Consider the following 57,671-nt stretch of genomic DNA (forward strand, 5'->3'; position numbering starts at 1 on the left):
AGGACGGTCCGGTGCTGTGCTTCGCCGGGCATACCGACGTGGTGCCCACCGGCCCCACCCAGGCCTGGCAGATCGCTCCGTTCGAGGCTGTGATCGACGCGCAGGGCATGCTCCACGGGCGCGGCGCGGCCGACATGAAGGGCAGTCTGGCCGCCATGCTGGTAGCCGCCGAGCGCTTCGTCGGCGACCATCCAAACCATCGCGGGTCGGTGGCCTTCTTGATCACCAGCGATGAAGAAGGCCCGGCCCATCACGGTACCAAGGCGGTGGTCGAGCGCCTGGCCGCGCGCAACGAGCGACTGGACTGGTGCATCGTCGGCGAGCCGTCGAGCACCGCCCTGGTTGGCGATGTGGTCAAGAACGGCCGTCGCGGCTCTCTCGGCGCGACTTTGACCGTGCGCGGCGTGCAGGGCCATGTGGCGTATCCTCATCTGGCCCGCAATCCGATCCATCTGGCCGCCCCGGCGCTGGCCGAGCTTGCCGCCGAGCATTGGGACGACGGCAACGCGTTCTTCCCACCGACCAGCTTCCAGGTGTCCAACCTAAACAGCGGCACGGGCGCCACCAACGTCATTCCCGGTGAACTGACGGCGGTGTTCAACTTCCGTTTCTCCACCGAGTCCACGGTCGAAGGCCTGCAGCAGCGCGTGGCCGCGATTCTCGACAAGCATGGCCTGGACTGGCATGTGGAATGGGCGCTGTCTGGCCTGCCATTCCTGACCGAGCCAGGTGCGCTGCTGGACGCGGTGGCCGCGAGCATCAAGAACGTCACTGGCCGTGAAACCCAGGCCTCCACCAGCGGCGGTACCTCCGATGGGCGCTTCATCGCCACCCTCGGCACCCAGGTAGTCGAGCTGGGCCCGGTCAACGCCACGATCCACCAGGTCAACGAACGCATCCTGGCCAGCGACCTCGATGTGCTGACCGAGATCTACTACCAGACCCTCGTCGAGTTACTCGCCTGATGCTTACCTGCCCCCTCTGTACCGCCATGCTGGCCAATGCCGACAACGGCATGGTCTGCCCCAGCGGCCACCGTTTCGACCGCGCGCGCCAGGGCTACCTGAATCTACTGCCGGTGCAGCACAAGAACAGCCGCGACCCCGGCGATAACCAGGCCATGGTCGAAGCCCGCCGCGACTTCCTCAACGAAGGCCACTACGCGCCCGTGGCCCAGCGCCTGGCCGAGCTTGCAGCCGAACGCTGGCCACGGCGCTGGTTGGACATCGGCTGCGGCGAAGGGTACTACACCGAACAGATCGCCCAGGCCCTGCCGCGCGCCGACGGGTATGCCCTGGACATCTCCCGCGAGGCGGTCAAGCGCGCCTGCAAGCGTGCGCCGTCCGTGCATTGGCTGGTCGCGAGCATGGCGCGCGTACCGCTGGCCGATGCCAGCTGTCAGTTTCTGACCAGCGTGTTCAGCCCGCTGGACTGGGACGAAGCCAAGCGCCTGCTGGCGCCGGGGGGCGGTCTGATGCGTGTGGGGCCCACCAGCGGCCACCTGATGGAGCTGCGCGAGCAGCTGTATGACGAAGTACGCGACTACGTCGACGACAAACACCTGTCGCAGGTGCCCGAGGGCATGCAGCATGCCCACCATGAAACCTTGACCTTCAAGCTCAAGCTGATCGACGCGCAATCGCGCGCCAACTTGCTGGCGATGACCCCCCATGGCTGGCGCGCCAGCGCCGAGCGACGCGCCGCGGTGATCGAACAGCCGCGGCCGCTCGTGGTCACGGTATCCATGCGCTACGATTATTTTGTGCGTCAAGACTGAGCGAGCCTACCCATGCGCCAACCTGATATCGAGATTTACCTCAAGGACGCCGACGTCGATCACAAGGCCATCGCCGCCTGGCTCGGCCAGGCCCTGGGCCCCTGCAGCGACTGGCAGCAGAAAGGCCAGACCTGGAAGTGCCAGGCGGGCGACGTGCCGGTCACCTGGCTGCCCAAGGCCGTGGGCAAGTGGAACAGTCTGTACCTGGAGAGCGACGCCACGCCTTGGGATGACGACGTGGCCTGCGCGCGTGCCGCTTTCAAGGCGCTCAATGTCGAGGTGCGCTGCGCGCCGGGCAGCTGGGTGGAAGAAGAAGGCGAAGAACATGCCGACCGCTGGATCCGTATCAGCGACGACGGTGAAGAAGAGATTACCTGGCGTACCAGTTGATACACCGCGGTGCGGCTGTTCGCGGCCACTGGCCGCTCCTACAGAACCATTCGGGACCGCTGCGGGCAGGCCATGCAAAACCCCTGCAGGAGCGGCCAGTGGCCGCGAAAGAGCCCGTAGCCGCGCGAAGATATTCGCCGACACCCTGCATCACTTACCTCGGCAAAAGCCGGTAAAATAGCGTTTTCCCCCAAGCCCTGGCCTATGACCCGCTCACCTCTGCACCGCCTCGTGTTCGGCGCCTTGCGCCGCTTGCTGTACCTGTGGGTTCGGTCTGAAACCATCAACCAGTCCTCGTTCACCTTGAACCTGGATCGCAGCAGGCCCGTGCTGTACGCCTTGCAATCGCCCTCCCTGGCCGACCTTGCCGTGGTCGACCGCGAATGCAGCAAGGCCGGCCTGCCCCGCCCGGTGCTGCCCGTGGCCATCGGCGACCTCATGGAGCCCACGGCGGTGTTCTACCTGACCCCGGACCCGGATTGGCTCGGCCGTCAGAACAAGCGCGGCGCCCCGCCCACCCTGGCGCGGCTGGTCACGGCACTGGCACAGAACGCCGGCGAAGATGCGCAGATCATCCCGGTGAGCGTGTTCTGGGGTCAGTCACCCGCGAGCGAGTCAAGCCCCTGGAAGCTGCTGTTCGCCGACAGTTGGGCCGTTACCGGCCGCTTGCGCAAGCTGGTCAGCATTCTGATTCTGGGGCGCAAGACCCGCGTGCAGTTTTCCGAGCCGATCCACCTGGCCGAACTGGTGCAGCAGAACAAGGGTCACGAGCGAACGGTGCGCATGGCCCAGCGCATCCTGCGCGTGCATTTCCGCAACCTGAAGACTGCGGTCATCGGCCCCGACATTTCCCATCGCCGCCATCTGGTCAAGGGTTTGGTGCGCGACCCGCTGGTGCGCCAGGCCATTGCCGAAGAAGCCGAACGCGAGCACATCACCGTGGAAAAAGCCGAGGCCCGGGCGTTGCACTACGGCAACGAAATCGCCTCGGACTACACCTACACCGCCATCCGCTTTCTGGAAGTGGTGCTCAGCTGGTTCTGGAACAAGATCTACGACGGCATCAAGGTCAACAATATCGACGGGGTGAAGGACGTTGCCCGCGGCAACGAGATCATCTATGTGCCGTGCCATCGCAGCCACATCGACTATCTGCTGCTGTCTTACCTGCTGTTCAAGAACGGCCTGACGCCACCCCATGTTGCCGCCGGCATCAACCTCAACATGCCTGTGATCGGCAGTCTGCTGCGACGAGGCGGAGCGTTTTTCATGCGTCGCACCTTCAAGGGCAATCCGCTGTACAGCGCCGTGTTCAACGAATACCTGCACACCCTGTTCACCAAGGGCTTTCCGGTGGAGTACTTCGTCGAGGGCGGCCGCTCGCGCACCGGACGCATGCTGCAGCCCAAGACGGGCATGCTGGCAATCACCCTGCGCAGCTACCTGCGTTCCTCGCGCACCCCGATCGTCTTCGTACCGGTGTACATCGGCTACGAACGCGTGCTGGAAGGCCGTACCTACCTGGGCGAGCTGCGCGGCGCGGCGAAGAAGAAAGAATCGATTCTCGACGTCTTCAAGGTCATCGGCGCACTCAAGCAGCGCTTTGGCCAGGTGGCGGTCAACTTCGGCGAGCCGATCAAGCTACAGGCCTTTCTCGATGAGCAGCAGCCTGGCTGGCGCGAGCAAGACCTGGCGCCGCAGTTCAAGCCCGACTGGCTGAACGAAACCACGCATCGCCTGGGTATCCGCGTCGCTCGCCACATGAACGAGGCTGCGGCCATCAACCCGGTGAACCTGGTGGCACTGGCACTGCTCTCGACCAGCAAGCTGGCCCTGGACGAAGGGGCGATGGAACGGGTACTCGACCTGTACCTGACCCTTCTGCGCCAGGTGCCCTACTCGCCTCATACCACCGTGCCCACGGGGGACGCCCGCAGCCTGATCGCTCATGTCCAGGGCATGCAGCTGCTGTCCGAGCAGAGCGATGCGCTGGGCAAAATCCTGTATCTGGACGAACAGCACGCGGTGCTGATGACCTATTACCGCAACAACGTGCTGCATATTTTCGCCCTGCCCGCATTGCTGGCCAGCTTCTTCCAGAGCACTTCGCGCATGACTCGCGAGCAGATCCTGCGCTACGCCCACGCGCTTTATCCCTATCTGCAGGCCGAACTGTTCATCCGCTGGAACCCTGAGCAGCTCGATGGCGTGATCGACCAGTGGTTGCAGGCGCTGGTCGAACACGGCTTGCTGCGCCTGGAAAACGGGGTCTATCTGCGCCCCGCACCGAGTTCGCGGCAATTCGTGCTGCTGACCTTGCTGTCGCGTGCCATTGCGCAGACCCTGCAGCGTTTCTACATGGCCATCGCCCTGTTGCTCAATGCCGGGCAGAACACCCTCAGCGCCGAAGAACTGGAAGACCTGTGCACCACCATGGCCCAGCGCCTGTCGATCCTGCACGGCCTGAACGCCCCGGAATTCTTCGACAAGAGCCTGTTCCGTCACTTCATTCAGACCCTGCTCGATCAAGGGGTACTGCGCCGCGATGCTCAAGGCAAGTTAAGCCACCACCCCATGCTCGAAGAACTGGCCGAAGGCGCTGCCAAACGCGTATTGCCCGCCGAAATACGCCTGTCGATCCGCCAGGTTGCGCTGCACCGTAGCGATGAGGCCGCCGATGGGCTGTGATCGCCGACGGTCTTTGCCTATGCTTTTGCCTGACGGCCGAATCTGCAAACGGAGATAACCATGAAACGCCTTTCACTGATCGTACTCAGCGCCCTGATCGGCGCCTGCAGCAGCCTGCAGCCCGCACCCAAGGCCACGCTCGAGGGGGAGGCGTTCTATCTGCAGCGCATTGCCTTGCCGCCCTCGGCAGTGTTGACCGTGAGCCTGCAGGACGTGTCACTGGCTGACGCACCTGCGATGGCCCTCGCCCGGCAGAGCGGCCCGATTACAGGCCAGGTACCGCTGCCGTTCAAACTTGAATACGACCCGGCTCAGGTCAAGCCGGGGCATCGCTATTCGGTGAGTGCCCGCGTTGAAGCCGACGGGCACTTGTTGTTCGTCAGCACCCAGCATCACGGCGTGACGCTGGATGGCAAGGATGAACAGCCGCTGCGTATCCGCATGGATGCCGCTTCGCGGTAACCCGGATTTGCGGCGGTGTTCAGAACCGATAGACGCTGCTCAGCACCGCCGCACGCCCGTCACCGAACTCCACGGCCGAGGAACGGGTATCGCTGCCGATGACCGTGCGCACCCGCTCGACGTACTTCTGGTCGGTCAGGTTGCTCAGGTTCAGCTGCAGTTCGAGGTTGTCGGATGCCCGGTAGCCCAGCATGGCATCGTGTACCCAGTAGGCATCGAGTTTGACTTGATCCTGGGAAGTCAGGTTGCGTTTGCCGACGTGGCGGATGCCGTAGGCCAGGATAATGTCGCTGGGAAGCTGATAGGCGGTCCACAGATTGAAAGATCGCGGCGCCGTGTTTTTCAGTGCCTGCCCCACGCGTTCGGGGTTGGCCAGCGATTTCAGTGTCTCGCTGCTCTGCAGGGTGTAATTGGCGAACACATGCCACTTCTCGCTCAACGCGCCCGTGGCTGCCAACTCCAACCCCTGCACGCGCTGCTTGCCGGCAAGCAGGTTGCTGCCGTCGCTCAGGCGCTCGCGCACGTTGTCCTTGACCACCCGGAACAGCGCGGCTTCCAGCTGCAGACGCTCATCGAGCAATTGCCACTTGGTACCCAGTTCCCAGGTCTTGCCCTTCTCGGGTTCCAGGCTCTGGGTGCTGTCGGACAGACCGGCGCCGTAGGTCAGCAGGTTCTCGGCCGATGGGTTGAACGAGGTGCCGTAGGCCACATAGAAGCGACCGTGCTCGGTGGGCTTGTAGACCAGACCGGCCCGTTGGCTGAACACGCCGTCCGTGGAGCCTGCCCGTGTCCGGACCCCGCTGGCGGAGCGATTGCTGGCCTGGGCCCGCATGTGGTCGTAGCGCAGGCCGAGGCTGACGTCCCACTGCTCGTCCAGGGCCAGAGTATCGAACACGTACAGCGCCCGATCGTCCATGCTGTTGTGCGCCACGCTGGTGGGCGACTTGACCTTCGGCCCGCTCCAGTAACCCGGTGGGTTGGCCAGATCGTAGCCGTCGGCCGGGTAGAAGGACTCCACGGCGTAGCCCGAGGCCTTGCGGTCGTAGATTTCGCGTGAAAGCTCCGCGCCGACCACCAGGGTATGGCCCAGGCCGAAGGTATCGAAGTGGCCGGTGAGGCTGGTCTGGTTCATGGCCAGGCGGGTGTGCACGTCGCGTCGATAGGCTTGCGGCCCTGCCGGCAGGTAACGCAGCGCCGGAAGCTTGGCCAGCCTGACATGGGAAGCGGACACGGTGGCATCGCGATCTACCTGGCTGAGGCGCGCAAGGTTCTGCACGCTCCAGTCCGGGTTCAGGTCGTGCTCGTACCTGACAGTCAGGCTGTCGGTGTCGGTGCGGTCCTGGTCCAGGTTGCGCCAGCCGTAGTAGTGACTGGTCTTGACCCCCGGCAGGCGCTTGCCATCGCGGGCAGGCACGCCGTAGTCGGGCACGCTGTCATCGCTCTGATGGAAATAGCTGAGCGTGAGGCGCGTGTCGCTGCCGTGCCCGAACATCAGCGATGGCGCCAGGCCCCAGCGCTGCTGCTCGATGCGATCGCGCCCCGGGACGTGGTTCTCGTGGGCCATCAGATTGAGACGAAACAGGGTGCCGTCGCCCAGGTCGTGCAACGGCTGGTTGGTGTCGAGGGTCAGGCGGCGATAGCGGTCGGTGCCGACACCTGCGCCCAGCTCGGTGAAGCTGTCGGCAACCGGCAGCTTGGTGATCAGGTTGATGGACCCGCCGGTGGTGCCCGCGCCGCCGAACACCGAGCTGGGGCCCTTGATGACCTCGACCTGTTCCAGGTTGAACAGGTCGCTGCGGCGGGTCTGCGCAGAGTCGCGCAGGCCGTCGATCTGCAGGTTGGCATTGGCGCTGAAACCGCGGATGTTGATGCTGTCTCCCGATCCGCCGCCGCCCTCGCCCGCATTGAACGAGATGCCGGAGACATTGGACAGTGCCCGGCGCAAGCTGAGGGCATTCTGCTCGCGCAGGATCTGGCGCGGGACGACGGTCACCGTTTGCGGCACGTCGAGCAGTGGCACGGCGTATTTGGCGGAAGCCGAACGCTGGACCTGGTAGGGTGGCGCGGCCTGCTTGCCGGTCACGCTCAGCTCGTCGAGCACCATCGATTCAGGCCCTTCGTGGGCATTGGCACCTGCGGCGCAGCCGATCAACGCCAGGCCCAGCGCCGAACGGCGGGGCAACGTGCAAACTCCTGTAGAACGGTACATGTATACAGCCTCACTACAAATGAGACTTGATTCTATTTGAGCGTACCGGGCGAAAACCGCCTCGGGAAAAATCAGGACCGATCCTACGCTTCGGCGGGCACTGAGGGTTGTCTTGGCCTACAAGCGGCGTCCATTGGTCACGTCGGCTTCAGCGCTTTCTTCGGGTAGATATCGTAGCGACTGGACTTGCCTTCCAGCGCATGGCTCGGTTTGCAACCCTCGATGCACGGCGCCTTGCGCGGTCGCTTGACCACTACCCGGTGGCTGGCCAGGGCCAGGGCGGCGGCCAGCAGGGCCGGTGCGTCCATGTCATCGCCTACCAGCGGCCGGAACAGGCGCATTTCCTTCTTCACCAGCGCGCTTTTTTCGCGGTGGGGGAACATCGGGTCCAGGTAGATCACCTGAGGCGCTTCGCCCTGCCACTGCTGCATGACCTCGATCGAGTTGCCCTTGAGCAGATGCATGCGTGCAACGACGGCGCCTACTTCCAGGTCACCCTGGGCACGGGCCAGTCCGTCCTCGAGCAACGCGGCGATGATCGGCTGGCGCTCTACCAGGCTCATCTCACAGCCCAGGCTGGCCAGCACGAATGCGTCCTTGCCAAGGCCGGCAGTGGCATCCAGTACCCGCGGGCGCACGCCAGGCTGCACGCCAACGGCCTTGGCGATCATCTGGCCGCTGCCACCGCCGTAGAGTCGACGATGGGCCACGGCACCCTCGACGAAATCCACTCGCACGGGCCCCGGAGCGTCCGCGCCCAGTTGTTGCAGTTGCAGGCCGGTATCGCCGACCTGCAAAGCGAAATCGGCGTCGGGCAAGTGGCGAGGCAGATGCAGGCGTTGCGCCCATTCTTCGGCTTGCGGTTCGCAGGCATCGTTCTGTGCCTGAACCTGGATGCGACCACCGGCTTGCTGCTCCACTGAAGATTCCTGTATCGAAAGGCTAAAAGATCGGCGCGTGCCGCCGATAAGAACTTTGCCAGGCATTTTGCCAGAGCCCAAGCGTGCCGAGTGCCATGTCCGTCATCAATTCCACAGCGCCAGGTTACATTTCGCCCATCGGCGACTTCAGCCAGCACAACATCCAGACCCTGGGTGCTGCAAGTGCGCTGTGGCAGGACTTCTTCGCCCAGGCACTGACCGAGCACCGCGACGGGCAAGTGCAAGGGCAGGCGCACGCAGCGGCAGACACTGCATCGGCGGCCGAGCCCAGTGCCGGCAGCGAGATCCTGGCGCATATTCTTCTGCAGCGCCTGTGCGATGTTCGCGACACTGAAGTGAAACCTCCCGAGCCGTTGTTTCTGCCGAAGGCCGAACTGGAGCTGACGTTGCTGGACAAACCCTCGGCGCCGCTGTCCGAGGAAGATGTGCTGGCCCAACAGGCGCACCTGGCGTTCGACAGCCGCTGGGTTCGTCCGCTGGTGTTGAACCAGGGTGACCAGAGCACGCAGCCGGGCCCGGGGCCGCTGCCTCGTGCGCTGCGCCTGCCGATCGCCGAATTCGACTGGCAGTTGGCGCAGACGCCGGTACCGCTGGCGCAGGAAACCATCAGTGAACAATGCCATGCGTTGGAGCTGGACCTGAGCTGGATGCGCCCCGCCGTGCTGAACAACATTCGCCAGGCTGCCTGAGCGCCGACCGAGTCCTTCCAGGTACCCCGCGTGCACCGCCGACGCGGCTCGCGCCGCTGCTACAGAGTCCCAAACCGGCAACCCGCGCCCGCCGTCCATCCAGCCCTTACACCTGTAGCAGCGGCGCAAGCCGCGTCAGCCGTACATCCACTCCCTGGCCCTGTAGCAGCGGCGCGAGCCGCGTCCGGGTACACCGCGGTGGCTGGGAAATGGATCAGCGGCACACGCTCCAGCGGCCCATGTCGAGGTGGAAATGGTTGCGGTGGGCGGCGTTGTACTCGGGGCCGAGCACAGTATTGAAATGCTGGCAGGCGCCGTCGCGTACCTGACGCAGGAAGCGCGCGTTGGCGCTGTCGCCAGGCCAATCCTTGAGCACGTTGATACGACGTCCGTCGGCCAGACGAAACCCGGCAATGTCCAGCGCGTTGGCACTGGCATGCTGGCTCAGACGTCCTTCACTGCGACCATAGACATTGCGGCAGGCAAAGCTGCCCAAGTGATCAACCTGGGTTACCGCCTGGCCGAACGTCGCCTGCGCTGCCGGCTGCAGGGCCTGGCGCTCGAACATGGCGAACGCCACCACCACCGGGCAGGTTGCGAGGAAACTGCTGCTCAATCTGACCTCGCTGCCCTGCACACGCAATACGTTTACCAACGGGCACTTGGCATCCGCCGGGCTGTCGGCCTGAACGCTATAGCGCACGGTGGAAGTCGCCAGCGCCTGCACACACAGCTGTGGATCGTTCTGTAATTTGCCGAGCTTGTAGCGGGTAAGGAAATTCACCGGTTCGGCGATATCCAGCGCAGCCCAGGGATTCCAACGAGCGGGCACTTCGATCCAGCCTCGCCACACGGCAACGGGCGCGGCCGCGAACAGCAGCAGAATGATCAGCAATCTCGGCACACGGGCTCCTGTTCGGCGTAACTGGCCGAAGCGTCCGGGAAAACGCGATCAGAGCAGGCCGAGTTGCGCCGTCTGTGGCTCCCCGGGCAGTTCTTTTAAGGCTGGCAGGCCTGGCAAACGTTCCATCAGACGCTCGTGGAAGCGCCGGGCCAGGGCGGGCGCGAGCAGGTTGTCGGCGGTGTGCAGAAAAATGTAAGGGGTACGCCCTTCTTCGATCCAACCGGCGATCTTCTCCACCCAGGGGGTCAGAAAAGGCTCGTTCGCCTGCAGCTCTGGGTGGCCAATGAAGCGCACCTGCGGGCTATGGCTGAACGCCGCTGGGCGCGGTGGCACTCGCGGCTTCTTGGACTGGGCGTGAAGCACGGCGGGGGCGTTCGAAACACAGCTGAACAGGGCGCGCGGATCCAGGCAGATACGCTCGACATTGCGTTCGCGCAGCAGATTGTTGAGCAACCGCTCCTCGTCACCGCGGGCGAAGAACGCGCCATGACGTACCTCCACGGCGATGGGCCGCTGCAGGACGTCGATGAAGTCGATCAACTCCGGCAGACGCCAAGGCGTGAAAGACGCTGGCAACTGCAACCACAAGGGCGCCACCCGATCGCCCAGCGGCGCGAGCAGGCGGCAAAAATCCTCAGCCGCGCCCAGGTGCTCGCGCAGATCGCCGCCATGGCTGATGTCACGTGGCAATTTGGCCGTGAAGCGAAAATCGGACGGCATGCTCGCAGCCCAGCGTTCCACGGTATTGGGCGCCGGCCGTGCGTAGAACGTGGTATTGCCTTCCACGGCGTTGAACTGCTGAGCATAGAGGGCAAGAAAATCGGGCGGACGCGCGTCGTGCGGATAGAGATCACCGCGCCAGGCGTTTTCGCTCCACGACGGGCAGCCGATGAAATAAGGCAGGCTGGGCACAGTCAGATATGCACATCCAGACCCAGCACCTCATTGTCCCATTCGACGAAACCCTGGGTGCTCAGGTACATGCCCAGCGCGTCAGCCGCACGGCGGCTCATCGAACGGGGAAAGATCATGTCCTGCTGACGGGCCGGCACGCTGGTGCCGCGCGCACGGGAGCGCTGGGGCGTAGGCTGCGCAGGAACCTCGAACTCACCCTCGATATCGTCGACGGTTTCCTGCACCCGCGCCTTGTCCGCAAGCGGCTTGCGCTTGATTGGATAAGGCTGGGAGGAAACACCATCGATACGCATCAGGTTCACTCGATCGTCGTAAGAAGCCGCCGCAGCGTTAGCGTTGTGCAGCGACCCAGGTGATCACTAGACCACACATTGCGGCAAAGTTTTATCTCAAGAGCAGATTATGCCGATGAAATGCGCACTACAGGCTTGAACGCCGACGAAGCGTACTACAACGGCGACTTTTTCGGTGTAGCAACGTTGTCGCGCAGATACACCGGTTGGGCGCCATCGGCGGGCAAGCCTTCGCCACGCGCCCAGGCAAACCGGGCAAGTTCGAGCAGGTCCTGTGCGTGGGGCAGCAGATCGGCGTCACGCCCCACAGTGGCCACAGCGATCCGCTCGGCATAGGTCCAGCCGGTGCCCGCGCCAAACCACTCGCCAGAAGCCTGGGCCGGGAGCTGAGCCCGTTCGGGCGCGAATACGCCTTCCTCGCCCTGCAGGCGCATTTCCCCGGCGCGCTCTTGATAGCAACCCCAGTACACCTCGTCCATGCGCGCGTCGATGGCAGCCGCTACCTGGCCGGCGCCGTGCTCGCGCCACGCGCGCTGGGCCAGCAGGGCCAGGTTGGACACTGGCAACACAGGACGATCCAGGCCGAACGCCAGGCCCTGGACCACCCCTACCGCGATGCGTACCCCGGTGAACGCGCCCGGGCCGCGTCCGAAGGCAATTGCATCGACGGCCGTCAGCGCTACGCCCGCTTCCGCCAGCAAGGTTTTGATCATGGGCAGCAGCTTCTGCGCGTGAAGGCGCGGGATCACTTCATAGTGGCTCGACACCTTGCCATCGTGCAGCAACGCAACGGAGCAGGCTTCAGTGGCAGTGTCCAGGGCCAGCAGGGTGGTCATCGAAAGGGTCCAGGCAAGGTGGGAAAAGGCGATTATAGACAACTACGGCCCGCAAGCGGGCCGTTCATGACAAGGCAATGGTCGACCACCGGTGTGTGGATACCCGGTGTGTCGATACCAACACTCAGCTCAGTGCGGCAAGCACCTTGGCGGTGATGTCGGCAACCGAACCGACGCCTTCGACATGGCTGCACTTGGGCTTGCCATGGGTAGCCGCCAGTTCGTTGTAGAACGCCACCAGCGGCTTGGTCTGCGAGTGGTAGACCGAGAGGCGATGACGCACGGTTTCCTCGGTGTCGTCCTTGCGCTGCACCAGCGCCTCACCGGTCTCGTCATCCTTGCCCGCTTCGCGCGGTGGATTGTAGACGGTGTGATAGACGCGACCCGATGCCTCATGAACACGACGACCGGCAATACGCTGAACGATCTCTTCGTCGTCGACGGCGATTTCCAGAACGTGGTCGAGCTCAACGCCATTGGTGACCAGGGCTTCGGCCTGGGGAATGGTGCGCGGGAAGCCATCGAAGAGGAAGCCGTTGGCACAATCGGGCTGAGCGATGCGCTCCTTGACCAGGGCGATGATCAGGTCGTCGGACACCAGGCCGCCGCTGTCCATGACGCTCTTGGCCAGCACACCCAGTTCGCTACCGGCCTTGACGGCAGCACGGAGCATGTCGCCCGTGGAAATTTGCGGGATACCGAATTTTTCGGTGATGAATTTTGCCTGAGTACCTTTACCGGCCCCGGGAGCTCCCAGCAGAATCACGCGCATCGATGTGCTCCTCTCGATTTTTATAGATAGTCGTCGAATCTGCTCCGGCCGCGCTGACGGCAGAAGCCCTTCCCAAAAAAAATGATGGCCGCAAGACGGCCAAAGGCTGATCAAGATACACAGCGGGCACGGGGCACACAAGCCACCGAAAGTCGCAGGCACCCGCCCCCGGGGACGGTGTCCTGCAGGGGTTGTACCGGGTATTACCGTCAATCGGTTGCACCCGGGCTGGTGGCTGCCCGGCTGCACCGATCGACCGCCTGTCTCAACCGGTATTGCGCAACCCGGCAGCGATGCCTGCCACGGTGACCAGCAGGGCCTGTTCCAGCGGGCTGTCCAGCGCCGCTTCGCGGGCGCGCGAGCGTTTCAGCAGCTCGGCCTGCAGCTGATGCAGCGGATCCAGATAGGTGTTGCGCAGGCTGAAGAACTCCAGCGTTGTCGGGCTGTGGGCGAGCAGGTGGGTCTGCCCGGTGAGGCCCAGCACGGCCGCGCAACACTGCGACAATAGGTCGCGCAGTTCCGCGCCCAATGGCTGCAGGTCGGGTTCGACCAGACGCACGTCATACAGCGCGGCAATCTCGGCATCGGCCTTGGCCAACACCATCTCGAGCATGTCGATACGCGTGCGGAAGAACGGCCAGTGGGCGCGCATCGAAGTCAGTTGCTCGGCCTGGCCACTCGCCAGCGCTGCGCCGAGGGCGGTCTCCCAGCCCAGCCAGGCGGGCAGCATCAGCCGCGTCTGGGTCCAGCCGAAGATCCATGGAATGGCGCGCAGGCTTTCGATCCCGCCCTGCCGGCGCTTGGCCGGACGGCTGCCCAGAGGCAAACGACCGAGCTCCTGTTCGGGCGTGGCCTGGCGGAAGTACTCGACGAAGTGCGGGTTCTCACGCACCACCTGCCGATAAGCCTTGACGCCCTGTTCCGCGAGCTCGTCCATCACGCTGCGCCAGGCAGGCTCGGGCAGTGGCGGCGGCAGCACGGTGGCTTCCAGCACGGCGGCGACATACAGGTTGAGGTTTTGCTCGGCGATGTCCGGCAGGCCGAACTTGAAGCGGATCATTTCGCCCTGTTCGGTGGTGCGGAAGCGCCCTGCCACCGAACCCGGTGGCTGCGACAGAATGGCCGCGTGGGCCGGACCGCCACCGCGGCCTACGGTGCCGCCGCGACCATGGAACAGCAACAGCTCGACGCCGTGTGCCTGGCAGATGTTCACCAGCGTTTCCTGGGCCCGGTACTGCGCCCACGCTGCCGCGGTGGTCCCGGCATCCTTGGCCGAATCGGAGTAGCCGATCATCACCTCCTGCGGCCCCTGCAGCGAGCTGCGGTAGTCGGGCAGCTGCAGCAGGCGCTCAAGCACCGGGCCAGCGTTGTCGAGGTCGGCCAGGGTTTCGAACAGCGGCACCACGCGCATCGATCGGCGCAGCCCGGACTCCTTGAGCAGAAGCTGCACCGCCAGCACGTCGGAGGCGGCGCCCGCCATGGAGATCACGTAGGAGCCCAGTGACGCAGCCGGCGCCGCCGCCACCTCGCGGCAGGTGGCCAGTACTTCGGCGGTGTCTTCGCTGGGTGCGAAGCAGGTGGGCAGCAGCGGCCGGCGATTGGCGAGCTCGCGCACGAGGAATTCGATCCGCGCGTCCTCGTCCCAGTCGTCATAGCGACCCAGCCCCAGGTACTCGGTGATTTCACTCAACGCCCCGCGATGGCGGGTCGAATCCTGACGCACATCGAGGCGCACCAGAAACAGGCCGAAGGTCACGGCGCGGCGCAGGCAGTCCAGCAGCGGTCCATCGGCGATCACGCCCGTGCCGCAAGCGTGCAGCGAGTCGAAGCACAGCTGCAACGGCTCGATCAGCTCGCGATTGTGCTGCAGCACCTGGTCATCGCCGGGCTGATCGCCCGGCAGCGACGCATGGGCCCAGTTGCGCGTGGCCCGCAGGCGTTCGCGCAGCTGCTTGAGCACGGCGCGATAGGGTTCGCGGCTGTCGGACGCTTGGGCCATAAGCGGCGCACTGGCCTGCTGCATCGACAGATCGGCGGCCAGTTGATCGACATCGCGCAGGAACAGGTCGGCCGCCATCCAGCGCGCCAGCAGCAGCACTTCGCGGGTCACCTTGGCTGTCACGTTCGGGTTGCCGTCGCGATCGCCGCCCATCCACGAAGCGAAGCGTATGGGCGCAGCGCTCAAGGGCAGGCGTTGGCCGGTGGCGGCCTGCAACGCCGCGTCGACCTTGCGCAGGTGGTTGGGCACCGCGTGCCACAGCGAATTCTCGATGACCGCGAAACCCCACTTGGCTTCATCCACAGGCGTGGGTCGGGTGCGACGGATCTCCTCGGTGTGCCAAGCCTCGGCGATCAACCGCTGCAGGCGCTCCCGCACCGCGTTGCGCTCGGCGGCGGTGAGGTCGCGGTGGTCATGCAAGGCCAACTGGGCGGCGATGGCGTCGTATTTCTGGATCAAGGTACGGCGAGCGACTTCGGTGGGGTGGGCGGTCAACACCAGTTCGATATCCAGTGCCAGCAACTGCTGCGCCAACGCTTCGGGGCTGTGCCCGGCGCTTTTCAACCGACCCAGCAGCTCGTCCAGGGCAAGGTTTTCGAAGGGCTCGGGCTGGCCTTCATCGCGGCGGCGGATCAGCTGGTACTGTTCGCAGATGTTGGCCAGGTTGAGGAACTGGTTGAAGGCACGGGCCACGGGCAGCAGCTCTTCCTCGCCGAGGTCGTCCAGGCTGGAGCGCAGTTCGGCACTGACCGCGTCACCGGCCGGATCAGCCCGACGGTCCGCCTTGGCGCCACGCCGTATGCGCTCGATCTTTTCCAGAAAAGCCTCGCCGTACTGCTCGCGGATGGTATTGCCCAGCAATTCGCCAAGCAGGTGCACGTCTTCGCGCAGGCGCAGATCGATATCGGACATCGGCATTTTCTCCATTGCTTGGAAACGGTGTGCCCTTCCAGCCCGCGCGGCGCGGCGTGTGATCCGATTGCCATGGCCACTGAACAAGCACGGGAAAAACGGCTCTACAAATTATTGGCAAGCAGCAACGGCTGCCAGGCGACAACGGCTTTACAGCAAAGAGTGCCCCAGCCGAGCCGAGGCTGACAAGCAGGTTGGACAGGGGCGTGAATAACCTGCGCATGAGGTATCTATGAAGATTCATGAACTGGCCGAGCATTGGGAACAGAACGCCAAGGGTCGACTGACCGACACGGGCATCAACATACATCTGGACATGGAGTCGGCCGCTCGCCTGGCGGCCCTGACCCAGATGTACCCCAAGCATCACGCTCAGGAACTGTTGGGCGAACTGATCGGTGCGGCACTCGAAGAGCTCGAAGGCAGCTTTCCCTACGTCAAGGGGACCAAGGTCATCGCCACCGATGAAGAAGGCGACCCCATGTACGAAGACATCGGCGCAACACCGCGTTTCCTGGCGCTGTCGCGCGAACACCTTGGGCGCTTGAAAAACGATGCGGACGACACCGCGAACTGAACATGGACTGGCAACTTCAGGAAGTTTCCTACACCTGTAAAACGCTTGGTCAAATAGCCAGAAAAAAAAAGCCAGCTCTAACGAATAAAACCATACAAATCAATAGGATAGTGTTCAATAGCGATTGTAGACTCGGAAAAAAGAGCCAGGAAATGGCCATCGATCCGTCCGCTGCGCATCGCGGCGGCAAGCCCGATTCGGCGTGCCGCGGATAGCGGACGAAGCAATCAATCGCTGTCCAATGGAGCACTATCGCGTGAATACATCCAGCGTACGGTCGTGTTTCGGCCCTCTGAAAACAGCCCTTGTGTGCCTTGCTGCCGGTGTTGTGCTGACAGGCTGTGCCGGCACCGCGCCGGTCGAGCAATATGCGTTGAGCCGGTCGGCCGTCAATGCAGCGGTGAGCGCCGGTGGCACCGAGTTCGCCGCCATCGAAATGAAGTCCGCCCAGGACAAGCTCAAGAACGCTGAAATCGCCTTGCACCGCAAGCACCACGATGAAGCCCGGCGCCTCGCCGAGCAGGCTGAGTGGGATGCCCGGGTGGCCGAGCGCAAGGCTCAGGCGGCCAAGGCTCGCCGCGCCGTCGACGATGCCCGCCAGGGTGTCCAGGACTTGCGCGAGGAAGGCCTGCGCGCTGCTTCTTGAGCCTGGCTTTCGGGTTCTTCTTTCAAGATTCAGGAACATACCGTGAACAACACATTCAAGTTTCCCGCCCTGTCGGCGCTGGTCGTGCTGCTGGCTGCCTGCTCCAAGACCCCCAATCCGCAACTGGTGCAGGCCCAGGCCAACTTCGCCGGCCTGCAGGGCAACCCCAAGTCGGTACAGTTGGCCGCCCTGGAAACCAAGGATGCCGCCGACTGGCTGGAGCGCGCCGAAACGGCCGCTCGCGCCAACGAGGCAGACGAGCACGTGGGTCATCTGGCCTACCTGAGCAATCAGCGTGTCGAAGTCGCCAGGCACACCATCGAGCTGCGCACGGCCGAGCAGGCGATCCTGGGCGTCGCCGCGCTGCGTGCCCAGGCCCGTCTGGAAGCTCGCGATGCGCAGATCAAGAAACTGCAGGAAAGCCTCAACGCCAGGCAGCCCGCAGCCGAAGCGATGGCCGTGGCACAGACCGAGCGCGGCAGCCTGGTAACCTTCGGCGACGTACTGTTCGAAGTGGGGCAAGCCGAGCTGCGCGCCAGTGCCTACGACAACATAGGCCGCCTGGCGCAGTTCCTGCGCGACAACCCGGACCGCAAGGTCATCGTCGAAGGGCATACCGACAGCACTGGTTCGGCATCCTTCAACCAGACCCTGTCGCAGCGACGCGCCAATGCCGTCATGGTGCAGCTGGTGCGTACCGGCGTGGGTGCCGAACGCATCGTGGCTCAAGGGCTGGGTATGGCCTACCCGGTTGCCGGCAACGGCGACGCTTCGGGCCGTGCCCAGAACCGCCGCGTGGAAGTGACCATTTCCAACGACAACCAACCGGTCAGAAGCCGCGCTTCGCTGCATTGATTCACCACGCTTGGGAAAACCCGGCCTGCGCGCCGGGTTTTTCATGCCCGGGCGTTTCATAGCGAAGAACGCGCAGTCGGTTCGCGAGCACCTTGACCTTAAGTATGGTTCTGCACGGTCGATAATCTAGGTGCCCTTCCCCTACCCGAGGCCTGCCACATGTTCTGGTTCAAACGCATGAAAAACGAAATGGCCGCCTTGCGTGAGGAAGTGGCAATGGTCCGGCAGATCCGCCAGGGTCTGGACGAAGAAACCATTCACCTGAGACTCGACCCGCGAGGGTGCATTCTCGGGGTGAACGCCAACTTCGAGGAAGTGCTGCAATACCGCAATGACGAGCTGGCGGGCAAACCGCTGGAAAGCCTGGTTGCCGAACAGGTGCGCAGCGACCCGCACTATGCGCGAGTGCGAACCGCCATCCGGCAGGGAGAACATTTCTGCGGCGCCTGGCGGTTGTTGCGCAAGGACGGCGGCGAGACCTGGCTGCGCGTCATCATGCACCCCGTACGCGCTACCGACGGCACGCTGCTCAAGTTTTCCTGCTATGCGAGCGACCTGACCAATACCATCGAAACCTCTCGCGCCCATGAGAACTTCATTCAGGCGCTGTTGCGCTCTACTGCGGTGATCGAGTTCGACCTCAACGGGCATGTGCTCACTGCCAACGACCTGTTTCTGCAGGCGATGGGCTATCGTCTGGAGCAGGTCAAGGGTAAGCATCACCGGCTGTTCTGCAGCAGCGATATCGCCGATTCCAGTGAGTACCAGGCGTTCTGGGATCGGCTGCGCCGTGGAGAGTTCGTCGCCCAGCGCTTCAAACGCATCGACAGTCAGGGCCGGGATGTCTGGCTCGAAGCGTCCTACAACCCGGTTCGGGACGGCAATGCCAAGGTCTACAAAGTGGTGAAGGTCGCTACCGTCATCACCGAGATGGTGGAGCGTGAAATAGCCATCGCCGAAGCCGCGACGGTGGCGTACGACACATCGGTGCGCACCGATGAAACCGCGCTGCGCGGGGCGCAAGTCGTGCGAGACACGGTCGACGTGATGAAAGACTTGGCTCATCACATGCAAAGCGCCGCCGAAGGCATCGAGGCGCTGGACGAGCAGAGCCAGGTCATTTCCAACATCATCAAGACGATCAGCGGCATCGCTGCACAAACCAATCTGCTGGCGTTGAATGCCGCCATCGAAGCTGCGCGGGCCGGGGAACAAGGCCGCGGTTTCGCGGTGGTCGCCGATGAAGTGCGTCAGCTAGCCTCGCGTACGACTCAAGCCACTGCCGAGATCGAAAGCGTGGTGCAGCAGAATCAGAAGCTGGCCACCGTTGCGGTCGCCACCATCGGTGCTGGCAAACACAAAGCGGAGTCTGGCCTGCAACTGGCGAACCAGGCCGGCACTGTCATCACCGAAATTCAGGACGGTGCCAAACGCGTACTGGGCGCGGTCGAGAGCTTTGCAACGCAACTGGCCGCCGAGGCCTGACTGCCTCCCTGTCACCGGTCGAATGGGGCATGGCGTCGATCTCCGGGCCAGATTCTGTTCGGCACGCCAAACCCACGGCGTCAGAAAAAAACCACCCATTCGGACAAATTTCTGAACTATTCAAAATTCCCTTGTGTCCCAACGTTTAACCATTACAGCCAGCGGCGTCAGTGAGTCGCCGGGCTTTACCCAGGCGCGCGAAACGTTCGACTGTCATGGATTTTGATGTTTTTCAGGAGCTATCCAATGGAGTTGAAAGCCATGAATACCCGTACTGCCAAAACCTCGTCCACCCCTCTGCGCGGGCTGAAACTGGCTGCCCTGGCACTGGGTACCACCTTCGTCCTGGCTGGCTGCGCCGGCAAGCCACCGACCGAACAGTACGCTGTGACCCAGTCGGCCGTGAACAGTGCCGTGAGCGCTGGCGGTACCGAATACGCTGCAGTCGAAATGAAAGCGGCGCAGGACAAGTTCAAGCAGGCTGAAATCGCCATGCATGACGAGAACTACGGGAAAGCCAAGATGCTGGCCGAACAGGCCGAGTGGGACGCACGTCTGGCCGAGCGCAAGGCCCAGGCCGGCAAAGCCGCCAAGGCCGTGCAAGACGCCAAGCAGGGTGTACAGGACCTGCGTGAAGAAGCCGAGCGCAGCGCTCAGTAAGCTGCCCACCGCGACTTGAACTCGAATAAAGGATGAAGATTATGCGTAAACAATTGATGGTTCCTGCTCTGTTGGCTCTCAGCGTTGGCCTGGCAGCTTGCTCCACCCCGCCTAACCCTAACCTGGAGCAGGCGCGGACCAACTTCTCGTCCCTGCAGACCAACCCCAAGTCGGTACAGCTGGCGGCCCTGGAAACCAAGGACGCGTCGGAGTGGCTGGATAAGGCCGACAAAGCCTTCCGTGATGACGCCGATGCCAAGAAGGTCGACCAATTGGCCTACCTGACCAACCAGCGCGTTGAAGTGGCCAAGCAGACCATCGCTTTGCGCAGCGCCGAGGAAACCCTCAAAGGTGCCGCTGCCCAGCGCGCTCAGGCTCGCCTGGAGGCCCGCGACGCTCAGATCAAGAAGCTTCAGGAAAGCCTGAACGCCAAGCAGACTGACCGCGGTACCCTGGTGACCTTCGGTGACGTGCTGTTCGACCTGAACAAGGCCGAGCTGAAGTCGTCCGCGTTCGTCAACGTAGCCAAGCTGGCTCAGTTCCTTCAGGAAAACCCTGATCGCAAGGTCATCGTTGAAGGCTACACCGACAGCACCGGTTCGGCTGCCTACAACCAGAGCCTGTCCGAGCGCCGCGCCACTTCGGTGATGGCTGCACTGGTCCGCGCTGGCGTCGAGCCTTCGCGTGTCGTCGCTCAGGGCTATGGCAAGGAATACCCTGTTGCCGACAACACCAGCAACTCGGGCCGTGCCCAGAACCGCCGCGTGGAAGTGACCATTTCCAACGACAACCAGCCTGTTGCGCCGCGCTCCTCGATGCGTTGATGCTTCTGGACGGAGAGGAAATCCCGGCCTGTGCCGGGATTTTTTTTGCCCATCGTGCCGTGACGATGATTATGTAGCGCTCATCACTGCCCCTCTTCACAGCCAATGACGTCTTCACTCGATGAAGGAAGACGTGCATGCCCGCTACCCCCTCGAAACACCTGACCCGCCAGTACGAAACCCTGGTTTCGCCCCTTGAAAGCGCGGACCAGCCCCCTTGGCTCGAACGGGCCAGCGCCGAGCAGCGGCGCCAATTGCAGGAACATCACGCGCGAAGCTGGCAGGCCCGACAGCGTGCAACGCAAGCGTTCGGCACCCTACAGAGCCTGTATCGGTTCATCCGCAGCAACCTGTCGAGCACCGACTGGGCGAGCGTTACCCCCAACGATGTATGGGCCGTTCAACACAGGCTTTCGCTGGACGAGCAATACTTTGCCTATTTGCGTTCGGCATCGACCACGTCGGTGCTGCGCGCTGCGATGCAGGATGCCTACCAGGCTATCCTGCAGGAAGAAACCACGCTGGCCAGCATCCGCGAGCACATAGGCAGGCCAGGCCGGAGGATGCTGGACTGGTTGATCGACGGCTTTGCAACCGGCTCGGCGGAATTTGCCCAGCAAGGCCTGTATGTGGATGAACAGGCGGTGCAGATCGGCTCGTTGCAGCTGTTCAATGAAGTGGCTGCGCCCGAGATCATCGTGCTGGGCGCCGATGACGACGCCGCACCCTGTGTGGCCTACATCCCTGGCCATCCGCTGCACCCGCTCAAACAGTACCCTTCACGTGCGAGCTTTTTCGCCAGCGTGCGCAGAGAACTGCTCGATGCCAGGTTTCAGCACTTCTTCAGCCGCTTCATCGCGCTGTCCGACCTGCCACGGGTGACGGCCAGATGGCTTGACCCAGACACCGTGAGCCAACTTCCGATGCGAGCCCCAATCCTGAGCCAGGGTCTGCGCCTTCATCTTCGGCAAAACCGCGAAAAACGCCTGCTCGCCGACGCGGCGGTGCTGATTCCTACCAGTGCCCAGGCGGCTGCGCGGTTGCAGCAGCAATGCCCGTCATTCGCTCGTCTCATTCAGCAGCACCTGATCCTCGGTGCAGGTGTCGGCGTCGGTGCCGCAGAAGAACCGGAAGGTCGCCAGCCCTCGGATTGGATGATGCCGATGAGCGACGTACGCGTCGGTGCCGACAGACGCTGCTGGCTTCCGGCGCTGGGCGAGTATCGCCTGACCGACGCCGAGGCCCCTGCAGGGCGGCCCGATGAACGAGGGCTTTACCGTCTGGCGGCCGGCCAGGCGATCAAGATCAACCAGGGGTTCTACCGCGTCGAAAAGGATGCAACGGGGCAGTGGCGTATTGCACACCCGCAAGCCAGCCACGCCTATCTGCCGTTGCTGCGCCACAACGACAAGGGCGCGTGGTACCACCAGCACGAGAAGCCAGAACACTGGAAGCGGCTCTCGCTGTTGCGCCGTCTCGGTCCACTGAGCGATGGCTTCGACGATCAGCGCTTGCTTGAGGTAGCGCGGATCAGCGGGGTCGGCAACGATCCATTGCGCAGCGTCTACCTGGCAGGCAAGCCGATCCCCATGCTGGTGAATTACGCCTTGAAGCGCGCACGCATCATCGACGATGTCGCGCAGATCATCGAGCGAATCAGCAAGGGCCTGCCGGTGCCCGAAGGCTACGACGTGCCGCAGCTGCGGGCGTTCTACCACGCCACTGCCAGGCGTCAAACCCAGCCGGAGCAGGCCTTGAGCCGCAAGCGCCGTGGCGACCCGACGCCGCCACCCTGCCAGCAACCTTCTGCCTGCACAGCAGCGCCTGTGCCACCGCTGGAAGTAGACCTGGACTTGCTGCACTGGTCGATGTTGCTGCACAGGGCCATCCTGGCCCACCGCTTCGAGCTTGCCGAGATTCCAGCCGACCGCGCTACCCGGGAGTTGCGTCGTCGCTACCCCGCCATTCCCCTGCAACTGGCACAGCTGTTCATCGATGACAACCGCGAGGCGGTCGCCGCGTCATTGCAGACGCCCGACGCCGTTCTGCCTCTGGATGTGGCACAGCAGGCCCGTCAGCTCGAACAAGACGCCCGACTCATCCACGCCCTGGAGGGTTTTACCGTCCCCTCCACGCTGAACAATGACACCTTCATCCTGGCGGTGCGGTTGCTCGAATATCTGGACGGATGGCAACCCGGTACCGCCCTGCTGCTGCGCGACGGTGGCCGATCCGGTGCGCCTCTGGCAGAACTCGGCACCACGGATGTCGACACCGTGTCGGTCTACCGCGACGATGAAGAAGGCTGGTATACCGTCGGCGCGGACCAAGTGCTGTTGCCCCAGGACCTGAGCGAATACGGCTTCTATCGTGCCCTGCTCCACGCCCTATCCCCCCATCAACGCACTGCGATTGGCGTGGGAATCAATGAACCGGAACGCTTGCACCAGCGCCTCAGCGAAATGGCCCTGACCCGGCGCACTCGGGCCCAGACCCTGCTCAATCTGCCCGTGCCGCGTACGTGGCTGAGCCCCACGCCGGGCACAGTGGCACGGCGCGACGCCTGGCCCCGCGAGACAGAGATGTTCGATCGCGACCCGGCCACTGCAAGACTTGAACGCTTGTTCACCCCCACCTCATCGGCCTTCATGACCTCTACTGCCGAGGATTACCTTGGCTACCTGCTGCAGCACAACGTGCCGATCGGCCCGATGCTCGCCAGACTCGAGCAGGAGCGCCCTCGCCTGCTCGCCAGCGCAGGGTCGTGGGCCGAGCAGGGCACTGCAGGGTACATGCGGCGAGAACGTGAAAGAGCAGTCGACGACCTGCTGCACGCGTGGGAGGCGCGGATCGCCCTGCGCCCCGCAAGCCTGCATTTGACCGAGGGCGATTTGGGTGCGCTGCCGCCTCTGGACATTGACCTGCCGGCAGTCGAGTACCTGCGTCTGGTTGGCTTCCAGCGATTGGACAACCTTGAATCGATGCTGCGGCACATGCCCAATCTGCGTCGCCTGGAACTCATCAACCTGCCGATGACCGTCCTTCCCGAAGCGTTGAGCAGCCTGCACAATCTGCGCTTGCTGGACCTGTCACGCAGTAATCTGGCCCCTGAAGCCATCGCGGCGGTTGGCACGCTGCGGCATCTGCAGACTCTGGTCCTCAACGACATGCAGTTGCCAGACTTCAGTTGGACACACCAGCAGGTCCGTCGCCTCACCGCCAGCGGCTCCCTGCACACCTTGACGCTGCAAAACTCCAGGGCCGGGTTCGAAGCCGGGGTATTTGCCGTACTGGCCAGCCGCAGGTCGCTGCACACGCTGAACCTCACCCAGAACCTGATCATCCTGAGCGCGGCAGACGCCCGCGATCTTGCGACGATGGTGCAACTGCGCGTTCTGGATCTGTCGAACAACCCGTTGATACCCGGACAACTCTTCAATAGCGAAGAGCATGTACCGGGCGCCGGCCAAGGTATTTCGACCGCGCCGGTGACCTTGGACCTCAGCCGCCTGGGACTTCTGGAGGAGCTGGACCTGAGCGCGTCCAACCTGGACCACTGGCCAGTGGGCCTGGAATCGCTGCCACGCTTGCACCACGCCGACCTCAGCCATCTGAACATTGCCAGCGTGCCGCCAGGTGCCGGAAGTACACCGGGGCTCTGTCTGTACAGCGCGTCATTGCCTGAGCCTCTGCGCTCGCGCTTTGAAGCAGAAATGCGCACGGTGGGCAACGTCTACCTCGAACCTGAACCCTCCGAATCAATGGATTCGGAGTGGTCGCCGCGCTCACTGATTTCACCGCTTTCGCCTGGGGAATCAATCACGGCGCGCAACGAACAGACACTGCGCGATGCGCCTCGTCTGTTCACAGGTTTTCCGGCGGACCAGCTGCAGCAGGCCAATCAATTGCTGGATGATACGGATCCAGCCGCCGCTGACTTTTTCAGGCTGCTGCTGCGCCTGGATGTATCGGCACAGGCGCGGCTTCCCGGTACCAACATGCGGGCTCGCATCCAGGTCGTCATCCGCGGTGCGTGCAATCATCGACAACTGCGTGCACAGCTGTATGAGCAAGCGCAGGACGCGGTTAGCTGCGTGGACCGCGATGCCTTGATCTTCTCGTCAATGGCAAACCTTGCGAGGGTATACGCACTGCTCGAGCAAACATGCGACGAGTCTGCCATTCCCGCAGTGATTGCCATGGCACGACAGGACTGGCGTGAGGCGCGTGTCCGGGACTACGTCATGCTGCATATCGGTCGCTGGGGTGAGCAAGGCCATGTCATCGACGATGTCGAAATCGTGCTGTATTTCTGCATGGCGCTGGCTGAACGGCTGGACCTGAGCAATCCCCCGTTGGTACAAGCGTTCACCAGCTACACCCTCTGGGTGACGCAAAGCATGCTCGATGCTGCCGGCAACTATGCCTTGGAGCGACACGACGACGCCTGGATAGACTATGTGAATCGCCAACCTTACTGGCAGCTGTTCATAAGCACTGCCTGCAACGGTCAAAGTCAGGCTATCGATCGCTGGCAACGCCATGTGGCCGAAGCCCTCGACGCCTCCATCAACGAGGAGCGGCAGCCGCCGCAGCTGTCCGAAAGTGAGCGCCAGCGCTTGCATGAAGTGCTGGTCAACAGCGGTCAGCTGGGCCCGTTGGCGCCTTTGCCCGAAAGGCTGCGGTTGAGCGACACCGAGCAGCATGGCGTCAGCTCATACAACCTGGCCTACGCGGCCTTGCTGGAAAGCGTGAGCCAGGCGCGCCTGCAACTGACCCGCAGTATCCTGCAGGCGTCACCGCCGGGCCCATCCTCACGCCCCCCTACGCCTTGACGTTCACGGGTGATTGGGCACTTCTCCCAACCGTCGGATGCCGTTGAAGTGCTGCGGGTCCTCCAGGTAGCGCAGCATGACCTGGCGCCACGTCGGGTCGGCGAAGGTCTGAACATGACCGCCGCGAGTCAGCTGCAGGACTCGCGGCAGCGGTGCCTGCTTGTAAAGTGCGATACCGTTGGCCAAGGGTACGATAGGGTCATCCATGCTCTGGAAAAGCAGCGCGGGTGTGCCCTCGAGCTGGGCAATGGAGCGAATCGCGCTGTCGCTGTCGGGCACCAGCCACGATAGCGGCACCTGCAGTGGCCAGGTCAGCCATGACGTGCTCAGTGCGTACTGGCCAACGGCACGGTAACTGGCGGGTACGCCATCGAGCACCACGGCCTGGAGGCGCTGACGCTGGCTGGGGTGTTGGGCCAGGTAGTGCACGGCCATGGCGCCACCCAGGCTTTGCCCCAGCAGGACCAACGGCTTGGCCTGCACCTCGGGCTTGGCTGCCAGCCAGACGAACGCTGCGTCGATGTCCTGGTAGATCGCCGGCAGGCTGGGCGAGCCCTCCGAAACGCCGTAGCCACGGTAGTCGAGCATCAGCACCTGGTAGCCCTGTTCGGGCAACCACCAACTGCCCCCGAGGTGCCAGGCCAGGTTGCCGCCGTTGCCGTGCAGGTGCAGCACGGTGCCCTTGACCTCCACGCCGGGCTTGGCGGGCAGCCACCAACCGTGCAGGCGGGTGCCATCGGTGGCCGTCAGGCTGACGTCCTCGAAGGCCAGCCCGGCTTTTTCCGGCGTGAACGGCAAACCCTGCTCGGGGTAGAACAATAATGAGCTGCAGCCAGTCAGTAGCGCGGTCAGTAGCAGCAGCGCTGGCAGGCGTCGCGGCAGGCAGGCCATCATGTGCAACGTCCGGACGCGGCTCGCGCCGCTGCTACAGGGAAGCGGTGCAGCCGCGTCGGCAGGTCAGAGGATGTTCGAGTAGTCGGCTTCAATTCGGTCCAGGCTCAGGTGATTGAGGAAGTTCGAGAAGCACATCCAGGCGGACAGTGCATTCATGTCGCGGAACTGTTCGGGCAGGTACTTGGGCGGCGTCACCAGCCCTTCGTCGACCAGTTGGCGCAGCGTGCGCATGTCCTCCAGGGTGGTCTTGCCACAAAACAGCAGCGGCACCTGTTCCAGCTTGCCCTTGCGCACGGCCAGCTGAATGTAGTTGTAGACCATGATGAAGCCTTTCAGGTACGACAGGTCCTTGGTGAACGGCAGACCGGTCGGAGTCGAGCCGCGGAACACTCGGCTGGCGTTGCCATAGGCCTCGGGCATTTCGAAGCCTTCTTCGCGGAAGAATTCGAACACCTGCAGGAAGTCGGCGCCCTCCTCGACCATGTGGATCGCGCGCGTACGATTGGTCAGCTTGCGCAGACGGCTCGGGTAGGAAGCGAAGGCAATCACTTCCATCAGAATGGCCAGGCCTTCCTGGGTCACCGTGGACGATGGCGGCCCCTTGGACAGAAAGGTGCAGATCGGCTGGTTCTGGCCGTTGAGGGTGGTGGCAACATGGACCAGGCCCTCGTGCACTTCGAGCGCGCGCACATCGCGTTCGTTGAACATGGCATCACTGCGGATCTTGATGTAGTCCGCGCCTGCGGCAGCGTCGGCGACGATACCATCGGATTCGAACACGCGGATGGTGCCCTCGGTTTCGCCGAACACCCGGTTGAGGCGCCCTTGCAGCATGTTCACTGCATCCTTGGCGGTCAGGGTCTTGGCTTCGTCCTTGAGATCGCCGCGCCCGGCAATGTTGTTCAGGTAATCGGAGAGCATCAGGCCGAGGTCGGCCAAGGTCGGATCGCCAGCATGAAACGCATCCGACGCGGCGCCGTACAGCTCCTGCGAGATCAGGCCGAAGTCCTCGGTGCCGCGTGCCTCGAGCATGCGCACCACCATGCGGTACTCCTTGCACATGCGCCGCATGATCTGCCCGACCGGGTTGAACTGGCCGAGCTGACGGGTGATGTCGCGCTCGATGTTCTGGAATTCCAGCTTGACCGCACTGGAGTCGAAGCCCAGGGCGCGATTCTGGTAATAGTCGCGGTCGACCGCAGGCATCTGCTTGCCGCCCGCCTGCAGAAAGCCGTGACGAATGGAGTCGTCCCATTTCACCGCATCGAGCACGCGGATCGGCGTCTGCGCGTGCACGATGCGGTCGGACAGGTCTCGAATCGTCTGCTGATACTCGTCCACCGTACTGCTCCTCGTTCTGGCTCGGCCCGCCGGCAGCGGACCTCTCACTGCATGGGGCTCAGCTCAGTACCCACTGCATGAAACGGGTAAGGATGCCGAGCATTTCTCGGTCGGCATCGGCAGGGGCACTGGCCAGCAGCCCCTGATATTCCATCCGCCCGATAATCGCCGTCAACACCTGTGCGTCCTGCGACGGTTCGCGCGAGCCAAGCACCTCGAGCATCTGCCGCCCGCCCTGCAGAAGAATGTCCTGATGCGCCAGCACCAGTTCGGCCAGGCGCGGGTTGAGCAACGCTTCCTGACGAAAGGCCTGCTCGGCGATCAAGTGGTCGCGACGGGTCTGCAACTGATGCGTAACGTAGTCGGCAGTCAGGCGGGCGATTTCGTCGGCCAGTGCGGCGCGGGCCTGAGGGCTGCCGTCGCCACTGGCGATCAGGGCGCGCAGCAACTCTTCGGTGTTGCTCCACAGCTTGGCCATGAACACGGCGCTGCGCTCGACGTACTGAGCGAAGGCATCGTTGAGCAGGTCATCGATGTCCTTGAAGTAGTAAGTGGTGGCCGACAGCGGCACCCCGGCTTCGGCGGCCACGGCGCGATGGCGCACGCCCCGCACACCATCGCGCACAACGATGCGCATGGCGGCATCGAGGATTTCCTGGCGGCGCAGTTCACTGCCCTGGCGGCTGGCCTTGCGGCCTTGATACTGGACGTTGAGGGCCAGCGTCGAGGCAACGCTGGCGGCTCCCTGTCTGGGTGTGGCTGGGATCACTGCTCGTATCCTTTGAGTGAGTGGGAGTGGGTGCGGGCCCCGACGCGGCTTGCGCCGCTGCTACACGATAGCGTAATCGCCTGTCACGACGGCGTGAGATCGCAATCCCTGTAGCAGCGGCGCGAGCCGCGTCGGCGGCCGGCAATGACACCGCTGACCTGCGCTCATAAAAAAGCCGCCCCATGGGGCGGCTGATCAACGACCGTCAGGCTTGTGGTCGCATGTGCGGGAACAGGATCACATCGCGGATCGAAGGCGAGTCGGTCAGCAGCATGACCAGGCGGTCGATGCCGATGCCCTCACCGGCCGTGGGCGGCATGCCGTATTCCAGCGCCCGAACGAAGTCGGCGTCGTAGTGCATGGCCTCGTCGTCGCCGGCGTCCTTGTCCGCCACCTGGGCCATGAAGCGTGCGGCCTGGTCTTCGGCATCATTGAGCTCGGAGTAGGCATTGGCGATTTCGCGGCCGCCGATGAACAGCTCGAAGCGATCGGTGACGTTGGGGTTGTCGTCATTGCGGCGCGCCAGTGGCGACACCTCGAACGGATACTGGGTGATGAAGTGCGGCTGCTCGAGCTTGTGCTCGACCAGTTCTTCGAAAATCATCACCTGCAGCTTGCCCAGCCCTTCGAAACCCAGCACCTTGGCACCGGCCTTCTTGGCGATGGCACGGGCCTTGTCGACATCGTTGAGGTCGTCTGCCGTCAGCTCGGGGTTGTACTTGAGGATCGAGTCGAACACCGACAGGCGCACGAACGGCTCGCCGAAATGGAACACCTTGTCGCCATAGGGCACGTCGGTGCTGCCCAGTACCAACTGGGCCAGCTCACGGAACAGCTCTTCGGTGAGGTCCATGTTGTCTTCGTAGTCGGCGTAGGCCTGATAGAACTCGAGCATGGTGAACTCGGGGTTGTGCCGAGTCGAAACGCCTTCGTTGCGGAAGTTGCGGTTGATCTCGAAAACCTTTTCGAAGCCACCGACCACCAAGCGCTTGAGGTACAGCTCCGGGGCGATGCGCAGGAACATTTCCATGTCCAGGGCATTGTGGTGAGTTTCGAACGGCTTGGCCGCGGCGCCGCCGGGAATGGTCTGCAGCATCGGCGTTTCGACTTCGAGGAAGTCGCGCTTGGCCAGGAAGCTGCGAATGTGGGCGATGACCTGGGAGCGCACACGGAAGGTGTCGCGCACCTCCTCGTTGACGATCAGGTCGACGTAGCGCTGACGGTAGCGCTGCTCGGTATCGACCAGGCCGTGGTGCTTGTCGGGCAGCGGGCGCAGCGACTTGGTCAGCAAGCGCACACTGGTCATCTCGACGTAGAGGTCGCCCTTGCCGGAACGGGCCAGGGTGCCTTCGGCGGCAATGATGTCGCCCATGTCCCAGGTTTTCACCTGCGCCAGGGTTTCTTCGGGCAGGGTCTTGCGATTGACGTAGACCTGGATGCGCCCGGTCATGTCCTGGATCACCATGAACGAGCCACGGTTGAGCATGATGCGACCGGCGACCTTGACCGGAATCGCCGCTTCGGCGAGCTCTTCCTTGGTCTTGTCGACGTACTGCTTCTGCAAGTCGCCTGCATAGCTGTCGCGACGAAAATCGTTGGGGAAGGCCTGGCCCTGGGCGCGCACGGCAGCAAGCTTTTCCTTGCGCAGGGCGATCAGGCTGTTCTCTTCCTGTTGCAGGTCTTGCGGGTCGGGTTGTTGGTCGCTCATGTTCTGATTTTCCATCACGGGTTCGTTGCTCCCGACTGAGGCGTCGGGATCGCGGGCAGGCCAGCCGTGGCAGGCCGACGCGGTGGGTGCGCCAGCCTGCCAGGCGGTGTTACAGCCCTTGTTTCAAGCTGGCTTCGAGGTACTCGTCGATGTCGCCGTCGAGCACCTTGTCGCAGTCGCTGCGTTCGATGTTGGTGCGCAGATCCTTGATCCGCGAAGCGTCGAGCACATAGGAGCGAATCTGGTGACCCCAGCCGATGTCCGACTTGCTGTCCTCCATCGCCTGCGAGGCCGCGTTGCGCTTCTGCACTTCCTGCTCGTACAGGCGCGCACGCAACATCTTCATCGCCGTGTCCTTGTTGGCATGCTGCGAGCGTTCGTTCTGGCAGCTGACCACGGTATTGGTCGGCACGTGGGTGATACGCACCGCCGAGTCGGTGGTGTTGACGTGCTGGCCACCGGCACCGGAGGAGCGGTAGGTGTCGATGCGCAAGTCGGCCGGATTGATGTCGATCTCGATGTTGTCATCGATTTCCGGCGAGACGAACACGGCCGAGAACGAAGTGTGGCGACGGTTGCCGGAGTCGAACGGGCTCTTGCGCACCAGGCGGTGGACACCGATTTCGGTGCGCAGCCAACCGAAGGCGTACTCGCCCTTGATGTGCAGGGTGGCGCCCTTGATACCGGCGACTTCACCGGCCGACAGCTCCATGATGGTAGTGTCGAAGCCGCGCTTGTCGGCCCAGCGCAAGTACATGCGCAACAGTATGTTGGCCCAGTCCTGCGCTTCGGTGCCGCCGGAGCCGGCCTGGATGTCCAGGTAGGCGTTGTTGGCGTCCATTTCGCCGCTGAACATGCGGCGGAATTCCAGCTTCTCGAGCTGGGCGCGCAGGCGCTCGACTTCGGCGGAAACGTCGTCGACGGCGCCTTGGTCTTCTTCTTCGGCCGCCATTTGCAGCAGGTCCTTTGCGTCGCTCAGGCCGGCGTTCATTTCGTCGAGGGTGTCGACGATCTGCGCCAGCAGCGAACGCTCGCGGCCCAGTTCCTGAGCGTAGGCAGGGTTGTTCCAGACAGCGGGATCTTCAAGCTCGCGATTGACTTCGGTCAGACGCTCATGCTTTTGATCGTAGTCAAAGATACCCCCGAATGGTTTCGGAGCGCTCGGACAGGTCCTTGATGCTGTTAAGGATCGGGTTGATTTCCATGGCGGGCAGCTCTCGTGCGTAACGTGTCAAAAGCCGGAGAGTATACCGCAGCCGGCCAATGACAGCAGCCCGCCGAGCAGGGGATGCGCGTTTTTTTTGGGAAGATGTGGCCGCCCCTTTCGCGGCCGCTGACCGCTCCCACAGGGAGGTTTGCGCTGTTGTGGTCCCGTGGGAGCGGTCAGCGGCCGCGAAAAACGTACCGCCGCTACAACGCCCTAGCCCTGATCCCCGACCACCACCTGATTGCGCCCGGCATGCTTGGCCGTATACAGGCCCTTGTCGGCGGCCAGGATCAGCTCGCGGCAATGACTGCCCTGCTGCGGGGTCATGGTCGACAGCCCGATGCTCACCGTCAGGCAGGCATCGGCCTGGGGTGCGATGTGAGGGATGTTCAGTGCGGCAATGGTCTGGCGCAGTTTTTCGGCGACCAGCCGCGCACCGCCTGGCGAGGTACCCGGCAGCACCAGGGCGAACTCTTCGCCGCCATAGCGCGCCGGCAGGTCGCTGGAGCGGTTGCTGGAATGGCGAATGGCGTCAGCCACGCGGCGAAGGGCTTCGTCGCCAGCCAGGTGGCCGAAGTTGTCGTTGTAGGACTTGAAGTAGTCGACGTCGATCATCAACAGCGACAGCTGGGTCTTGTCACGCATTGCGCGACGCCATTCCAGTTCAAGGTACTCGTCGAAATGACGGCGATTGGAAAGCGCCGTCAAGCCATCGGAGTTCATCAGCCGCTGCAGCACCAGGTTGGTGTCGAGCAGCTGCTGCTGACTCACGCGCAGCGCGCGGTAGGCTTCGTCGCGCTGCAGCAGGGTCAGGTACGACTTGGAGTGATAGCGTATGCGCGCCACCAGCTCGATGGTATCGGGCAGCTTGACCAGGTAATCGTTGGCGCCTGCGGCGAAGGCGGCGCTCTTGATCAGTGGGTCTTCCTTGGTCGACAGAACGATGATCGGAATATCCTGGGTGGCCGGATGGTTGCGATAGTCACGCACCAGCGACAGGCCGTCGAGCCCCGGCATGATCAAGTCCTGGAGGATCACCGTCGGCTTGATGCGCATGGCCTGATTGATGGCCTGCTGCGGATCGGCGCAAAAGTGGAAGTCGATGTTGGCCTCGTCGCTGAGACTGCGACGGATGGCTTCACCAATCATGGCCTGGTCGTCCACCAGAAGTACCATCGACTTGTTGTTGTCGTTGGACCTGAAGGCTTCGATCTGTAGATCAATCATGCGTTGTCACCTGGATACTGCCTACGCGGTGGCTCGAGTTCATCGTGAAAATACGTCCATCAGTCGGGGTGCGATCCGCTCCAGCGGACGAATTTCAACAGCTGCGTCAATGGCCGCCGCCGCTTTCGGCATTCCGTAGACCGCGCTGCTCTGCTGGTCCTGCGCGATGGTCAAGAAGCCGCGCTGACGCATCGACTTCAAGCCCTGTGCGCCGTCGCGGCCCATGCCGGTGAGCAGTACGCCCACCGCATCGCCATTCCAGAATTGCGCCACGCTTCGGAAAAAAACATCTATGGAGGGCCGGTAGATCTCGTCCACCGGTTCTGCCGTGTAGGTTAAGGTACCATTTTTCAGCAGACGAATATGATGATTGGTGCCTGCCAGTAGCACAGTGCCAGCCAACGGCGTTTCACCGTCGCGGGCCAGACGCACCGGCAAGCCGGCTGCGCTGCTCAGCCACTCGGCCATTCCGGCGGCGAACACCTGGTCCACGTGCTGGACCAGCACGATGGCCGCCGGGTAATCGCGCGGCAACCCCTTGAGCAGGATTTCCAGGGCGGCCGGGCCGCCGGCCGACGAGCCGATGGCCACCAGTTTCTGCCGCACCCCGCCCGAACGCGGCAGCGGCAACTCGCTGCGCACCGCCGGGCTGCGCTGTCCCACCAGCCAACCGATGTTGAAGATCTTGCGCAGCAACGGCGCCGCCGCTTCGCGAGCGTCGCCCACCCCCAGCGTCGGCGTATCGACCACATCCAGGGCACCGTGCCCCATGGCCTCGAAGACACGATGAACGTTCTGCTGGCGGTCGACCGTGACGATGACGATGGCGCAGGGCGTATTGGCCATGATCTGTCGGGTGGCTTCCACGCCGTCCATCACGGGCATGATCAGATCCATCAGGATCAGGTCCGGGGTTACGGCCTGACAGCGCTCGACTGCCTCGCGACCGTTGGCGGCCACCCACACCACGTCATGGGACGGTTCCAGCGCGATCGCCCGGCGCAGCGCCTCCACGGCCATGGGCATGTCATTGACGATAGCGATCCTCATCCCCGCGCCCCTCCGATCAATTCAACCACCGCATCGAGCAAGGCGTCGTCGTGGAAACTGGCCTTGGCCAGGTAATAATCGGCCCCGGCGTCGAGGCCGCGGCGGCGGTCCTCTTCCCGGTCCTTGTAGGACACCACCATGACCGGCAACGACTGCAGGCGGCTGTCGCGGCGCAGCAGGGTCACCAACTCGATACCGTCCATGCGCGGCATGTCGATGTCGGTGATCAGCAGGTCGAAGTCTTCGCTGCGCAACGCGTTCCAGCCATCCATGCCGTCGACGGCCACCGCCACGTCATAGCCACGATGGCTGAGCAGCTTGCGCTGCAGCTCGCGGACGGTGAGCGAATCATCCACCACCAGTACCCGTTTGCGGGCTGATTCGACCTGCTGGCTGCGTTTGTCGATACGCTCCAGACGGCCAGTATTGAGCAGCTTTTCCACCGAGCGGAACATGTCTTCGACGTCGATGATCAGTACCACCGAACCGTTGTCGAGCAAGGCACCGGCGGAAATATCCTGGACCTTGCCCAGGCGGGCGTCCAGCGGCAACACTACCAAGGTGCGCTCACCGATGAAGCGTTCCACGGCCACGCCGTAGATCGCCTCGCGGTCGCGGATCACCACCACCTTGAGACTCGCTTCACCGGCCTGGCTGGCCGGTCTCTGCAGCAGCTGGCTAGCCGCAACCAGCCCGACATGGCGGTTCTGGTACCAGAAGTGCTGGCGGCCCTCGAGCTGGATGATGTCTTCGGCCGGCAGGTCCATGGTGTGTTCGATGTGGGCCAGCGGAAACGCATAGGCCTCGCCCCCCACTTCCACAGCCAGGCTGCGCGCCACCGACAAGGTCAGCGGCACCTCGATATGGAAGCGACTGCCCTGCCCTGGCACTTGGATCAGTTCGACCGAGCCGCGCAGCTGGCGAATCAGGTGCAATACCGCATCCAGGCCAACGCCGCGGCCCGAGACCTCGGTCACCGTGTCGCGCATGCTGAAGCCGGGCAGGAACAGAAAGCTCAGCAGCTCTTCTTCACTGAGCTGCTCCACCGTATCGGCGGCCGACAAACCGCGCTGGACGATGCTGCGCCGCAGCGCGGCGAGGTCGACACCTGCCCCGTCGTCACTCAGTTCCACCACCAGCAATCCTGCCTGGTGCGAAGCACGCAGCACCACGCGACCTTCGGCAGGCTTGCCGGCCAGCAATCGCTGTTCTGCAGTTTCGATACCGTGGTCGACGGCGTTGCGCAGCAGGTGGGTCAAGGGCGCTTCGAGCTTCTCCAGCACGTCGCGATCGACCTGGGTCTTCTCGCCTTCGATATCCAGGCGCACCTGCTTGCCCAATGACCGGCCGAGGTCGCGGACCATGCGTTCCTGTCCACCGAGCATGTCGGCGAATGGGCGCATGCGGCAAGCCAGCGCCGTGTCGTAGAGCAACTGCGCGCGCTGGCTGGCCTGCCAGCCGAAATCGTCCAGTTCGGCAGTTTGCTGCAGCAGCATCTGCTGGGTCTGATCCAGCAGCGACTGCGCCTGCGCCAGGGCGTCGCGCACCTCGGCGCTGTGGCCCTCGAGCTGCAACTGTTCGGCAAGCCCGCCAAGCGCGCGGATGCTTTGCGCCTGCATGCGCTTGAGGCGCTGCATGGTCAGCAGATAGGGCTTGAGCCGCTGGGTTTCGACCAGCGACTTGCTCGACAGGTCCAGCAGGCTGTTCAGGCGTTCCGCCGTGACCCGCAGCACGCGCTCGCCGGTATCGCTGACCCGGCGCGCCCGGCTGGCAGGAAGTTCGGCCGCCGGGTCGTCCTGGCCCGGCATCGCTTGCGACGGATCGATGTCCCGAGGCGGCTCGGGCGTGACCTCCATGGGCAGCGCGGCCGGGACAGGCGCGCTGATCTGCACCTGCGCCGCAGAGGCCGCCAACGGGTCCATCACCGCGGCCATCTGCGTCTCGTAGGCCTCGATATCGGCGGTACCGGGTGCGCCAGGCCCGGGCGTGCCGATGCGCATCAGCAGGTCGGTGCCCAACAGTAACGCATCGATGTGTTCGGGCATCAGGTAGACGCGCCGCTCCTGCGCCGCGACCAGGCAATCTTCCATCACGTGAGCCACACGCACCCCGGCATCGAGGCCGACGATGCGGGCGGCCCCCTTGAGCGAGTGGGCCGCGCGCATGCACGCTTCCAGTTGATCGGCCTGGGTCGGATTGCGTTCCAGGGCCAGCAGCCCGGCATTGAGCACCTGGGTCTGGGCCTCGGCTTCCAGGCTGAACAGCTCCAGCAACGAGGCGTCGCGCATCTGTTCCGGGGTCATGTCAGGCTCCGGTTCATGGCGATCAGCAGCGCCTTGTCATCGAGCAGGCGCACACTGCGCTGGCGAAACGGCAAAACGCCTTGGGTGAAACGGGCGCCCGCCTGGGTGGTGGCGGTAGACGCCTGTTCGAGCTCGACCAGGTCGATCCGATGAATGCCATCCACTTCTTCCACCGGTACCACCACCGAGCCGCCGTCTATGGCGATGATCAGCATGCGCGGCATGACCCGCGCCGACGCGGCCGGCGCCACGTGCTGGGTATCGATGCCGAGAAGTTCCTCCAACGCCAGGCATGGCACCAGCGCGCCGCGCACGTTAGCGACCCCGCGCAAGGCACGCGAACGCTGGTGCGGCAGCGAATGCACTGCCTGCACCGGGGCCACTTCGACCAGGCAGCGGGTGGCCAGCGCCAGCCATTCATCGCCCAGGCGGAACAGCACCAGCGACCTGCTTTCGACACGGCCCAGGGTTTCGCTGTAGTGCATCGGCGCGTGCTGGCGGTCCAGTGCGTAGCGGTCCAGCAGGCGCACGGCCGCCGAGGCATACACCGCGCAATTGCGGCAGTGGATATGTTCAGCCAGCAATGGGCAGGATTTATCGCCATGAATGCCAATACGGTTCCAGCAGTCGTCGATCTGCTGGGCGTCGCTGTCGATCAGGTCCAGGGCGGTCATCGCTTATGCTCCTGGACGTGCGGCCGGTCGTTGCGTGCCGCGCGCTCCTGCAGTCGCCGCGCACCGGCAATGTCGCCCTGGGCGGTGAGCAGCATGGCCAGATGGGCCAGGGCCTCGGCGTGCTGTGGATCGAGGTACAGCGCCTTGCGGTAATAACCTTGCGCCTGCAGGACCTGCCCGCCGACATCACTGAGCAGGCCCAACCAGTAGAACACCTGGGGGTCGGGACCGTGACTGCGCAGAAACGCCTCGCACGCGGCCTGCGCCTCGGCACTCTTGCCTTCGTTGGCCAACCGGGCGATTTGCGCGAGCAGACCGGCGCCATCGCTCGCCACTGCCTCGGCGGCATTGGCCACCGGCAGCGCACGGGTGCGCGTTCGCAAGGGCAACCTGCCCGGCTCGGGCAACAGCTTGATCGGCATCTGCAGGCGCGCCGTTGCCGGAGGCAGCGGTGTGGGCGTTGGTGCAACATGGCGATCGCGGACGAACGCGAAGGACTGGGCAATACCGATCGGGCGCATGCCCAACCGTGCCAGCAGACTGCCTTCGGCAGGACCGATGAACAACGCGCCGTTTTCACAGGTGAGCTTCTTCAGCACTTCGAACACCTGCTGCTGGGTCGGCAGGTCGAAATAGATGAGCAGGTTGCGGCAGAACACGAAGTCATAGGGCAGTTCGCCGCCCAGCAGCAGCGGATCGAGAATGTTGCCGACCTGCAAGCGCACCTGTGCGCGAACCTGAGCATCGAGCAGATACCCCTCATCCGCAGGCGCGAAATGACGGTCGCGAAAGGTCAGCGGCGCGCCGCGAAACGAATTGCGGCCATAGATCCCTCGTGTTGCCCGGGCCACCGACAGGGGGCTGATGTCCACGCCGTCCACACTGAATTGCTGCGGCGCCAGCCCGGCGTCGAGCAAGGCCATGGCGATCGAGTAAGGTTCCTCGCCAGTGGAACACGGCAGGCTGAGGATGCGCAGCGCCACACCAGGCCGTTCGGCGAGCCGCGCCTTGGCGACCTTGCACAGCGCGGCGAAGGACTCGGGGTAACGCATGAACCAGGTTTCCGGGACGATGACCGCCTCGATCAACGCCTGCTGCTCCGCCGCCGAGCCCTGCAGCAGCTTCCAGTAGGCATCCAGGTCGCGGACATGCGCGGCCTGGCTGCGCTGCGCGACCGCGCGCTCGATCAGCGCCGGGCCTACCGAGGCCACGTCCAAGCCGATGCGCTCACGCAGAAAACGCACGAAGCGCTGCTCTTCACCCATCACGATGCTTCACCCATCACCCTGTTTCACCCAATACGGAGGCCGCCAACTGCGGAGCGAAGAGCAAGTCGCGCACCGACGGTTCGAGCAGATCCTGCACCCGCAACCACTGCAACAGCCCCTGGCTGTCTTCAAGCACCGGCCCCAGATAGGGCGTGGCACGGTTGTGCACCCCCAAGGGTTTGAAACCGCCGGGATCGCAGCGAAGGGTTTCGCTGGCGTGTTCGACGATCAGCCCCAGGCGAGCCTCGGGACCGGCCTGCTCGTGCGGATAGTGCACCAGCACCAGACGCGTGCTGGTACGCCGCACGGCAGCCACGCCGAAGCTCAGCGCGCTGACGTCCAGGACCGGCACCACCCGACCACGATGGGCGAACACACCCGCCACCCAGGCCGGGGCATGCGCAACCGGTTTGAGCGGCAGCAGCGGCAGCACCTCAGCGACTTCAAGCGCATCCAGAGCGAAGCGTTCCTGCGCAATGCGAAACAACAGGAACAGCTTGCTGCGCGAAGTGACCGGCAATGCGCTCATCAGACTTTGAAGCGCGAGACGCCGCCGCGCAATCCGGTGGCGACCTGGCTGAGCTCGTCGATGGCAAAGCTGGCCTGACGCAAGGATTCGACCGTCTGGCTGCTGGCATCACCCAACTGCGACAAGGCGTGGTTGATCTGTTCGGCACCGGTTGCCTGGGCCTGCATGCCTTCGTTGACCATGAGCACGCGCGGCGCCAAGGCCTGGACCTGACCGATGATCTGCGACAGCTGATCACCGACCTGTTGTACCTCGAACATGCCGCGGCGCACTTCTTCGGAGAACTTGTCCATGCCCATGACGCCGGCCGACACTGCCGACTGGATCTCTCGCACCATCTGCTCGATGTCGTAGGTGGCCACGGCGGTCTGGTCGGCAAGGCGGCGTACTTCGGTGGCGACCACGGCAAAACCGCGACCGTATTCACCGGCTTTCTCGGCTTCGATGGCAGCGTTGAGCGACAGCAGGTTGGTCTGGTCGGCGACCTTGACGATGGTCACCACCACCTGATTGATATTGCCAGCCTTCTCGTTGAGGATTGCCAGCTTGGCGTTGACCAACTCGGCGGCACCCATCACCTGATGCATGGTTTCTTCCATGCGCGCCAGACCCTGCTGGCCCGAACCGGCCAGCGAGGAAGCCTGATCGGCCGCCGAGGTGACTTCACCCATGGTTCGCACCAGATCACGGGACGTGGCGGCGATCTCTCGCGAGGTTGCGCCGATTTCGGTAGTGGTCGCGGCAGTCTCGGTCGCCGTTGCCTGCTGCTGCTTGGAGGTGGCGGCGATTTCGGTCACCGAGGTGGTGACCTGCACCGAGGACCGTTGCGCCTGGGCGACCAGCGCAGTGAGTTCGGTCATCATGTCGTTGAAGCCCAGCTCGACCTCGTTGAACTCGTCCTTGCGGGCCAGGCTCAGGCGCGTGCTCAGGTCACCGGTACGCATCACTTCGAGAATTCGCACGATCTTCTGCATGGGCGCCATGATGGTGCGCAGCAGCCAGAGCCCGCAGATACCGGCAACGATGATTGCCACCAACAGGGAAATCACCAGGCTGACCTTGGCCGCCGCGACCGAAGCGTCAATGGCGCTGGTGGCCTTCTCGGCCGCTTCACGATTGCGGTCGATCAGGGTATTGAGCTGCTTGCGACCTGCCACCCAGGCGGGCGTGAGGTCGTCGATGGCCATCTGCTGGGCTTCACTGAACTTGCGCAGTCGATAGGCCTCGAGCACATCGGCCAAGGTCTTTTCATAGGTCACGCGCATCCGCGCGAATTCTTCGAAGGCCGCCTGGTCGTCGCTGTCCTGGACGGTGCTGCGGTAATTGGCCATCTGCTGGGTCAGGCGCTCGGCGAAGCTCTTGTACTGGTCTACGTCGGCCGTGAGCAGCTCGCGCTGATAGCTCAAGCCCACCAGTTGTTGGGTGTACACGTAGCTGTCGACCCAGGCGCTGCGGATCATGGAACTGAAGACCACGCCCGGAACGCTGTCGGTGCGCACCTTGGTCTCGTTCGTCTCGATGGTCTGCAGACGTGAGTAGGAGACCACGACCATCAACAGCATGATTGCAATGACAACGGCGAAACTCGCCAGAATGCGGTGGCGCAAGGACCAGTTCTTCACAGTCAACCCTCGAAAATTCCTGCAGCTACAAACGAAAAATCGCCTGAGTATAGCCCTACCTCAGACGATTTCGCGCTGGTACCCGACTTTCCTTCATCCACGAGGGTATTGCCAGTTACGAGCAGATCAAAGCGCCACTATTGCCGACCAACGTCATTTCCGCCGGATGAGCGGCGGCATCAGCCTTCCGACCCGGCGTCCGGCTTCAGACGGCTTCGACTTCGGCCTGACGCACCTGCTTCTCCAGTTCGAGCTTGAGCGCAGGGTCGAGGGCCAACTGCTTGGCCAGCTCGTCCAGATAGGCACGCTCCATGAAGTGCTCCTGATCAACCATCATGACGCTGGCGATGTACATTTCGGCAGCGATCTCCGGTGTCTTGGCTGCCCGCGCCACGTCCGCCGGATCCAGCGGTTTGTTCAGTTCGGCGTGCAGCCACTGCTGCAGTTCGTTGTCCGAATCCAGGCGGGTGAATTCGCCCTCGATCAGCTCGCGCTCGCGATCATCCACGTGGCCATCGGACTTGGCTGCTGCCACCAGCGCCTTGAGGATGGCCTGGCTGTGTTCCTCTACCTGCTGGGGTGGCACTCGGTCGACCGTCTGCGGTTCGCCTCGAGGGGCGTTCTGCTGCTGGGCCTGCCAATTGCCGTAGGCCTTGTAGGCAATCACACCCAATGCCGCCAGTCCGCCGTAGGCCAACGCCTTGCCACCGTACTTGCGCGCGCTCTTGTTGCCGAGCAGCAAGCCCATGGCACCGCCGGTCAACGCACCCTTGCCGCCGGACAGCAGGCCACCCAACGCGCCGCCCGCGCCGCCCTTGCCCGAAAGCAGACCGCCCAGCGCGCCTGCAACGCCACCGGCACCACCGGCACCGCCCAAGGGAGAGGAACTGCCGCCCTTGTTCTTGAGCAGTTCCTGGCCGGATTTGAACAATTGGTCGAGCAAGCCACGCGTGTTCATTTTTTGGTCTCGTCAATGGGAGAAACGTTTGACGAGAGTAAGGGCATTCCGTTGCTCGGCTCGAACGGTGATTTGCTTCGGGATGTTGCGCAAACCTTCGGCCACCGGGGCAAATCCCAGTATCGACCCGCTGAGGCCCGGAAAACTTTTTTACAGGAGTTTGCGAACACATCGGGGATTACGGTATCTGTGTACAGTTCGCTGCGTTTGGACAAGGCAGGCCCAAACCTTCCAATTCGAGCCTCGCAGGTCGCTTGGAGCGACCGAGGTTGATTCAGAACAGGTTATCTATGCACCGCAGGCACCTTCTGAAAGCGTCGATGGCCCTCGCGGCCTATACCGGACTGTCCGGCACCGGGTTGTTCGCTGCCCAGGCCCTTGCCGCCACTGCCGATGGCGAAGCCGAACCGTTCACTTTCGACATGCTCAAGGCCCAGGCCAAGAGCCTCGCCGCGCAGGCTTATGTCAGCAACAAGCAGACCTTGCCGCCGACCTTGGCAAACATGACCCCGCAGCAATTCAATGCGATTGCCTACGACGCCAATCACTCGCTGTGGAATGACCTCAAGGGCCAACTGGACGTGCAGTTCTTCCATGTGGGCATGGGCTTCCGTACGCCGGTGCGCATGTACAGCGTCGACGCCGGTCGCAAACAGGCGCGTGAAGTGCATTTCCACCCGCCACTGTTCGACTACAAGAACACCACGGTCGACACCTTGCAGCTCAAGGGCGACCTGGGCTTTGCCGGCTTCAAACTGTTCAAGGCGCCCAAGCTCGACCGCCACGACGTGGTGTCCTTCCTCGGCGCCAGCTACTTCCGCGCCGTTGATGCCACCGGCCAGTACGGTCTGTCCGCGCGCGGCCTGGCCATCGACACCTATGCCAAGAAGCAGGAAGAATTCCCCGACTTCACCAAGTTCTGGTTCGAGACGCCCGGCAAGGACAGTACCCGCTTCGTGGTCTACGCCCTGCTCGACTCGCCCAGCGCCACGGGTGCCTACCGTTTCGACATCGACTGCCAGGCCGAGCGCGTGGTGATGGACATCGACGCGCACATCCATGCGCGCCAGGACATCGAGCAACTGGGTGTGGCGCCGATGACCAGCATGTTCAGCTGCGGCAACCACGAGCGGCGCATGTGCGACACCATCCATCCGCAAATCCACGACTCCGATCGACTGGCCATGTGGCGCGGCAACGGCGAATGGATCTGCCGGCCGTTGAACAATCCGGACCGGGTGCGCTTCAACGCCTTCGCCGATGTCGATCCGAAAGGCTTCGGCCTGATCCAGACCGACCACGACTTCAGCAACTACCAGGACACGGTCGATTGGTACCACAAGCGGCCCAGCCTGTGGGTCGAGCCCACCACCGCCTGGGGCGAAGGCTCCATCGACCTGGTGGAACTGCCGACCACCGGTGAAACCATGGACAACATCGTTGCGTTCTGGACACCCAAGTCACCCGTCAAGGCCGGCGATGCCCTGAATTTCGGTTACAAGCTGTACTGGAGTGCGCTGGCGCCGATCGGTACGCCGCTGGCCCGGGTCGCGGCGACGCGCTCGGGGATGGGCGGTTTCACCGAAGGCTGGGCACCGGGCGAGCACTATCCGAATGTCTGGGCGCGGCGTTTCGCCGTGGATTTCGCCGGTGGCGGGCTCGAGTCGCTGAAAACGCCGATCGAGCCCATCATCACGGCCTCGGGTGGCAAGGTGCAGGATATTCAGGTACTTGAATTGCCCGATATCAAAGGCTTCCGCGTGCTGTTCGACTGGTACCCGACCAGCGACAGCGTCGATCCGGTGGACATGCGTCTGTTCATCAAGACCCAGGGCCGCACCCTCAGCGAAACCTGGCTCTACCAGTACCTGCCGCCCGCGCCGGAGAAACGCAAGTACGTATGATGCGGTAACCCGCCCCCGTATCCTCGCCTGCCATCGGGCTGGGCGAGGATGACATCACTCGAACGCCGAGGCGCCACTCAGTCGCGCAGGTCCGATTCCACAATCGGCTGATCGCGATGAGTGGCGCGCTGGTACTGGGCTGGCCATGTAGCCAGACGCCCGCCGAGGTCTTCGTCGGCGTGCAGCGGCCAGTACGGATCACGCAACAGCTCACGCGCCAGCAGGATGACGTCGGCCTGGCCAGTGCGCAGGATGTGTTCGGCCTGCGCCGGGTCGGTGATCATGCCCACGGTGCCCGTGGCGAGATCCGCCTCTTTGCGCACCCGCTCGGCAAAGCGCGTCTGATAACCAGGCCCGGTCGGGATCTCGGCATTGGCCGAAGTACCGCCCGACGACACGTCGATCAGATCCACGCCCAGCGCTTTCAGGCGCTTGGCCAGCTCGACGGTCTCGTCCGGGTTCCAGCCGTCTTCAACCCAATCGGTCGCCGATACGCGCACGAAAACGGGCAATTCTTCAGGCCAGATGTCGCGAATCGCCTGGGTGACTTCCAGGGTGAGACGAATGCGATTTTCAAAGCTGCCGCCGTAATTGTCCTGGCGCTGGTTACTGATCGGCGACAGGAACTGGTGCAGCAGATAGCCGTGCGCCGCATGCACCTCGACCACTTTGAAATTGGCGGTCAGCGCGCGACGGGTCGCGTCGACGAACGCTTGGATAATGTCCTTGATGGCCGCTTCATCCAGTGCGGTCGGCGCGGTGTGCTGTGGGTCGAAAGCGATACGCGACGGACCCACCGGCACCCAGCCGCCTTCATTCACCGGCACGCTGCCATGCTTGCCCAGCCAAGGCCGCCAAGTGCTGGCCTTGCGCCCGGCGTGGGCCAGCTGGATGGCCGGCACCGCGCCTTGCGAGGTGATGAAGCGGGTGATGCGTTGCAGCGGTTCGATCTGCTCGTCGTTCCACAGACCCAGGTCTTCAGGCGTGATGCGCCCCTCTGCCGTCACCGCGGTGGCCTCAGTGAAGACCAGACCGGCGCCGCCACTGGCGCGACTGCCCAGGTGCACCAGATGCCAATCGTTGGCAAGGCCGTCGACACTTGAGTACTGGCACATCGGCGATACGGCGATGCGGTTGCGCAGGGTCAACTGGCGCAGGGTATAGGGTTCGAGCAACATGCTCATCGGGCACCTCGGTTGGCAGTTTCAGATGGGACGAGAAGCGTCCGCGCGAACACGGGTGCAGACGTACCTGTCTCGTTCTCGAAGACTAGTCGACAACCGGGCCGCGAGCGTGGTTCCGCGGCTAGGCAGGGTTGCGCGGTTCAGCGCGGCTCGATGTGGGTGATCAGCAACTGCACCGTTTCACGTCCGCGAAACTCGTTGAGATCCAGCTTGTAGGCCAACTGCACCCAGCGCACCGAAGGATCGGGCCACACTTCGCGGTCGATGCCGAAAGCGATGCCGTCCAGGCTGACGCTGCCACACTCGGTCTTGAGCGTGACCTTCAGGTGTCGCTCGCCCACTACACGCTGTTCCACCAACTGGAACACCCCATGGAACATCGGCTCCGGGAAATGCTGCCCCCACGGGCCGGCGTTGCGCAGGGCGCGTGCCAGCTCCAGATGGAATTCCTCGACGCCCAGGGTACCGTCCGACAACAGGCGCCCGGTCAGGTCCTCCTCGCACAACTGGGTGCGCACCTGCGCATCGAATGCCTCGCAGAAGGCCGGAAAGTTCTCCTGCGGCAGGGTCAGCCCGGCAGCCATCGCATGCCCACCGAACTTGCTGATCAACTGCGGATGCCTGGCCGCCACCGCATCCAGCGCGTCGCGGATATGGAAGCCTTGGACCGAGCGTGCCGAGCCCTTGAGCAGCCCGTCACCGGCGTCGGCGAAGGCAATCGTCGGGCGGTGGTAGCGCTCCTTGAGGCGCGACGCGAGGATGCCGATCACACCCTGATGCCATTGCGCATCGAACAGGCACAAGCCAAACGGCATCGACTCAAGCGCCAGGTCCTTGAGCTGAGCCAGGGCTTCGCGCTGCATGCCCTGCTCGATCGACTTGCGATCCTGATTCAAGCCATCGAGCTGCGCCGCGATGGTCTGGGCGCTGGGCAAGTCAGTGCTCAGCAGGCACTCGATGCCCAGGCTCATGTCATCCAGGCGGCCGGCCGCGTTGAGGCGCGGCCCGAGAATGAACCCCAGGTCGGTCGAGGTGATGCGCGCATGCTCGCGACGTGCCACCTCGAGGATCGCCGTGATGCCCGGCCGCGCGCGGCCCGCGCGGATTCGCTCGAGGCCCTGGTACACCAGAATGCGGTTGTTGGCGTCCAGCGGCACGACGTCCGCCACGCTGCCCAATGCCACCAGGTCCAGCAGCTCGCCGATATTGGGTTGCGGCACCTGCGCATAGCGGCCCAGCTCGCGCAGCCGCGCCCGCAGCGCCATCAGTACGTAGAAAATCACCCCGACGCCCGCCAGATTCTTGCTAGGGAACTCGCAGCCTGGCTGGTTGGGGTTGACGATGGCATCCGCAGCTGGCAACTCGTGCCCTGGCAAGTGGTGGTCGGTCACCAGCACCTGCAGCCCGGCAGCCTTGGCCGCAGCCACACCTTCGACACTGGAAATGCCGTTGTCGACGGTGACCAGCAATTGCGGCTCGCGCTGCAAGGCGACTGCAACGATTTCCGGGGTCAGGCCATAGCCGTACTCGAAGCGATTGGGCACCAGATAGTCGACGTGTGCGGCGCCCAGCAAACGCAGGCCGAGCACACCGACCGCGCTGGCCGTTGCCCCATCGGCATCGAAATCACCGACGATCAGGATGCGCTGGCGCTGGTCGATCGCCGTCACCAGCAGCTCGACGGCTGCCTCGATGCCCTTGAGCCGCTGAAAGGGAATCAGGCGCGCCAGGCTCTTGTCCAGCTCCTCTGCGCTCGACACGCCACGCGCCGCATAGAGGCGATTCAGCAGGGGCGGCATATCGCCGAGGAAAGGCAGGGTCTGGGGCAATGGACGGAGTTCGATGCGCATGGGGCCTGGGGCGGTTCTCACTGCAAGACAAAGGAAGAAAGTTGAAACCTGGGCGGCCTAGCGCTCGCCCATCAGCCACTCGAGCTGGACTTCGTGCTGACCACGGTCATCGGTGACGAACACCGTGCCTTCGCTGATCATGACGTCCCACTTGATGACCCGCGGCATGTCCTTGGCCAAGGTCTCGAGCACGTCCTGGGGGACGGCGGCGATGTTGACGTTCTTCAGGTTCTTGACCGCATCGACCACCTTGGTCTGCCATACGCGCAAACTGCCGTAGGCCAACAGGCTGGTGCGTTCGGTACGCCGCGAACACCAGGTCAGGCGATCGGCATCGGGCAGGCCGACTTCGATCCAATGCAGGATCCGGCCATCCAGGCTCTTTTCCCACAGAGCAGCCTCATCGACATCCGACAGACCCCGGCCGAAAGACACCTGCTCGTTGTACCAAAGCGCATAGGCAAGCAAGCGCACAGTCATCCGCTCTTCGGTTTCGGAAGGGTGACGCGCGATGGTCTGCTTGACGGTCTGGTAAACGCTGCGGTCCAGATCGGTGAGGTTGAGTTCGAATTTGTAGGTGGTCGACGGCTGGGCCATTAGGCAGGCTTCTTGGGAACAGGAAAAGGCCGACAGTCTACCCGATGCACGCCTGATCAACGACCACCACAGGGCAGTGCGACCCTGCGGCGCGTTTTGATCAGGAGTCCGGGTGTGGTAAAGATGGCGCAGTGTTTCAAAAACGGACACCCACGCCCTACCCCTGTGCAAGGAATGCCATGGACTCATGTTGCAGAATTCTGCCGACCAGCAGCCTTCTCCTGGCACTGGCGCTGTGCTCCTGCCTGCTCAACTCACCGCTTGCCCATGGCCGGGAAACCATCACGTGGCTGCTGCGTGACCTGGCGCCGCTGACCATAGCCAGCGGCCCGGGCCGGAACCAGGGCGCCATCGACCAGGCCCTGCCGTTGCTGCGCGCAGCGCTCCCGGACTACGACCACAATGTCCTCAGGGTCAACCGTGCGCGTGCTTCGCAGATGCTCGGCGAGCCCGGCCTCAACTGCGATCCCGCCCTGCTCTGGACCGCAGAGCGGGCGCGCAGCATTCTCTATTCCGTGCCAAGCATGAACGTGCTGAGCAATACACTGATCATGCAGCCCGGTGACCTGCCGTTCATTGCCGGATTCATGCAAGACGGCAAGGTCGACCTGAGCGCGCTTCTGCGCAGCAGAACCGTGGCCCTGGGTATCATCGCCGAGCGAAGCTACGGCCCTGTCGTGGACCGGATTCTTGCAGAGACCGACAGTTACCAGCTTCTGGCCCATCATGGCAACGAAGCCATGGGCAGCCTCCTGCGCATGGAAAGGTTGGGACGAATCAAGGCCTTGATCGGCTACTGGCAGGAAGCACGCTACCAAGCGCGCCAGGAAGGCCTGGATCCGGAACAGTTGGTGCAGGTTCCCATCGAGGGCGCAGCGCGTTCGCAGTTCATCCACGTCGGTTGCTCCGACAGCCCCGCGAGCCATCGCGTCCTGGCCGCGCTGAATTCGGTATTGCTGGACCTCAGGAGCAGCCAATTGGCAGAGTTTTATGCCCAGTGGCTGACCCCCGCCGAGCGGCCGGCTTATTTGCGCGAAACCACCGCGTTGTTCAATGCCCATCGCAACGAGGCCATGAGCAGTCAGCGCTGAGTGAAGATTACGCAGGCCGCCATCCTTCGATGAATATCAGACCAGCGCGTGGCTGAATCCGGCACTTTGCGAAACATTACGCAGCGCCGCGATCATCGACGGTTCCAGACGCCCCTCGGCGACCAACAGATCACGGTGCAGACCGTCGACCACGTCGGTAAACGACCGCAGATCCTCGAACTGACTGCGGTTGACCAAACGCTTGGTCACCACACTCCCAGCCGCGCTCATCACCACGACCTGGCAATTGCCAAGACTATCTTGACCCTCGAGCGTCACGCGATACGGCGTCAGGGCTTCATTGAGCAACAGGCTGATATTCTTCATCGCATCACCACTCTTCTGTTCGAATTCTTAAGGTGCATGACACTGACCCCTCCCCAGCGAAAAAAGTTCTGAGCAAGCCATGTCAGACTATTACCGAGGTTGCCGATAGAATATGACAGCGCGAATGTAGGACATTTCTGATTATTCGATTTGGCGCCTGCATGCCCAGAAATGGACTACAAAACAGATCGGGAATGGACCACAGGTGTGCCAGAATTCATCGACTGATTTGCCCGTCACCGGAGCCCGCCTTGACCGACCCACTGATCGCCCCTCTGCGGATCGTGCTGGCCGATGACCACCCGATCTTTCGCATCGGCCTGCGTGCCGTATTGGAACGAGACCCCGGTTTGCGCGTAGTGGCCGAAGCCTCCTCGCCGGAGGAACTGACACGCTGCCTGAGCGAGACCGAGTGCGGCCTGTTGATCACCGACTTCATGATGCCTTCCAAGGAGCAGAGCGATGGCCTGCGGCTGATCGCCTACGTTCGCCGGCATTGGCCAAAGCTGCCTGTACTGGTGGTGACCATGCTGACCAACCCAGGCCTGTTGCGTTCGATCCTGAACTTGGGAGTCGCTGGCCTGCTGGGGAAGGCGAGCCTGGTGAACGAACTGCCCACAGCGATTGCCAGCCTCAAGCGCAACAAGCCGTTCGTGGCCCAATCGGTGAAGAGCATCCTGGCACTGCCGAGCGATACCCCCGCAAGGCGGATCACCGGCCATGTCGATCTGTCGCCTCGCGAGCTTGAGATAACGCGGCTGCTGGCGCAGGGGCTCTCGGTGAACGAAATCGCGGCGCAGCTAAACCGCAGCAAGCAGACGATAAGTGCGCAGAAAGTAAGCGCCATGCGCAAGCTGGGCATCGGCAACGATGCTGCGCTGTATATCTACCTGCAGGCCCACGGACTGAAATGAACGCAACCCCGGCAGACGTGGCGAGCGTCGAGGGGCAGCCCTAGGGGCGCAAAGGCAAAGGCCAGGCGCCTTCGAAGTGACTGATCTCGTGCACTTCAGGCAGGGGCAGCATGGCCCGTGCTCTGACGCTGTGCTGGTAATCCTGCAGCAGGCCATGCACTGCGGCGGCTGACACAGGTGTGTGCAGCACGCCCAGCAGTGGTAGCCGATGTTGCCGCGCCAATGCCATGAACGGCTCCACCGGCTGCGACCCATTGCTGTAGATGATCAGCGCCCGTGCCAACCCGGTTGCGGCCAGATGCCCGATCAGCTCGCCCATGTCCAGGCCGGCCACGGTCACCTCGCAGATCACGATATCGACGCCCTGACGCTTTTCCAGCGAGAGGCACGCCGCATTGAAACTTTGCGCGGTCAGCACATCGAACACGCCACACGCATTGAGCACCTGATGCATGGCGATCAGCTGGTACGGAATGTCTTCAAGCACCAGAACTCTGAGCGAACGCATGAATGAAACCTCGAGTAAGCGCATCGAGCTGCGCATTGACAGGCACTCTAAAGGGCAAGCGGCACGCTTGGGATAGGACAAGTCCGAAAATTTCTGAGAATTTTCCTAGTAGCGCGCTATTGCCGTCGCCAGCCTGACGATCTCGCGATGTAGCTCGGCACCCTGAGCGGCCAACTGCTCGTCACTGCCCGACCGGCAGCACCCGTCCATCTTGGCCAGCACGCGCGCCAAAGGCGCAGCATCGATCAAGCAGGCAATGCCGTGAAGACGATGGAGCACCTCGTGCAGGCGCACACGATCCAGCGTTTCGACGACCTCGGCCAACGTCTGGCTTTCAGCCTCCAGGTTGCGCGAGAGCTCATCGAGCATTCGCCTGATGCCTTCACCGTCCGCCTGGGTCAGGTGATGCAGCGCCTGCATGGAGAATGGCGGGCCTTGCTGCATGTCGGCAATGATCTGCGCCAGCTTGTCGAGCGCTATTGGCTTGACCAGCAGTTCATCCATGCCCGCTTCGGCGCAGCGCAACCGCTCGTCCTGCATGGCATTGGCGGTGCAACCGATGAGCGTGACCGGAGCCGCGGCGGACTCTGCCTCCTGCAGGCGGATGGCTCTGCACAAGGCATGGCCGTTCATGCCGGGCATATTGCAGTCGGTAAGCACCAGATCGAAATGCCCGGCCTGCCACGCAGCCAGCGCACTCACGCCGTCGCTGGCGTCCTGCACCCGGTGCCCGAGGAACTGCAACTGCTGGGTCAGCACCATCCGATTCGCCGACAGGTCGTCCACCACCAGTATATCCAGCGCAGCGCTCTCGGGCCGGGCATGCACGGTCGGTACCGCGTCATGTTCAGCCTGATGCCGCACATCGATCTGCACTTCGACCCGAGTCCCCTTGCCTTCGGTACTCTGCAGGCTGATGGTGCCACCCATCAGTTGGACCAGTTGCTTGCAGATGCTCAAACCCAGACCAGTGCCTGCGGATTCCTGCTGCACGTCCACGCCGCCCTGAACGAACGGCCTGAACAGCCTGGCCTGTCGAGTGGGCGTGATGCCCGCACCTGTGTCACTGACCACGATGGTCATTTGCCATTGGCCTGAACTGCAAGGCTGCGCAGCGACCGCCAGGCTCACACTACCCTGGCGAGTAAACTTCAAGGCGTTACCGAGCAGGTTATGGACCACTTGCCGCAACCGCAGCGGATCGAACCAGAACGTATTGGGCACGGTCGGCGCAATGTCGAGATCCAGCGCTATGCCCTTGCTCGCAGCCTGGGCCGAGAACAGGCCGAGCATGCCGTCGAAGAATGGCCTCACTTCGGTTACCTGCTCGGCCAGCAGCATGCTGCCCGATTCGATCTTCGCCAGGTCCAGGCTGTCGCCGATCAGGGCAATGAGCTCCTGCGCCGAACGCCAGGCCACTTCGAGCGCCTCCGACACTGGCTGGTCGTCACGCTTGCGCCGCTCGCGCTCCAGCTCGAGCAGACCGATGATGGCTGCCATGGGCGTACGGATCTCATGGCTCATGGTCGCCAGAAAAGCACTTTTGGCCTGATTGGCCTGTTCGGCAGTGTGCCGCGCCTCGACCAATTGGTCTTCGAGACGCTTGCGTTCGGAAATATCGATCCAACCGCCCAGCAGACCCTGCAACTGGCCCTCGGCGTTATAGAACGGCACGATCCATTGCCAGGCGTGAACCTTGCGGCCGTGCATCAGGATCTGCCGATCGGTGGACACCGGCTGCTGATCGTCCAGCAACCTGAGATAGTCACGGTGCATCTGCTCCGCTTCGTTGGCATTGACCACCGCGACTTCCTGCAATGTACGACCCTTGATGTCCTGCAGGCGGGTGGCAAAGCTCTGCTCGTAACTCTTGTTGCAGGACAACAGCCGCGCCTGCAGGTCGCGGACATAGATGGGCCCGGGAATGCCATCGAGCAATGCGTGCTGGAATGCCAGTTGATCGTTGAGCGCCTGCTCGGCCTTGAGCCGCTGCCGGATCTGCACCTTGAGTCGACCACTCCACAACAGCGACACGGCGCCCAGCACCAGCGCTGCTGCCAGCAGCCAATAGACCCAGGTGGCAATGCGTTGCCACATGGGCTCGGGAGGCACTACCGCACCCAGCCACTTCAAACGCGCTGCACGCAGCTCCGCTACCGGATACGCCTCCAGCGCCTTGTTGATGATGGACATGAGTTCGGGTTCCGAGGCACGAATGGCGAAACGGTCGGGCGACCATTCGCCATCGACATTGCGTCCGACCTTGAGCACGCCGGGCGGGTAACGCCCGACCGCACGATAGGCGCCCACTTCACTGTCGATGGTGGCATCCGCTTCGCCGCTTGCGACCATCTCGCGCGCCTTGTCGTAGGTGCTCACAAGGCGCAGCTTGATGTGCGGATATTGCATACGGATCGCGCTTTCCAGGGCGTGCTCGGCCGGGATCGCCAAAACCTTGCCGGCCAGCTCGTCCAGATGGCCGATGGGCAGATCCTCGGCACGAACGATGAAGACCCAGCCCTGGCCACCAAATGAATGGCTGAAACTCAGGAAAGCCTTGCGGTCCGGCGTTTCCGAGAGGGTGGTATTCATATCGGCCTTGCCAAGCTTCAGCATGTCCAGGCTCTGCGCCATGGAGTTGGAAGGCAGATAGACGAACTGCAGGCCGGTCATGTGGGACAGCGTTGCCAGCACTTCGCTGTTGAGCCCTACCCAGTTTCCCTGGCGGTCCCTGTACAGATAGGGAGGATACTGCGTGGCGACCACACGCACCTGGCGGTGCCGGGCGATCCAGGCTTGCTCGGCGGGTTCCAGCGGCACTCGATGGTGGCCGATTTCCGAGCCCAGCCCGGTGGTCCAGCGGGTCAGGATCTCGCGGCGCAGGCCATCGTCGAGGCTGGCCAGGGCACGCTCGACCATTTGCCCCAATACCGGATCGGCCCGGCGGCTGGCAATGGTGTAGCCCACGGGCGGCAGACCGCTAGGGCCGACGATATCCAGAGCGAGGTAGGGACGCAGCGCGTTGTAGGCGCGCACGATCACCTCGTTGCTGATCATGGCGTCGACATCACCCTGGTGCAGCGCCTGCAGGCCACTGCTCAAGCTGGGTGCAACCACGATGCGGCTGTCGGGATACACGCGCTGCACCGTCGCATCGTCGGCATAGCCATCCACCAGCGCGACCTTCTCGCCAGCCAGGCCGCTGCTGTGCTTGCTGCCCGCGCGGCGCACGATAACGCCGCGGTCGGGCATGTACTCCTTGGAAAAGGCCAGGCCGTCGATGGCCTGCTCGAAGGCATTGGCGCTGGTCAGCAGATCGATTTCGCCATCCTTGAGCGCCTGCAACGCCTCGCTGCGCTGCGCGAACCCCAACACCCGCAGCTCGACCCCCAGGCGGCTGCCGATCAGGCTCAGGTAGTCGGCGCTCACGCCTTGATAGCGGTTGCGATCACTGGTGATGTCGATGGGTTCGTGATCGGCCAGCGAAACACCCACCCTGAGCGTGCCATGACGTTTCAGCCACTGCTGTTCGGTGCTGGAAAGCGGCAGTGGAGAAAGTTGCGCGAAGGGTGCAACCAAGGCGAAAGGCAGGCTCTGGGCAGCCATTGCCAGGCTGGGCGAAAGGATGGCAACCGCCATGAACAACCCCGCCATCCACGCCGTCACCCCTGCGAGCGTGAAAAACGAGGTCAGTGTGGGTTTCATGCCATGCATCCTTGCCTGCGGGCCAGAAGGGCCCAGGAAAAAAGTTGCATAAGCTTGGCACTGTAAAAAGCATAAAGCCCGCATCGGGCGGGCTTTATGTGTTTCAGATCGCGTCAGACGCGAGGCTGCATGCCATCAGAGCGGCTTGCCGCGATTGCCATGTTGGCTGACGAAGGCTTGTACGGCCGAGAGGTCGTTGGGCAACACCGTGCATTTCTCTTCGCGCTCGAACAGATCGACCAGGTGCGGCGGCAACTCAAGGGCCTTGCCTACGCCGGCCTTCTGCACGGCTTCGGGGAACTTGACCGGGTGCGCCGTTCCCAGCACCACCATGGGCGTGTCGAGGCTGCGACGGCATTCGCGCGCCGCGCGTACGCCAATGGCCGTGTGCGGATCGAGAACCTCGCCGCATTCGGCGAACACCTGGGCGATGGTCTCGCAGGTCTGCTCGTCGCTGACCGCCAGCGAGTCGAACAGCTTGCGCGCCTCGGTCCAGCGCTCCTCATCGACGCTGAAACCGCCGCCCTGGCGGAAGTTGTCCATCAGGCCTGCAATGGCCGCGCCGTTGCGACCGTGCAAGTCGAACAGCAGGCGTTCGAAGTTCGACGACACCATGATGTCCATCGACGGCGACAATGTCGCGTGCAGGGTCTGCTTGACGTACCGGTTGCCGCTCATGAAGCGGTGCAGGATGTCGTTGCGGTTGGTGGCCACCACCAGCTGGTTGATCGGCAGGCCCATGTTGCGCGCCAGGTAGCCGGCGAAGATGTCGCCGAAGTTGCCGGTGGGCACCGAAAACGCCACCGAACGTGCCGGGCCGCCCAGCTGCAGCGCCGCGTGGAAGTAGTAGACGATCTGGGCCATGATTCGCGCCCAGTTGATCGAATTCACTGCCACCAACGGCGTGCCCTTGAGGAAGCTCTGGTCAGCGAAGCTGTTCTTGACCATTTCCTGGCAGTCATCGAAATTGCCTTCGATGGCGATGTTGTGCACGTTGTCGCCAGCGATCGTGGTCATCTGCCGACGCTGCACCGCCGAGACACGCTCGTGCGGATGCAGGATGAAAATGTCGACGTTCTCGCAGTGCTTGCAGCCTTCGATCGCAGCCGAACCGGTATCGCCACTGGTGGCGCCGACGATCACCACGCGCTGGCCACGTTTGGCCAGTACGTAGTCAAGCAAGCGACCCAGCAGCTGCAGGGCGAAGTCCTTGAACGCCAGCGTTGGCCCGTGGAAAAGCTCCATTACCCACTCGTTACCGCCCAGTTGGCGCAACGGTGCCACGGAAGCATGGGCAAATACCGCATAGGTCTCTTCGAGAATCTTCTTGAAGTCGGCATCCGGAATGCTGCCGGTGACGAACGGACGCATGACCCGGAATGCCAGCTCGTGATAAGGCAGGCCCGCCCACGAGGCGATCTCTTCCTGGGTGAAGCGCGGCAGGTTTTCCGGCACATAGAGGCCACCGTCACTGGCCAGACCGGCGAGCAGAACCTCTTCGAAGTTCAGTGCCGGGGCCTGACCGCGAGTACTGATATAACGCATTGCGAATTCCTCTGGCAGCTGCCGCTTAGTTCAAGTGCTCGACACGGATGCGCACAACCGGGCCGACCACGCCCTGCAAGGCTTCCAGCGCCTTGATGGCATCATTGATGTGCTGTTCGACGACGCGGTGGGTCAGCAGGATCATCGGCACCAGGCCGTCGTGTTCCTCGACCTCTTTCTGCATGATCGACTCGATGTTGATGCCACGCTCGGAGAGGATGCTCGCCACCTGCGCCAGCACGCCCGGATGATCCTTGGCCTGAATGCGCAGGTAGTAGGCGCTTTCACAGGCTTCGATGGGCAGGATCGGGTGAGCGGAAAGCGAATCCGGCTGGAAGGCCAGGTGCGGCACGCGATTCTCCGGGTCCGAGGTCATGGCGCGGACCACGTCGACCAGGTCGGCGACCACGCTCGAGGCAGTCGGCTCCATGCCCGCACCGGCGCCGTAGAACAGGGTTGAACCGGCCGCGTCGCCGTTGACCATCACTGCGTTCATCACGCCATTGACGTTGGCGATCAGACGGTCGGCCGGGATCAGCGTCGGGTGTACCCGCAGCTCGATACCGCGCTCGGTGCTGCGCGCCACGCCCAGATGCTTGATGCGGTAGCCCAGGGCTTCGGCGTAGTTGACATCGGCGGTGGTCAGGCGGGTGATGCCTTCGGTGTAGGCTTTGTCGAACTGCAGCGGAATGCCGAAGGCGATGGACGCCAGGATGGTCAATTTGTGCGCCGCATCGATACCTTCCACGTCGAAGGTAGGGTCGGCCTCGGCATAGCCCAGGGCCTGCGCTTCGGCCAGGACGTCCTCGAAGGTACGGCCCTTCTCGCGCATTTCAGTCAGGATGAAGTTGCCAGTACCGTTGATGATGCCCGCCACCCAGTTGATTCGGTTGGCCGAAAGGCCTTCGCGAATGGCCTTGATCACCGGGATGCCACCCGCCACTGCGGCTTCGAACGCAACGATCACGCCCTTCTCGCGTGCCTTGGCGAAGATCTCGTTGCCGTGCACTGCAATCAGCGCCTTGTTGGCGGTGACTACATGCTTGCCGTTCTCGATGGCCTTGAGTACCAGTTCGCGCGCGATGCCGTAGCCACCGATCAGCTCGATGACGACATCGATATCCGGGTTGCAGGCCACGGCGAAGACATCGTTGGTAATGGGGGTACCGGCAATCTGGCAATTGGGGTTCTGCGAGCGCATCGCGATCTGCGCCACTTCAATACCGCGCCCGGCACGGCGGGCAATCTCCTCGGCGTTGCGCTGAAGTACGTTGAAGGTGCCGCCACCGACGGTACCTAACCCACAGATGCCTACTTTGACCGGTTTCACTCTGAACTCCCCATGAAACGACCGCCTCGATGACGGTCGTGATACTGGCCGCAGGCCTTGAGCCTTCGGCTATTGATGACGTGCGAGTGCCACTCAGCCTTTCGCGTCGAGGGCCAGCTTGGCGACGTTGGCAGCCGGCTGGTAACCCGGAATGACCTGGCCGTTCTCCAGCACGATGGCTGGCGTGCCGGTGACACCGATCGACTGGCCCAGCTCGAACTGCCTGGCAACCGGGTTGGCGCACGAAGGCGCCTTGATGGTATCGCCCGATACCATCTTGTCCATGGCTGCCTTGCGGTCCTTGGAGCACCAGACGGCCTGCAGCTGTTCGTCACCGGCCGATTTCAGGCCCTGGCGCGGGAACGCCACGTAGCGGACCTCGACACCCATGCGGTTCAGCTCGGGGACTTCGGCGTGCAGCTTGTGGCAGTACGGACAGGTGGTGTCGGTGAACACCGTGATATGCGACTTGGTTTCGCCCACTGCGGGATACACAACGGTATCGGCTACCGGGATTGCGTTGACGGTCTTGGCGATGGCCAGCCGCTCGGTTTTTTCAGTGAGATTGACCGGCTTGCCGTCCTGGATCTGGAACAGGTAGCCCTGCATGACGAACTGACCGTCGGCGCTGGCGTACAGCACGCGACCGCCCTTGAGCTTGACCTCGTACAGACCGTTGAGCGGGCTGGCGGCGACGCTTTCGATCGGGACTTCCAGCTGCAGGGTCTGCAGGGTCTTGCGAATCGCTTGTTCCGCAGCCGGGTCGGCAACGGCAAAGGTGCTGGCCAACGCAAGGGCTGCGGCGGCGAAAAGGCGGGTCACGCGCATGGGAACTCCTGAAGCGACGGACTTGAGGGGCGGTGGACGATCAGCTCGTCACAGCCCGCTGCTTAAACCGGGCAAGCCTACCACATTCATTGGCCAAGACCGACTCTGGACAACCCTCGACACAGCTCTGGAACATCCTCTTTCATCCGCGCGGATGATGCCTGGCGTGAAGTTCCTGCAGACGCGCGCGTGCCACGTGAGTGTAGATCTGCGTGGTCGACAGGTCGCTGTGGCCGAGCAGCATCTGCACCACGCGCAGATCCGCACCGTGATTGAGCAGATGCGTCGCGAAGGCGTGGCGCAGCGTGTGCGGCGACAGCGACTTGGCGATGCCGGCGACCTGGGCCTGATGTTTGATGCGATGCCAGAAGGTCTGTCGCGTCATCTGCTCGCCACGCTGGCTGGGAAAGACCACGTCGCTGGGCCTGCCGCCGAGCAATTCGTGGCGTCCGTCGCGCAGGTATCGCTCGACCCAGACCACGGCTTCCTCGCCCATCGGCACCAGGCGCTCCTTGTTGCCCTTGCCCACCACGCGCAATACACCCTGGCGCAGATTGACCTGATCCAGGGTCAGGCTGATCAACTCGGTCACGCGCAGACCGCAGGCGTACAGCACCTCCAGCATGGCTCGGTCCCGCTGGCCGATTGGCTCGCTCAGATCGGGCGCCT

Annotated in this window: 46 protein-coding genes and 2 pseudogenes (2 of these 48 cut by a window edge); 17 read left to right on the forward strand and 31 right to left on the reverse strand. The window is 63.3% G+C overall.

Translation table 11 applies throughout. The features are described from left to right. The 5 genes from dapE to IFT57_RS22815 form a co-directional block, all read left to right on the forward strand. Window positions 1–965, forward strand: the 3' portion of a protein-coding gene (gene dapE, locus IFT57_RS22795) for a succinyl-diaminopimelate desuccinylase (protein ID WP_192152755.1). It extends 187 nt beyond the left edge of the window; only the last 965 of its 1,152 coding nucleotides appear in the window; its start codon lies beyond the left edge, outside the window; it ends in the stop codon at window positions 963–965. Then, window positions 965–1,777, forward strand: a complete 813-nt coding sequence (locus IFT57_RS22800) for a putative RNA methyltransferase (RefSeq protein WP_192152756.1) — start codon at window positions 965–967, stop codon at window positions 1,775–1,777. The genes dapE and IFT57_RS22800 overlap by 1 nt, the downstream gene beginning before the upstream one ends. Window positions 1,778–1,789: 12 nt before the next feature. Next, window positions 1,790–2,167, forward strand: coding sequence for a hypothetical protein (locus IFT57_RS22805; RefSeq protein WP_192152757.1), 378 nt, complete (start codon window positions 1,790–1,792; stop codon window positions 2,165–2,167). Window positions 2,168–2,371: 204 nt separating this feature from the next. Next, complete coding sequence (gene plsB / locus IFT57_RS22810; RefSeq protein ID WP_192152758.1) at window positions 2,372–4,855, forward strand: glycerol-3-phosphate 1-O-acyltransferase PlsB; 2,484 nt, start codon at window positions 2,372–2,374, stop codon at window positions 4,853–4,855. 60 nt (window positions 4,856–4,915) lie between these two features. Next, complete coding sequence (locus IFT57_RS22815) at window positions 4,916–5,317, forward strand: YbaY family lipoprotein (protein ID WP_192152759.1); 402 nt, start codon at window positions 4,916–4,918, stop codon at window positions 5,315–5,317. A 19-nt stretch (window positions 5,318–5,336) separates the two neighbouring features. Here the strand turns inward: IFT57_RS22815 and IFT57_RS22820 are convergent, their stop codons facing one another. Both IFT57_RS22820 and IFT57_RS22825 read right to left on the reverse strand, forming a co-directional pair. Next, the gene (locus IFT57_RS22820; RefSeq protein WP_192152760.1) at window positions 5,337–7,526 is read right to left on the reverse strand and encodes a TonB-dependent receptor; all 2,190 of its coding nucleotides are present in this window, start codon (window positions 7,524–7,526) and stop codon (window positions 5,337–5,339) included. Window positions 7,527–7,663: 137 nt separating this feature from the next. Beyond that, the gene (locus IFT57_RS22825; protein ID WP_342030374.1) at window positions 7,664–8,446 is read right to left on the reverse strand and encodes a class I SAM-dependent methyltransferase; all 783 of its coding nucleotides are present in this window, start codon (window positions 8,444–8,446) and stop codon (window positions 7,664–7,666) included. Between the two features lie 95 nt (window positions 8,447–8,541). Between IFT57_RS22825 and IFT57_RS22830 the strand changes: the two genes are divergently transcribed. Next, window positions 8,542–9,156, forward strand: coding sequence for an energy transducer TonB (locus tag IFT57_RS22830; RefSeq protein ID WP_192152762.1), 615 nt, complete (start codon window positions 8,542–8,544; stop codon window positions 9,154–9,156). A gap of 214 nt (window positions 9,157–9,370) precedes the next feature. Here IFT57_RS22830 and IFT57_RS22835 read toward each other — a convergent pair whose 3' ends face one another. The 6 genes from IFT57_RS22835 to ppc form a co-directional block, all read right to left on the reverse strand. Continuing rightward, window positions 9,371–10,060 carry an extensin family protein gene (locus tag IFT57_RS22835; protein WP_192152763.1) on the reverse strand — a complete coding sequence of 230 codons (690 nt, stop codon included), beginning with the start codon at window positions 10,058–10,060 and terminating at the stop codon, window positions 9,371–9,373. A gap of 48 nt (window positions 10,061–10,108) precedes the next feature. Further along, on the reverse strand, window positions 10,109–10,978 hold the full coding sequence (locus IFT57_RS22840) for a DUF72 domain-containing protein (RefSeq protein ID WP_192152824.1): 870 nt from the start codon (window positions 10,976–10,978) through the stop codon (window positions 10,109–10,111). After that, window positions 10,975–11,268 (reverse strand): hypothetical protein, encoded by a 294-nt coding sequence (locus IFT57_RS22845; RefSeq protein ID WP_122795243.1) that lies wholly within the window; start codon window positions 11,266–11,268, stop codon window positions 10,975–10,977. Before IFT57_RS22845 ends, IFT57_RS22840 begins: the two co-directional genes overlap by 4 nt. A 155-nt stretch (window positions 11,269–11,423) precedes the next feature. Further along, entirely contained in the window at window positions 11,424–12,104 is a 681-nt protein-coding gene (gene tsaB / locus IFT57_RS22850; RefSeq protein WP_192152764.1) for a tRNA (adenosine(37)-N6)-threonylcarbamoyltransferase complex dimerization subunit type 1 TsaB, read from the reverse strand. Window positions 12,105–12,228: 124 nt separating this feature from the next. Then, window positions 12,229–12,876, reverse strand: a complete 648-nt coding sequence (adk, locus tag IFT57_RS22855; protein WP_192152765.1) for an adenylate kinase — start codon at window positions 12,874–12,876, stop codon at window positions 12,229–12,231. 265 nt (window positions 12,877–13,141) lie between these two features. Further along, on the reverse strand, window positions 13,142–15,787 hold the full coding sequence (gene ppc / locus IFT57_RS22860) for a phosphoenolpyruvate carboxylase (RefSeq protein WP_192152766.1): 2,646 nt from the start codon (window positions 15,785–15,787) through the stop codon (window positions 13,142–13,144). A gap of 232 nt (window positions 15,788–16,019) precedes the next feature. On the opposite strand from ppc, the gene IFT57_RS22865 reads away from it, so the two are divergent. The 8 genes and pseudogenes from IFT57_RS22865 to IFT57_RS22895 all read left to right on the forward strand — a co-directional run bounded on the left by IFT57_RS22865 (window position 16,020) and on the right by IFT57_RS22895 (window position 25,669). Further along, entirely contained in the window at window positions 16,020–16,364 is a 345-nt protein-coding gene (locus IFT57_RS22865) for a pilin assembly protein (protein WP_122795246.1), read from the forward strand. Window positions 16,365–16,605: 241 nt separating this feature from the next. After that, complete coding sequence (locus tag IFT57_RS22870; protein ID WP_192152767.1) at window positions 16,606–17,010, forward strand: DUF4398 domain-containing protein; 405 nt, start codon at window positions 16,606–16,608, stop codon at window positions 17,008–17,010. A 42-nt stretch (window positions 17,011–17,052) separates the two neighbouring features. Further along, window positions 17,053–17,865 (forward strand): OmpA family protein, encoded by an 813-nt coding sequence (locus IFT57_RS22875; protein WP_192152768.1) that lies wholly within the window; start codon window positions 17,053–17,055, stop codon window positions 17,863–17,865. A gap of 216 nt (window positions 17,866–18,081) precedes the next feature. Next, window positions 18,082–18,798: pseudogene (locus tag IFT57_RS27335) on the forward strand (PAS domain-containing protein); the annotation flags it as partial. A gap of 108 nt (window positions 18,799–18,906) precedes the next feature. Beyond that, window positions 18,907–19,350, forward strand: a pseudogene (locus tag IFT57_RS27340) (methyl-accepting chemotaxis protein); the annotation flags it as partial. A gap of 246 nt (window positions 19,351–19,596) precedes the next feature. Continuing rightward, on the forward strand, window positions 19,597–20,010 hold the full coding sequence (locus tag IFT57_RS22885) for a DUF4398 domain-containing protein (protein WP_122795250.1): 414 nt from the start codon (window positions 19,597–19,599) through the stop codon (window positions 20,008–20,010). 41 nt (window positions 20,011–20,051) lie between these two features. Then, a complete protein-coding gene (locus IFT57_RS22890) occupies window positions 20,052–20,834 on the forward strand; it encodes an OmpA family protein (protein ID WP_192152770.1) in 783 nt (260 codons plus the stop codon). A gap of 137 nt (window positions 20,835–20,971) precedes the next feature. Next, entirely contained in the window at window positions 20,972–25,669 is a 4,698-nt protein-coding gene (locus IFT57_RS22895; RefSeq protein ID WP_192152771.1) for an NEL-type E3 ubiquitin ligase domain-containing protein, read from the forward strand. Between the two features lie 3 nt (window positions 25,670–25,672). On the opposite strand, the gene IFT57_RS22900 is transcribed toward IFT57_RS22895, so the two are convergent. The 13 genes from IFT57_RS22900 to IFT57_RS22960 all read right to left on the reverse strand — a co-directional run bounded on the left by IFT57_RS22900 (window position 25,673) and on the right by IFT57_RS22960 (window position 41,219). After that, entirely contained in the window at window positions 25,673–26,563 is an 891-nt protein-coding gene (locus IFT57_RS22900) for an alpha/beta hydrolase (RefSeq protein WP_244657406.1), read from the reverse strand. Between the two features lie 63 nt (window positions 26,564–26,626). Beyond that, window positions 26,627–27,904 (reverse strand): flavohemoglobin expression-modulating QEGLA motif protein, encoded by a 1,278-nt coding sequence (locus IFT57_RS22905; protein ID WP_122475052.1) that lies wholly within the window; start codon window positions 27,902–27,904, stop codon window positions 26,627–26,629. Between the two features lie 58 nt (window positions 27,905–27,962). Next, the gene (locus IFT57_RS22910; RefSeq protein WP_192152772.1) at window positions 27,963–28,673 is read right to left on the reverse strand and encodes a TetR family transcriptional regulator; all 711 of its coding nucleotides are present in this window, start codon (window positions 28,671–28,673) and stop codon (window positions 27,963–27,965) included. A 205-nt stretch (window positions 28,674–28,878) separates the two neighbouring features. Beyond that, the gene (gene lysS, locus IFT57_RS22915) at window positions 28,879–30,381 is read right to left on the reverse strand and encodes a lysine--tRNA ligase (protein WP_192152773.1); all 1,503 of its coding nucleotides are present in this window, start codon (window positions 30,379–30,381) and stop codon (window positions 28,879–28,881) included. 109 nt (window positions 30,382–30,490) lie between these two features. Next, a protein-coding gene (prfB, locus tag IFT57_RS22920) for a peptide chain release factor 2 (protein WP_122742474.1) occupies window positions 30,491–31,586 on the reverse strand; the annotation gives its coding sequence in 2 pieces (ribosomal slippage) (window positions 30,491–31,513 and window positions 31,515–31,586; 1,095 coding nt in all). 215 nt (window positions 31,587–31,801) lie between these two features. Continuing rightward, window positions 31,802–32,815, reverse strand: a complete 1,014-nt coding sequence (locus tag IFT57_RS22925) for a diguanylate cyclase (RefSeq protein WP_122475057.1) — start codon at window positions 32,813–32,815, stop codon at window positions 31,802–31,804. A gap of 39 nt (window positions 32,816–32,854) precedes the next feature. Next, window positions 32,855–33,865, reverse strand: coding sequence for a chemotaxis response regulator protein-glutamate methylesterase (gene cheB, locus IFT57_RS22930; protein WP_192152774.1), 1,011 nt, complete (start codon window positions 33,863–33,865; stop codon window positions 32,855–32,857). Then, complete coding sequence (locus IFT57_RS22935; protein WP_192152775.1) at window positions 33,862–36,168, reverse strand: hybrid sensor histidine kinase/response regulator; 2,307 nt, start codon at window positions 36,166–36,168, stop codon at window positions 33,862–33,864. The genes cheB and IFT57_RS22935 overlap by 4 nt, the downstream gene beginning before the upstream one ends. Continuing rightward, window positions 36,165–36,842, reverse strand: a complete 678-nt coding sequence (locus IFT57_RS22940; RefSeq protein WP_122795255.1) for a chemotaxis protein CheW — start codon at window positions 36,840–36,842, stop codon at window positions 36,165–36,167. Before IFT57_RS22940 ends, IFT57_RS22935 begins: the two co-directional genes overlap by 4 nt. After that, on the reverse strand, window positions 36,839–38,107 hold the full coding sequence (locus IFT57_RS22945; RefSeq protein ID WP_192152776.1) for a CheR family methyltransferase: 1,269 nt from the start codon (window positions 38,105–38,107) through the stop codon (window positions 36,839–36,841). Before IFT57_RS22945 ends, IFT57_RS22940 begins: the two co-directional genes overlap by 4 nt. A gap of 16 nt (window positions 38,108–38,123) precedes the next feature. Next, a complete protein-coding gene (locus IFT57_RS22950) occupies window positions 38,124–38,639 on the reverse strand; it encodes a chemotaxis protein CheW (protein WP_192152777.1) in 516 nt (171 codons plus the stop codon). Continuing rightward, entirely contained in the window at window positions 38,639–40,261 is a 1,623-nt protein-coding gene (locus tag IFT57_RS22955; RefSeq protein ID WP_122475688.1) for a methyl-accepting chemotaxis protein, read from the reverse strand. Before IFT57_RS22955 ends, IFT57_RS22950 begins: the two co-directional genes overlap by 1 nt. A 205-nt stretch (window positions 40,262–40,466) precedes the next feature. After that, window positions 40,467–41,219, reverse strand: a complete 753-nt coding sequence (locus IFT57_RS22960) for a tellurite resistance TerB family protein (protein ID WP_192152778.1) — start codon at window positions 41,217–41,219, stop codon at window positions 40,467–40,469. Window positions 41,220–41,509: 290 nt separating this feature from the next. On the opposite strand from IFT57_RS22960, the gene IFT57_RS22965 reads away from it, so the two are divergent. Next, window positions 41,510–43,123, forward strand: coding sequence for a glucan biosynthesis protein D (locus tag IFT57_RS22965; protein WP_192152779.1), 1,614 nt, complete (start codon window positions 41,510–41,512; stop codon window positions 43,121–43,123). Between the two features lie 77 nt (window positions 43,124–43,200). On the opposite strand, the gene IFT57_RS22970 is transcribed toward IFT57_RS22965, so the two are convergent. The 3 genes from IFT57_RS22970 to IFT57_RS22980 form a co-directional block, all read right to left on the reverse strand. After that, a complete protein-coding gene (locus tag IFT57_RS22970) occupies window positions 43,201–44,307 on the reverse strand; it encodes an NADH:flavin oxidoreductase/NADH oxidase (protein ID WP_122795260.1) in 1,107 nt (368 codons plus the stop codon). Between the two features lie 140 nt (window positions 44,308–44,447). After that, window positions 44,448–46,157, reverse strand: coding sequence for a single-stranded-DNA-specific exonuclease RecJ (gene recJ, locus IFT57_RS22975; RefSeq protein ID WP_192152780.1), 1,710 nt, complete (start codon window positions 46,155–46,157; stop codon window positions 44,448–44,450). Between the two features lie 57 nt (window positions 46,158–46,214). Further along, on the reverse strand, window positions 46,215–46,754 hold the full coding sequence (locus IFT57_RS22980) for a YaeQ family protein (protein ID WP_122795262.1): 540 nt from the start codon (window positions 46,752–46,754) through the stop codon (window positions 46,215–46,217). A gap of 179 nt (window positions 46,755–46,933) precedes the next feature. On the opposite strand from IFT57_RS22980, the gene IFT57_RS22985 reads away from it, so the two are divergent. Then, window positions 46,934–47,845, forward strand: coding sequence for a TIGR02285 family protein (locus IFT57_RS22985; protein WP_192152781.1), 912 nt, complete (start codon window positions 46,934–46,936; stop codon window positions 47,843–47,845). Window positions 47,846–47,881: 36 nt separating this feature from the next. On the opposite strand, the gene IFT57_RS22990 is transcribed toward IFT57_RS22985, so the two are convergent. Continuing rightward, window positions 47,882–48,172 carry a DUF3509 domain-containing protein gene (locus IFT57_RS22990; protein WP_192048403.1) on the reverse strand — a complete coding sequence of 97 codons (291 nt, stop codon included), beginning with the start codon at window positions 48,170–48,172 and terminating at the stop codon, window positions 47,882–47,884. A gap of 251 nt (window positions 48,173–48,423) precedes the next feature. On the opposite strand from IFT57_RS22990, the gene IFT57_RS22995 reads away from it, so the two are divergent. Further along, the gene (locus IFT57_RS22995) at window positions 48,424–49,086 is read left to right on the forward strand and encodes a response regulator (protein WP_244657407.1); all 663 of its coding nucleotides are present in this window, start codon (window positions 48,424–48,426) and stop codon (window positions 49,084–49,086) included. 40 nt (window positions 49,087–49,126) lie between these two features. On the opposite strand, the gene IFT57_RS23000 is transcribed toward IFT57_RS22995, so the two are convergent. The 6 genes from IFT57_RS23000 to xerD form a co-directional block, all read right to left on the reverse strand. Next, window positions 49,127–49,594 (reverse strand): DNA-binding protein, encoded by a 468-nt coding sequence (locus tag IFT57_RS23000; protein WP_192152782.1) that lies wholly within the window; start codon window positions 49,592–49,594, stop codon window positions 49,127–49,129. A gap of 105 nt (window positions 49,595–49,699) precedes the next feature. Continuing rightward, window positions 49,700–53,299 carry an ATP-binding protein gene (locus IFT57_RS23005; RefSeq protein ID WP_244657408.1) on the reverse strand — a complete coding sequence of 1,200 codons (3,600 nt, stop codon included), beginning with the start codon at window positions 53,297–53,299 and terminating at the stop codon, window positions 49,700–49,702. 135 nt (window positions 53,300–53,434) lie between these two features. Then, entirely contained in the window at window positions 53,435–54,844 is a 1,410-nt protein-coding gene (gene thrC, locus IFT57_RS23010; RefSeq protein ID WP_192152783.1) for a threonine synthase, read from the reverse strand. Between the two features lie 25 nt (window positions 54,845–54,869). After that, entirely contained in the window at window positions 54,870–56,174 is a 1,305-nt protein-coding gene (locus IFT57_RS23015; RefSeq protein WP_122475085.1) for a homoserine dehydrogenase, read from the reverse strand. A gap of 93 nt (window positions 56,175–56,267) precedes the next feature. Next, the gene (locus IFT57_RS23020; RefSeq protein WP_122475087.1) at window positions 56,268–57,002 is read right to left on the reverse strand and encodes a DsbC family protein; all 735 of its coding nucleotides are present in this window, start codon (window positions 57,000–57,002) and stop codon (window positions 56,268–56,270) included. Between the two features lie 142 nt (window positions 57,003–57,144). Then, window positions 57,145–57,671: the 3' portion of a site-specific tyrosine recombinase XerD gene (gene xerD, locus IFT57_RS23025; protein WP_122714341.1), read on the reverse strand. 370 nt of this gene lie beyond the right edge of the window; the window shows 527 of its 897 coding nt (coding positions 371–897); its start codon lies beyond the right edge, outside the window — the gene reads right to left on this strand; its stop codon occupies window positions 57,145–57,147.

Source organism: Pseudomonas sp. CFBP 13719 (assembly GCF_014842095.1).
Lineage (GTDB): Bacteria > Pseudomonadota > Gammaproteobacteria > Pseudomonadales > Pseudomonadaceae > Aquipseudomonas.

Bases quoted from the DNA above. Each gene is read 5' to 3' on its own strand.
- IFT57_RS22800 (WP_192152756.1), top strand. From the start codon at position 965: ATGCTTACCTGCCCCCTCTGTACCGCCATGCTGGCCAATGCCGACAAC.
- IFT57_RS22805 (WP_192152757.1), top strand. From the start codon at position 1,790: ATGCGCCAACCTGATATCGAGATTTACCTCAAGGACGCCGACGTCGAT.
- plsB (WP_192152758.1), top strand. From the start codon at position 2,372: ATGACCCGCTCACCTCTGCACCGCCTCGTGTTCGGCGCCTTGCGCCGC.
- IFT57_RS22815 (WP_192152759.1), top strand. From the start codon at position 4,916: ATGAAACGCCTTTCACTGATCGTACTCAGCGCCCTGATCGGCGCCTGC.
- IFT57_RS22820 (WP_192152760.1), bottom strand. From the start codon at position 7,526: ATGTACCGTTCTACAGGAGTTTGCACGTTGCCCCGCCGTTCGGCGCTG.
- IFT57_RS22830 (WP_192152762.1), top strand. From the start codon at position 8,542: ATGTCCGTCATCAATTCCACAGCGCCAGGTTACATTTCGCCCATCGGC.
- IFT57_RS22845 (WP_122795243.1), bottom strand. From the start codon at position 11,268: ATGCGTATCGATGGTGTTTCCTCCCAGCCTTATCCAATCAAGCGCAAG.
- tsaB (WP_192152764.1), bottom strand. From the start codon at position 12,104: ATGACCACCCTGCTGGCCCTGGACACTGCCACTGAAGCCTGCTCCGTT.
- adk (WP_192152765.1), bottom strand. From the start codon at position 12,876: ATGCGCGTGATTCTGCTGGGAGCTCCCGGGGCCGGTAAAGGTACTCAG.
- ppc (WP_192152766.1), bottom strand. From the start codon at position 15,787: ATGTCCGATATCGATCTGCGCCTGCGCGAAGACGTGCACCTGCTTGGC.
- IFT57_RS22865 (WP_122795246.1), top strand. From the start codon at position 16,020: ATGAAGATTCATGAACTGGCCGAGCATTGGGAACAGAACGCCAAGGGT.
- IFT57_RS22870 (WP_192152767.1), top strand. From the start codon at position 16,606: ATGGAGCACTATCGCGTGAATACATCCAGCGTACGGTCGTGTTTCGGC.
- IFT57_RS22885 (WP_122795250.1), top strand. From the start codon at position 19,597: ATGGAGTTGAAAGCCATGAATACCCGTACTGCCAAAACCTCGTCCACC.
- IFT57_RS22890 (WP_192152770.1), top strand. From the start codon at position 20,052: ATGCGTAAACAATTGATGGTTCCTGCTCTGTTGGCTCTCAGCGTTGGC.
- IFT57_RS22895 (WP_192152771.1), top strand. From the start codon at position 20,972: ATGCCCGCTACCCCCTCGAAACACCTGACCCGCCAGTACGAAACCCTG.
- IFT57_RS22900 (WP_244657406.1), bottom strand. From the start codon at position 26,563: ATGATGGCCTGCCTGCCGCGACGCCTGCCAGCGCTGCTGCTACTGACC.
- lysS (WP_192152773.1), bottom strand. From the start codon at position 30,381: ATGAGCGACCAACAACCCGACCCGCAAGACCTGCAACAGGAAGAGAAC.
- IFT57_RS22925 (WP_122475057.1), bottom strand. From the start codon at position 32,815: ATGATTGATCTACAGATCGAAGCCTTCAGGTCCAACGACAACAACAAG.
- cheB (WP_192152774.1), bottom strand. From the start codon at position 33,865: ATGAGGATCGCTATCGTCAATGACATGCCCATGGCCGTGGAGGCGCTG.
- IFT57_RS22935 (WP_192152775.1), bottom strand. From the start codon at position 36,168: ATGACCCCGGAACAGATGCGCGACGCCTCGTTGCTGGAGCTGTTCAGC.
- IFT57_RS22940 (WP_122795255.1), bottom strand. From the start codon at position 36,842: ATGACCGCCCTGGACCTGATCGACAGCGACGCCCAGCAGATCGACGAC.
- IFT57_RS22945 (WP_192152776.1), bottom strand. From the start codon at position 38,107: ATGGGTGAAGAGCAGCGCTTCGTGCGTTTTCTGCGTGAGCGCATCGGC.
- IFT57_RS22950 (WP_192152777.1), bottom strand. From the start codon at position 38,639: ATGAGCGCATTGCCGGTCACTTCGCGCAGCAAGCTGTTCCTGTTGTTT.
- IFT57_RS22960 (WP_192152778.1), bottom strand. From the start codon at position 41,219: ATGAACACGCGTGGCTTGCTCGACCAATTGTTCAAATCCGGCCAGGAA.
- IFT57_RS22965 (WP_192152779.1), top strand. From the start codon at position 41,510: ATGCACCGCAGGCACCTTCTGAAAGCGTCGATGGCCCTCGCGGCCTAT.
- IFT57_RS22970 (WP_122795260.1), bottom strand. From the start codon at position 44,307: ATGAGCATGTTGCTCGAACCCTATACCCTGCGCCAGTTGACCCTGCGC.
- recJ (WP_192152780.1), bottom strand. From the start codon at position 46,157: ATGCGCATCGAACTCCGTCCATTGCCCCAGACCCTGCCTTTCCTCGGC.
- IFT57_RS22980 (WP_122795262.1), bottom strand. From the start codon at position 46,754: ATGGCCCAGCCGTCGACCACCTACAAATTCGAACTCAACCTCACCGAT.
- IFT57_RS22985 (WP_192152781.1), top strand. From the start codon at position 46,934: ATGGACTCATGTTGCAGAATTCTGCCGACCAGCAGCCTTCTCCTGGCA.
- IFT57_RS22990 (WP_192048403.1), bottom strand. From the start codon at position 48,172: ATGAAGAATATCAGCCTGTTGCTCAATGAAGCCCTGACGCCGTATCGC.
- IFT57_RS23000 (WP_192152782.1), bottom strand. From the start codon at position 49,594: ATGCGTTCGCTCAGAGTTCTGGTGCTTGAAGACATTCCGTACCAGCTG.
- IFT57_RS23005 (WP_244657408.1), bottom strand. From the start codon at position 53,299: ATGAAACCCACACTGACCTCGTTTTTCACGCTCGCAGGGGTGACGGCG.
- thrC (WP_192152783.1), bottom strand. From the start codon at position 54,844: ATGCGTTATATCAGTACTCGCGGTCAGGCCCCGGCACTGAACTTCGAA.
- IFT57_RS23020 (WP_122475087.1), bottom strand. From the start codon at position 57,002: ATGCGCGTGACCCGCCTTTTCGCCGCCGCAGCCCTTGCGTTGGCCAGC.